General features: G+C 69.4%; 58 protein-coding genes (2 of these 58 only partly in view). 32 read left to right on the forward strand and 26 right to left on the reverse strand.

Annotated elements, in window-relative coordinates; genetic code table 11:
• On the forward strand, nt 1–813 hold the 3' portion of the coding sequence (locus ACPCXD_RS11035) for a zinc-binding dehydrogenase (RefSeq protein WP_160876632.1). The gene continues 165 nt to the left of window position 1, outside the view; only the last 813 of its 978 coding nucleotides appear in the window; the start codon falls outside the window, past its left edge; the stop codon is at nt 811–813.
• Nucleotides 814–823: 10 nt separating this feature from the next.
• Complete coding sequence (locus ACPCXD_RS11040) at nt 824–1603, forward strand: enoyl-CoA hydratase (protein ID WP_423659552.1); 780 nt, start codon at nt 824–826, stop codon at nt 1601–1603.
• 61 nt (nt 1604–1664) lie between these two features.
• Here ACPCXD_RS11040 and ACPCXD_RS11045 read toward each other — a convergent pair whose 3' ends face one another.
• Entirely contained in the window at nt 1665–2240 is a 576-nt protein-coding gene (locus ACPCXD_RS11045; protein WP_423659554.1) for a TetR/AcrR family transcriptional regulator, read from the reverse strand.
• A gap of 70 nt (nt 2241–2310) precedes the next feature.
• Here ACPCXD_RS11045 and ACPCXD_RS11050 point away from each other — a divergent pair, with 70 nt between their 5' ends.
• A complete protein-coding gene (locus tag ACPCXD_RS11050) occupies nt 2311–2886 on the forward strand; it encodes a dihydrofolate reductase family protein (RefSeq protein WP_016691827.1) in 576 nt (191 codons plus the stop codon).
• A 26-nt stretch (nt 2887–2912) separates the two neighbouring features.
• Here ACPCXD_RS11050 and ACPCXD_RS11055 read toward each other — a convergent pair whose 3' ends face one another.
• From ACPCXD_RS11055 to ACPCXD_RS11070, 4 genes are all read right to left on the reverse strand, one after another.
• Nucleotides 2913–3548, reverse strand: a complete 636-nt coding sequence (locus ACPCXD_RS11055) for a TetR/AcrR family transcriptional regulator (RefSeq protein WP_006553412.1) — start codon at nt 3546–3548, stop codon at nt 2913–2915.
• 92 nt (nt 3549–3640) lie between these two features.
• On the reverse strand, nt 3641–4303 hold the full coding sequence (locus tag ACPCXD_RS11060) for a histidine phosphatase family protein (protein ID WP_229566762.1): 663 nt from the start codon (nt 4301–4303) through the stop codon (nt 3641–3643).
• A 2-nt stretch (nt 4304–4305) separates the two neighbouring features.
• Nucleotides 4306–5232 (reverse strand): prephenate dehydratase, encoded by a 927-nt coding sequence (gene pheA, locus ACPCXD_RS11065; protein WP_016691825.1) that lies wholly within the window; start codon nt 5230–5232, stop codon nt 4306–4308.
• Between the two features lie 74 nt (nt 5233–5306).
• Complete coding sequence (locus tag ACPCXD_RS11070) at nt 5307–5969, reverse strand: hypothetical protein (protein ID WP_160876664.1); 663 nt, start codon at nt 5967–5969, stop codon at nt 5307–5309.
• Between the two features lie 108 nt (nt 5970–6077).
• Between ACPCXD_RS11070 and ACPCXD_RS11075 the strand changes: the two genes are divergently transcribed.
• Complete coding sequence (locus ACPCXD_RS11075) at nt 6078–6845, forward strand: DUF2470 domain-containing protein (RefSeq protein ID WP_016691823.1); 768 nt, start codon at nt 6078–6080, stop codon at nt 6843–6845.
• Between the two features lie 32 nt (nt 6846–6877).
• On the opposite strand, the gene ACPCXD_RS11080 is transcribed toward ACPCXD_RS11075, so the two are convergent.
• A complete protein-coding gene (locus tag ACPCXD_RS11080; protein WP_026061061.1) occupies nt 6878–8179 on the reverse strand; it encodes an MFS transporter in 1302 nt (433 codons plus the stop codon).
• Between the two features lie 195 nt (nt 8180–8374).
• On the opposite strand from ACPCXD_RS11080, the gene ACPCXD_RS11085 reads away from it, so the two are divergent.
• The 3 genes from ACPCXD_RS11085 to ACPCXD_RS11095 all read left to right on the forward strand — a co-directional run bounded on the left by ACPCXD_RS11085 (nt 8375) and on the right by ACPCXD_RS11095 (nt 11281).
• A complete protein-coding gene (locus ACPCXD_RS11085) occupies nt 8375–9181 on the forward strand; it encodes a CPBP family intramembrane glutamic endopeptidase (RefSeq protein ID WP_088896836.1) in 807 nt (268 codons plus the stop codon).
• 202 nt (nt 9182–9383) lie between these two features.
• Nucleotides 9384–10595: an LCP family glycopolymer transferase gene (locus tag ACPCXD_RS11090; RefSeq protein WP_253249953.1), complete on the forward strand. Its 1212-nt coding sequence runs from the start codon at nt 9384–9386 to the stop codon at nt 10593–10595.
• 140 nt (nt 10596–10735) lie between these two features.
• Nucleotides 10736–11281, forward strand: coding sequence for a ferritin (locus tag ACPCXD_RS11095; RefSeq protein WP_229568520.1), 546 nt, complete (start codon nt 10736–10738; stop codon nt 11279–11281).
• An 84-nt stretch (nt 11282–11365) separates the two neighbouring features.
• Here the strand turns inward: ACPCXD_RS11095 and ACPCXD_RS11100 are convergent, their stop codons facing one another.
• From ACPCXD_RS11100 to ACPCXD_RS11115, 4 genes are all read right to left on the reverse strand, one after another.
• Nucleotides 11366–12283, reverse strand: coding sequence for a DUF5926 family protein (locus tag ACPCXD_RS11100; protein ID WP_088896838.1), 918 nt, complete (start codon nt 12281–12283; stop codon nt 11366–11368).
• A 62-nt stretch (nt 12284–12345) separates the two neighbouring features.
• Nucleotides 12346–13119, reverse strand: a complete 774-nt coding sequence (locus ACPCXD_RS11105) for a glycerophosphodiester phosphodiesterase (protein ID WP_088896839.1) — start codon at nt 13117–13119, stop codon at nt 12346–12348.
• Nucleotides 13116–14174 carry a DUF4328 domain-containing protein gene (locus ACPCXD_RS11110; RefSeq protein WP_088896840.1) on the reverse strand — a complete coding sequence of 353 codons (1059 nt, stop codon included), beginning with the start codon at nt 14172–14174 and terminating at the stop codon, nt 13116–13118. Before ACPCXD_RS11110 ends, ACPCXD_RS11105 begins: the two co-directional genes overlap by 4 nt.
• Nucleotides 14174–14500: a rhodanese-like domain-containing protein gene (locus tag ACPCXD_RS11115; protein WP_060652314.1), complete on the reverse strand. Its 327-nt coding sequence runs from the start codon at nt 14498–14500 to the stop codon at nt 14174–14176. Before ACPCXD_RS11115 ends, ACPCXD_RS11110 begins: the two co-directional genes overlap by 1 nt.
• Nucleotides 14501–14758: 258 nt before the next feature.
• On the opposite strand from ACPCXD_RS11115, the gene ACPCXD_RS11120 reads away from it, so the two are divergent.
• Entirely contained in the window at nt 14759–15694 is a 936-nt protein-coding gene (locus tag ACPCXD_RS11120; RefSeq protein WP_229566755.1) for an LLM class F420-dependent oxidoreductase, read from the forward strand.
• A 15-nt stretch (nt 15695–15709) separates the two neighbouring features.
• Here ACPCXD_RS11120 and ACPCXD_RS11125 read toward each other — a convergent pair whose 3' ends face one another.
• The 3 genes from ACPCXD_RS11125 to ACPCXD_RS11135 form a co-directional block, all read right to left on the reverse strand.
• Entirely contained in the window at nt 15710–16300 is a 591-nt protein-coding gene (locus ACPCXD_RS11125; RefSeq protein ID WP_229566753.1) for an Rv1733c family protein, read from the reverse strand.
• 157 nt (nt 16301–16457) lie between these two features.
• The gene (gene msrA / locus ACPCXD_RS11130; RefSeq protein ID WP_006553397.1) at nt 16458–17126 is read right to left on the reverse strand and encodes a peptide-methionine (S)-S-oxide reductase MsrA; all 669 of its coding nucleotides are present in this window, start codon (nt 17124–17126) and stop codon (nt 16458–16460) included.
• 9 nt (nt 17127–17135) lie between these two features.
• Nucleotides 17136–18230 (reverse strand): acyltransferase family protein, encoded by a 1095-nt coding sequence (locus tag ACPCXD_RS11135; RefSeq protein WP_423659767.1) that lies wholly within the window; start codon nt 18228–18230, stop codon nt 17136–17138.
• A 297-nt stretch (nt 18231–18527) separates the two neighbouring features.
• Here ACPCXD_RS11135 and ACPCXD_RS11140 point away from each other — a divergent pair, with 297 nt between their 5' ends.
• From ACPCXD_RS11140 to ACPCXD_RS11170, 7 genes are all read left to right on the forward strand, one after another.
• Nucleotides 18528–19151, forward strand: a complete 624-nt coding sequence (locus ACPCXD_RS11140) for a superoxide dismutase (protein WP_060652463.1) — start codon at nt 18528–18530, stop codon at nt 19149–19151.
• Between the two features lie 231 nt (nt 19152–19382).
• A complete protein-coding gene (locus ACPCXD_RS11145) occupies nt 19383–19916 on the forward strand; it encodes a hypothetical protein (RefSeq protein ID WP_016694588.1) in 534 nt (177 codons plus the stop codon).
• Nucleotides 19917–20180: 264 nt separating this feature from the next.
• Complete coding sequence (locus tag ACPCXD_RS11150) at nt 20181–20879, forward strand: TMEM165/GDT1 family protein (protein ID WP_423659562.1); 699 nt, start codon at nt 20181–20183, stop codon at nt 20877–20879.
• A 78-nt stretch (nt 20880–20957) separates the two neighbouring features.
• Nucleotides 20958–21461, forward strand: coding sequence for a MarR family winged helix-turn-helix transcriptional regulator (locus ACPCXD_RS11155; RefSeq protein ID WP_016694590.1), 504 nt, complete (start codon nt 20958–20960; stop codon nt 21459–21461).
• Nucleotides 21458–22705, forward strand: coding sequence for an MFS transporter (locus ACPCXD_RS11160; protein WP_229566751.1), 1248 nt, complete (start codon nt 21458–21460; stop codon nt 22703–22705). The genes ACPCXD_RS11155 and ACPCXD_RS11160 overlap by 4 nt, the downstream gene beginning before the upstream one ends.
• A 130-nt stretch (nt 22706–22835) precedes the next feature.
• Nucleotides 22836–23603, forward strand: coding sequence for an SDR family NAD(P)-dependent oxidoreductase (locus ACPCXD_RS11165; RefSeq protein ID WP_006553390.1), 768 nt, complete (start codon nt 22836–22838; stop codon nt 23601–23603).
• An 86-nt stretch (nt 23604–23689) separates the two neighbouring features.
• Nucleotides 23690–24499: an alpha/beta hydrolase gene (locus ACPCXD_RS11170; protein WP_423659565.1), complete on the forward strand. Its 810-nt coding sequence runs from the start codon at nt 23690–23692 to the stop codon at nt 24497–24499.
• On the opposite strand, the gene ACPCXD_RS11175 is transcribed toward ACPCXD_RS11170, so the two are convergent.
• A complete protein-coding gene (locus tag ACPCXD_RS11175; protein WP_160876618.1) occupies nt 24483–25241 on the reverse strand; it encodes an IclR family transcriptional regulator in 759 nt (252 codons plus the stop codon). The genes ACPCXD_RS11170 and ACPCXD_RS11175 overlap by 17 nt on opposite strands.
• Nucleotides 25238–26752 (reverse strand): APC family permease, encoded by a 1515-nt coding sequence (locus ACPCXD_RS11180; protein ID WP_423659567.1) that lies wholly within the window; start codon nt 26750–26752, stop codon nt 25238–25240. The genes ACPCXD_RS11175 and ACPCXD_RS11180 overlap by 4 nt, the downstream gene beginning before the upstream one ends.
• Before the next feature lie 354 nt (nt 26753–27106).
• Between ACPCXD_RS11180 and ACPCXD_RS11185 the strand changes: the two genes are divergently transcribed.
• The 8 genes from ACPCXD_RS11185 (at nt 27107) to ACPCXD_RS11220 (ending at nt 33572) form a co-directional block, all read left to right on the forward strand.
• Nucleotides 27107–27688 carry a MauE/DoxX family redox-associated membrane protein gene (locus tag ACPCXD_RS11185; protein WP_026061659.1) on the forward strand — a complete coding sequence of 194 codons (582 nt, stop codon included), beginning with the start codon at nt 27107–27109 and terminating at the stop codon, nt 27686–27688.
• A gap of 21 nt (nt 27689–27709) precedes the next feature.
• Nucleotides 27710–28324, forward strand: a complete 615-nt coding sequence (locus tag ACPCXD_RS11190; RefSeq protein ID WP_016694597.1) for a redoxin domain-containing protein — start codon at nt 27710–27712, stop codon at nt 28322–28324.
• A gap of 102 nt (nt 28325–28426) precedes the next feature.
• Entirely contained in the window at nt 28427–29095 is a 669-nt protein-coding gene (locus tag ACPCXD_RS11195) for a methylamine dehydrogenase light chain (RefSeq protein ID WP_160876614.1), read from the forward strand.
• Nucleotides 29092–30399, forward strand: a complete 1308-nt coding sequence (locus ACPCXD_RS11200; protein ID WP_145690281.1) for a hypothetical protein — start codon at nt 29092–29094, stop codon at nt 30397–30399. The genes ACPCXD_RS11195 and ACPCXD_RS11200 overlap by 4 nt, the downstream gene beginning before the upstream one ends.
• Entirely contained in the window at nt 30396–31988 is a 1593-nt protein-coding gene (locus ACPCXD_RS11205) for a multicopper oxidase family protein (protein ID WP_423659570.1), read from the forward strand. Before ACPCXD_RS11200 ends, ACPCXD_RS11205 begins: the two co-directional genes overlap by 4 nt.
• A gap of 10 nt (nt 31989–31998) precedes the next feature.
• Nucleotides 31999–32340 carry a cupredoxin domain-containing protein gene (locus ACPCXD_RS11210; protein WP_145690282.1) on the forward strand — a complete coding sequence of 114 codons (342 nt, stop codon included), beginning with the start codon at nt 31999–32001 and terminating at the stop codon, nt 32338–32340.
• Nucleotides 32337–32660: a cupredoxin domain-containing protein gene (locus tag ACPCXD_RS11215; RefSeq protein WP_160876608.1), complete on the forward strand. Its 324-nt coding sequence runs from the start codon at nt 32337–32339 to the stop codon at nt 32658–32660. Before ACPCXD_RS11210 ends, ACPCXD_RS11215 begins: the two co-directional genes overlap by 4 nt.
• A 60-nt stretch (nt 32661–32720) precedes the next feature.
• Nucleotides 32721–33572: a methylamine utilization protein gene (locus tag ACPCXD_RS11220; RefSeq protein WP_160876606.1), complete on the forward strand. Its 852-nt coding sequence runs from the start codon at nt 32721–32723 to the stop codon at nt 33570–33572.
• A gap of 61 nt (nt 33573–33633) precedes the next feature.
• Here the strand turns inward: ACPCXD_RS11220 and ACPCXD_RS11225 are convergent, their stop codons facing one another.
• A complete protein-coding gene (locus tag ACPCXD_RS11225; RefSeq protein ID WP_160876660.1) occupies nt 33634–35211 on the reverse strand; it encodes a TM0106 family RecB-like putative nuclease in 1578 nt (525 codons plus the stop codon).
• Between the two features lie 149 nt (nt 35212–35360).
• On the opposite strand from ACPCXD_RS11225, the gene ACPCXD_RS11230 reads away from it, so the two are divergent.
• From ACPCXD_RS11230 to ACPCXD_RS11250, 5 genes are read left to right on the forward strand one after another with little or no spacing between them, the layout of a single operon-like run.
• Complete coding sequence (locus ACPCXD_RS11230; protein ID WP_423659573.1) at nt 35361–36044, forward strand: DUF6474 family protein; 684 nt, start codon at nt 35361–35363, stop codon at nt 36042–36044.
• A gap of 35 nt (nt 36045–36079) precedes the next feature.
• A complete protein-coding gene (locus tag ACPCXD_RS11235; RefSeq protein WP_088896853.1) occupies nt 36080–36571 on the forward strand; it encodes a hypothetical protein in 492 nt (163 codons plus the stop codon).
• Between the two features lie 34 nt (nt 36572–36605).
• The gene (locus tag ACPCXD_RS11240; RefSeq protein WP_160876604.1) at nt 36606–37280 is read left to right on the forward strand and encodes a DUF1775 domain-containing protein; all 675 of its coding nucleotides are present in this window, start codon (nt 36606–36608) and stop codon (nt 37278–37280) included.
• Entirely contained in the window at nt 37277–37810 is a 534-nt protein-coding gene (locus tag ACPCXD_RS11245; protein ID WP_016695401.1) for a copper resistance CopC family protein, read from the forward strand. The genes ACPCXD_RS11240 and ACPCXD_RS11245 overlap by 4 nt, the downstream gene beginning before the upstream one ends.
• 5 nt (nt 37811–37815) lie before the next feature.
• Entirely contained in the window at nt 37816–38754 is a 939-nt protein-coding gene (locus ACPCXD_RS11250; protein ID WP_363888690.1) for a CopD family protein, read from the forward strand.
• Between the two features lie 79 nt (nt 38755–38833).
• On the opposite strand, the gene ACPCXD_RS11255 is transcribed toward ACPCXD_RS11250, so the two are convergent.
• The 7 genes from ACPCXD_RS11255 to ACPCXD_RS11285 all read right to left on the reverse strand — a co-directional run bounded on the left by ACPCXD_RS11255 (nt 38834) and on the right by ACPCXD_RS11285 (nt 46910).
• A complete protein-coding gene (locus ACPCXD_RS11255) occupies nt 38834–39472 on the reverse strand; it encodes a UdgX family uracil-DNA binding protein (RefSeq protein ID WP_016695399.1) in 639 nt (212 codons plus the stop codon).
• A gap of 19 nt (nt 39473–39491) precedes the next feature.
• On the reverse strand, nt 39492–42674 hold the full coding sequence (locus ACPCXD_RS11260; protein ID WP_423659577.1) for an acetyl-CoA carboxylase family protein: 3183 nt from the start codon (nt 42672–42674) through the stop codon (nt 39492–39494).
• Nucleotides 42675–42745: 71 nt separating this feature from the next.
• A complete protein-coding gene (locus ACPCXD_RS11265; protein WP_423659579.1) occupies nt 42746–43498 on the reverse strand; it encodes an ABC transporter permease in 753 nt (250 codons plus the stop codon).
• Between the two features lie 66 nt (nt 43499–43564).
• Nucleotides 43565–44149, reverse strand: a complete 585-nt coding sequence (gene idi, locus ACPCXD_RS11270; RefSeq protein ID WP_016695396.1) for an isopentenyl-diphosphate Delta-isomerase — start codon at nt 44147–44149, stop codon at nt 43565–43567.
• A gap of 52 nt (nt 44150–44201) precedes the next feature.
• Nucleotides 44202–45170: a phytoene/squalene synthase family protein gene (locus ACPCXD_RS11275; protein ID WP_145690292.1), complete on the reverse strand. Its 969-nt coding sequence runs from the start codon at nt 45168–45170 to the stop codon at nt 44202–44204.
• Nucleotides 45163–46782, reverse strand: coding sequence for a phytoene desaturase family protein (gene crtI, locus ACPCXD_RS11280; RefSeq protein ID WP_145690294.1), 1620 nt, complete (start codon nt 46780–46782; stop codon nt 45163–45165). Before crtI ends, ACPCXD_RS11275 begins: the two co-directional genes overlap by 8 nt.
• A complete protein-coding gene (locus ACPCXD_RS11285; RefSeq protein WP_257785283.1) occupies nt 46779–46910 on the reverse strand; it encodes a hypothetical protein in 132 nt (43 codons plus the stop codon). The genes crtI and ACPCXD_RS11285 overlap by 4 nt, the downstream gene beginning before the upstream one ends.
• A 177-nt stretch (nt 46911–47087) precedes the next feature.
• Here ACPCXD_RS11285 and ACPCXD_RS11290 point away from each other — a divergent pair, with 177 nt between their 5' ends.
• Entirely contained in the window at nt 47088–47861 is a 774-nt protein-coding gene (locus ACPCXD_RS11290) for a DUF427 domain-containing protein (RefSeq protein WP_016695392.1), read from the forward strand.
• Nucleotides 47858–49279: a DHA2 family efflux MFS transporter permease subunit gene (locus ACPCXD_RS11295; RefSeq protein WP_016695391.1), complete on the forward strand. Its 1422-nt coding sequence runs from the start codon at nt 47858–47860 to the stop codon at nt 49277–49279. The genes ACPCXD_RS11290 and ACPCXD_RS11295 overlap by 4 nt, the downstream gene beginning before the upstream one ends.
• A gap of 7 nt (nt 49280–49286) precedes the next feature.
• On the opposite strand, the gene ACPCXD_RS11300 is transcribed toward ACPCXD_RS11295, so the two are convergent.
• Together ACPCXD_RS11300 and ACPCXD_RS11305 are read right to left on the reverse strand one after the other, a co-directional pair.
• Nucleotides 49287–51767: an MprF family protein gene (locus ACPCXD_RS11300; protein ID WP_390889732.1), complete on the reverse strand. Its 2481-nt coding sequence runs from the start codon at nt 51765–51767 to the stop codon at nt 49287–49289.
• A gap of 26 nt (nt 51768–51793) precedes the next feature.
• Nucleotides 51794–53113, reverse strand: a complete 1320-nt coding sequence (locus ACPCXD_RS11305) for an alpha/beta hydrolase (RefSeq protein WP_016695389.1) — start codon at nt 53111–53113, stop codon at nt 51794–51796.
• A gap of 107 nt (nt 53114–53220) precedes the next feature.
• Between ACPCXD_RS11305 and ACPCXD_RS11310 the strand changes: the two genes are divergently transcribed.
• On the forward strand, nt 53221–53886 hold the full coding sequence (locus ACPCXD_RS11310; RefSeq protein WP_016695388.1) for a TetR/AcrR family transcriptional regulator: 666 nt from the start codon (nt 53221–53223) through the stop codon (nt 53884–53886).
• Complete coding sequence (locus ACPCXD_RS11315) at nt 53883–55448, forward strand: MDR family MFS transporter (RefSeq protein ID WP_016695387.1); 1566 nt, start codon at nt 53883–53885, stop codon at nt 55446–55448. The genes ACPCXD_RS11310 and ACPCXD_RS11315 overlap by 4 nt, the downstream gene beginning before the upstream one ends.
• Here ACPCXD_RS11315 and ACPCXD_RS11320 read toward each other — a convergent pair.
• Nucleotides 55417–56251 carry the 3' portion of a succinic semialdehyde dehydrogenase gene (locus tag ACPCXD_RS11320; RefSeq protein ID WP_145690295.1) on the reverse strand. It continues 719 nt past the right edge of the window, so the window shows 835 of its 1554 coding nt (coding positions 720–1554); its start codon lies off the right edge, out of view; its stop codon occupies nt 55417–55419. The genes ACPCXD_RS11315 and ACPCXD_RS11320 overlap by 32 nt on opposite strands.

Here is a 56251-nt window from a genome sequence, read left to right on the forward strand (position 1 = left end):
CCGCTGCCGTGCGTACTCGGCGCCGAAGGAGCAGGCATCGTCCGCAGCGCACCCGAGGGCAGCGTCCTCACCGCCGGACAGCGCGTCGCCGTGCTGTCCATCGACGGATCGTGGCAGCAGACCGTCGCACTGCCGCGCGAACTGGTCTTCCCGCTGCCCGACAGCGTGTCCCTGACCGCGGGCGCCGGGATGCTCATGAACTACTTCACCGCACACTTCGCGCTCGACGAGCGCGCCCGGTACCGAGCCGGCGAGACCGTCCTCGTCCACGGTGCGGCGGGCGGTCTCGGAGTGGCGTCACTGCAGGTCGCGGCAGCGCTCGGACTCGAGACGATCGCGGTGGTGAGCACCGAGGAGAAGGCCGCGGTGGCCAAGGCCAACCGCGCGACCCACACCGTCCTCGCCGAGGGGTTCAAGGACCGTGTCCTCGAACTGACCGGGGGGCGCGGGGTGGACATCGTGCTCGATCCCGTGGGCGGCGACCGCTTCACCGACAGCCTGCGCAGCCTCGCTCCGGGCGGGCGTGCAGTCGTCCTCGGGTTCACCGGCGGCAGCATCCCCACCGTGAAGGTCAATCGCCTTCTGCTCAAGAACATCTCGGTCGTCGGCGCCGGGTGGGGCGAGTACCTCCGCACCGACCCCGGCTACCCGGCGCGGCAGTGGGCCGCGCTCGAACCGCTGCTGCGCGACGGGACGCTCGCCGTCCCCGAGCCCACCCTCCATCCCCTCGACGAGGCTCCGGCGGCACTGCGTTCGCTCGAGAACCGTTCTGCGACCGGCAAGGTCGCACTCGACCTGACGTCCCGACCCTAGGAGAACAGCCATGACCGACGACCTGCCCGGTGTCGACGCGACCGTCGACGACGGCGTCCTGCGCGTCACCCTGAACCGTCCCACGCGGATGAACGCCGTGAAGACCGAGACGCTCGACGCGATCGCCGACGCCTTCGAGAAGTACGCCGACGACGCCTCCGTGCGGGTCGCGGTGCTCACCGGCGTCGGTCGCGCGTTCTGTTCGGGCGCCGACCTCTCCGGACGTGACCTGAGCGCACCGCCCTCCGCCGACACGATCGACGCCGCCAACCGCGCGGTGGCCGCGATCCGGGCGTTCCCCCGGCCGGTCGTCGGAGCGGTCAACGGCGCGGCCGCGGGCGTCGGCGTATCGCTCGCTCTCGCATGCGATCTCACCGTCGCGAAGGAGTCGGGATACTTCCTGCTGGCCTTCACCCGGGTCGGTCTGATGCCGGACGGCGGTGCGTCCGCGCTCGTCGCCGCGTCGATCGGTCGTGCACGGGCGCTGAAGATGGCCCTGCTGGCCGAGCGACTTCCGGTCGGTGAGGCCCTGGCTTCCGGTCTCATCGCGGACGTCTACGCGGACGACGACTTCGACGGTGCCGTGGAGACTCTCGTGCAGCGACTCGCCGACGGCCCGTCGACCGCCTTCGCCTCGACGAAGAACGCGATCAACGACGCGACGCTCACCGAACTCGACCACGCCTTCGCCCGCGAGCGCGAAGGGCAGCTCGTCCTGCTCGGCAGCGCCGACTTCACCGAGGGTGTGACGGCCTTCCAGGAGAAGCGCACCGCGAACTTCCGTCGCTGAGCCGTCGACGATGTCGGTGGATCCGGCCCCGCTGAGCGGGGTCGGATCCACCGAAGTCGTTTCAGGCGTCGGGGATCACGCGTTCGACGGCCGCCCGCACCAGTTCGGCGACACGGTCCTCGTCGACGATCCCGGGGAGGGTGAGCCGGTCGAGCACCAGCCAGTTCAACGCGAGATAGAGCAGCACGACGGCATCCTCGCCCCCCGGCAGGCCGGAGTGCCGGTAGTTGGCGATGTTGAAATCCAGGTCGGCGCGCACCCGCTCGGTGAGCAGGGCCTGCAGTTCGGGTCGCCGGGTGGCTTCGAGGCGTAGTTCGAGGAGCGCGAGATAGCCGGCGCGGAACCGGATGAGCCGGTCGACGACCTCCGTCATCAGTTCGATCATGGATTCGCGGGTCTGCGGCGCCTGCGACTGTGCCATGACCTCGTCGGCGGGCAGGATCCGCTCGTAGTAGCGGTGCCCCACCTGGACGAGCAGGTCGTCGCGGTTGGCGAAATAGTTCGACGCCGTCCCCGTCGGGACCCCGGCCTCCTTGTCCACCGCGCGGAAGGTCAGCCCTCGCGCACCGTCGCGCGCCAGCACCTCGATCGAGGCATCCAACAAGGCCTGTCGCCGTTCCGGATTCGTGCGAACCACTTGACACCACTCCATGTGTAGTACTACGTTCAAACCACTTCAATCATAGTACTACGAATGGTGGTCGAAGATGCGAAAGCTCGTCTACTACGTGGCAGTGACCCTCGACGGCTACATCGCCGGCCCGAACGGGGAGTACGACTTCTATCCGATCTGCGACGACATGACCGCGGCGATGAGCGCGAGATATCCCGAAGCCGTTCCCACGGCGCTCCGCGAACAGATCGGTATGCCGGTCGACACGCCGAACAAGGAATGGGACACGGTGATCATGGGGCGCGGTGCCTACGAACCCGGTCTCTCGCTGGGACTCACGAGCCCGTACAGCCACATGCAGCAGTACGTCGTGTCCCGCACTCTCGCGCCGGTCGACGATCCGCAGGTCCGGATCGTCGACACCGACCCGGTCGAGCTGGTCCGAAAGCTGAAGGCGGAAGAGGGGCTCGACATCTGGCTCTGCGGTGGCGGCAACATCGCAGGGCAGCTGGTCGACGAGATCGACCGGCTGATCTTCAAGAGCTATCCGGTGATCGCGGGCGACGGCATCCCGGCACTGTCGGGCAACTTCGTCCCCACGCGATTCGACGTCACCGCGCGCGAGGAGTTCAGCAACGGCACGCAGGTCACCTGGTTCGACCGCCGCTGAACTTCGATCGACACCGAATCCGGCCGTCAGACCCCGACGGTCTTGAGGGCGATGCCGACGTACTTCTGCGCGACGGCCTCGGGGCTGAGCGTGCCCTCCGCGTGGTACCAGCGCGGGATCGACTGGCACATGCCGAGCAGGGCACGCGTGGTCTCGGCGGGATCGTCCACGTCGAACACGCCCGCGGCGACGCCCTCCTCGACGATCTGGCGCACCAGCTGCTCGACGCCCTTGCGCACCGCGCGGTAGCGCTGGCGGTTCTCGGGGCTCAGGTAGCGGGCCTCACCCTCGAGCGCGGCGAGGCGGGCCCGCAGGGTCATGCGCAGCACGATCGCCTCGATGACGTTCGACAGCCTGCGCACCGGGTCGCCGTCGGCGTCCTCGGCGGCGGCGTGGGCTCGGGAGAGCACGTCGCTGGTCGAGAGCTCGAGAAGGGCGATGAGCAGCCCTTCCTTGTTCTCGTGGTGGTAGTAGAGCGCCGGGACGGTGACGCCGACGCGGCGCGCGATCTCCCGCACCGAGGTGCCGTGGAAGCCGGTCTCGTAGAACGCGTCGAGGGCGGCGGTGAGGATGGGACTGAGCTGCATCGGCTCGAGGATGCGCCAGTCCGGGATCGCCTCACCGTTGGTGAGGGTGTCGGCCCCGTCGCTCGAAGCACCCATGAAACCGCACCTACCTACCGATCGCTACTTCATACGGACGCCCCGAGGATACCCGTATGTTTTGCGCTCGAAGGATCGGAAGGTGGGCGGTATCACCCCATCGGGTCGTCGGCACCACCGCGCGCCGTGTCATGGAAGGGCGCGAGGAAGGTTCCCCAGCGCACACACTCCCAGCCACCGCCGGCCACCGGCACCAGTTCGACCGTCTCGGTGTTGGCCAGGTGGTTGGTGATGGCGAAGCCGGACGGCACCTTCCCGAGATAGGCGGCGACGAGGCGGATGGCGGCACCGTGACTGACGACCACAACGTCGCCCGAACCGGTATCGAGATAGTCGCTGCGCAGCGAGTCGAGGACGGGCAGATACCGGTCGAGCACGTCGAGCGCCGACTCACCGCCCGGGACCCGGGCCCGCAGGTCGCCGTTGTGCCATTCCTCGTAGACCTTCATGAACAACTTGTGCGACTCCTCGTCGCTGCGGTCCTCGAGTTCGCCGACCTGCACTTCGTGCACGCCCTCGCGGACGACCGCCTCGAGCGACACTGCCGGTGCCGCGTGCTCGGCCGTCTGCTGAGCGCGGAGTGCCTGCGATGCGACGAGCAGCGACGGCGTCCGCTCGACGAGGTTCTTCCCGAGCGTGCGGGCCTGTTCGACACCGAGCTCGGTGAGCTCCGCCCCGGGGAGTTTCGTGTCGAGCCTCCGGGCGACGTTCGCCACCGTCTGGCCGTGCCGGGCCAGGATCAATCTGCCGCTCACCGTCAGTCCTCTCCGCGCCGCAGCCGGTCGAGCCACCGCGCATCCTCGTCGTCCGACACGGGTGGGACACCGTGTTCGGACACAGCGGGCCACGATCCGAGGAAGCGCACCTGCGCGAAGCGGTGCAGTCCCTGCAGCGCCTCGGCGACCAGCGCGTCGTCGATGTGACCCACACAGTCCAAGTGGAAGAAGTAGGTGCCGTATTCCCTGCGTGTCGGCCGGGACTCGATGCGCGACAAATCGATTCCGCGCGTGGAGAACTCGGTGATGGCACGCACCAGCGAGCCGGGCTCGTTGGGGAGCTGAAGCACCACCGAGGTGCGGTCGACACCGGTGCGCTTCGGTACCGGCCGCGGCTGCGTGATGAGCACGAAGCGGGTGCGGGCGCCCTCGAAGTCGGCGACCTTGTCGGCGAGGACGGACAGGCCGAGCCGCTCCCCGGCGAGCGCCGTGGACACCGCCGCGTCGACCTTGCCGGACGCGACGTCCTCGGCGGCTCCCGCATTGGAGGCCGCGGTCACGACCTCGGCGTCGGGCAGGTGGTCCTCGATCCAGCGCCGCACCTGCGCCGCCGCCACCGGATAGGCGCCGATTGTGCGGACCCGATCGCGGGTGATCCCTTCGCGGGTGACCACCGTGAACGCGATGTCGAGTTCGACCTCCGACACGATCTGCAGGCGCGGCCCGAGAGCCAGTGCGTCCATGGTGGGCGGCACCGAACCCTCGACGGAGCTCTCGATGGGGACGACGGCACCGTCGACCTTCCCGTCGCGCAGGAGTTGCAGGGCAGCGGGCGGGCTGGCGGCCGAGACGCGCTCGACGTCGGCTGACCCGTCGCCGAGCACGTCGAGCGCACCGAGGCTCTCGAAGCGGTCGAGGGCCATCTCGGTGAACGTTCCCGACGGTCCGAAATAGGCGATACGTGGCACGTGTACGAGGTTACGCATCGGTCGTGACCGGAAGGCGGACTCTGCGTGAACCGCATCCGAGCGGCGGACGCGTGTCAGTCGGTGGTGAGGTCGAGCGCCCCGAGTTCCCGGACGACGGTGTCGGTGTCGTCGACCTCGACGACCAGCAGGATCTCCCGCACCGCCGCAGCGGCCTCAGGCACGAGCCGCCGGAGGCGGGTCACGTCGGGAGTCGCGAGGGCGTCCCGGACGTCGAAACCGCTCAGCGCCGCGACGGTGGCGGCGAGCAGCGCGACGACGTCGTCGGTGCCGGTCGCGCGGGCGGCGTATCCGGTGTCGGCGTGCGCGAGGACGGAGAGGAAGTCGGCGACGGCGTCGGCACCGCGACCTGCGGTCAGGCCGGGGATGTGACCGGCCTCGGTGAGCGCGCGAGCGGCGTCGGCGAGCGCGGCGTCGGGCACGTGCGGATAGACCACCAGGGGTGCCGGCGCGGTGATCGCGAGGACGTCCTCGAGCTCCTCGGCCGCGCAGTCGACCTGGTACCGGACCGGACGCCACCCGGCGGGCGAGGGCAGTTCGGCCGAGGCGTCGAGTTCGACGACGAGCTCGCGGGTCGGCGATCCGGTGACGGCAGCGGCCGGGACGACGGGCGGGGCGAGCATGCGGCCGGTCGCGGCGAGGGCGTCGGTGAGGCTGTCGTGCCGGTGCGTGAGCAGCGCGTCGAGCAGTCCGCGGGGCTCGTCGCGGGACGGCGGCATTCCGAGGGGAAGTGGGATCGGCACCGATCCAGGCTACCGACGGACCACTTGCGACCGCGATCACAATCACTTAGGTTTGCCTCACCTACATCGAGAAGGAGGGTTGGCATGCAGACCACCACATCCGTCATCCCCGCGCCGACCACGGCCGAACGCGTACGCACCGCCCTCATCCGTGCCGACACGACGCAGCTCGCGATCGACGGCTGCGACCCGCTCCCCACCTCGGTCCACCATCTGCTCGACGACGGGCAGGTCGCGGTGGTCGTCGCCGAGGACAGCCTCCCCGTCGCACTCGCCTGGCAGGCCGGCAGCGCAGGCATCCCCGCGATGCTCGAGCTCACCGACCACTCCCCGATCGCCCTGCGCAATCCGGTGCGGTCGCTCATCTGGCTCAGCGGCACCCTGCGTCCCGTGGAGCATCCGCGCCGGCTCGCCGCCGAGATCGCGGAGATCCTCCCGCACCCCGAACTCCTCGACGTCGGACACCGCTCCGAACTGCTGTGCCTGACGCTCGACTCCGTCGTCGCCGCCGACACCACCGGGGCCGAGGCGGTCGACGTCACCGACGTCCTCGACGCCGCACCCGACCCGTTCGCCGCACTCGAGACCGAGTGGCTCCAGCACCTCGAACAGGACCACGCCGACATCGTGCGGCAGATCGCGCGACGCATCCCGCCCGCGCATCGCGGCGGACGGATCCGTCCCCTCGGCCTCGACCGCTACGGGCTGCGCCTGCGCGTCGAGTCCGAAGGCGACGACCACGACGTGCGGATCCCCTTCCACGAACCGGTCGACGATCCCGCCGCCCTGGGTCGCGCACTGCGCCTGCTCGTCGGCTGCCCCTTCCGCAACGGACTGCCGCCGCGCACCTGAGCGGTACGCGGCGGCAGGGATCATCCGAACGATCAGACCTTCTGCAGGTCGATACCCTTCGTCTCCTTCATGATCAACGCGGCGACGCCCGTCGCGACGCACAGCGCCATGATGTAGACCCCGAAGATCCAGCCGATGTCCCAACTGGTCAGCAGCTGGTTCAGGTAGGGCGCGGTGCCGCCGAAGACCGCCACCGAGAAGGAGTACGCGAACCCGATGGCCTGGGTACGCAGGCGGGTCGGGAAGCTCTCCGAGAGGGTGCACGACAGGATCGCACCCGGGATCGACACGATGAGCAGGGCGAGGGTGGTCGACACGAGCAGCGTCCACCCGGCCGACGTGATCATCGACGTCAACGGGATCTGCAGCGCGAACATGAGGACCGCGAACCCACCGAGCATCGGGCGCCGGCCGATCCGGTCGGAGAGCCGACCCCAGAAGGGCAGCGAGACCAGAGCGATGACCTGGGCGATGACGAGCATCCAGTAGGCGGTGTCGGCGTCCATGCCCTTCTGCGTGATCGCGTACGTCGAAACGTACGAGGTCCACGTGTAGTGCGCTGCCGTGACACCCGAGGTCATGCCGATCATCAGCAGGATCGCGCGCACGACCACCTTGCGGGGAATGCGCGGTTCGTCGACCCGGGTCTCCTGCTGGTCGAAGACCTCGCTCTCCTCCATGCTGCGTCGCAGGTAGAGAGCGAACAGTGCCAGGAAGAAGCCGAGGAGGAACGGCACGCGCCATCCCCACTCGCCCACGGCGCTCTCGGAGAGCGTCGAGGTGACCGCTCCGCCGATCGTGTACGCCAGCACGGAACCACCGAAGATCGCGACGAAGGCGACGCTGCCCCACATGCCGCGACGATGCGGCGGCGCGATCTCGCTGACGTACGAGTAGGCGGTCGCCGACTCGCCACCGTGCGCGAAGCCCTGCACCACGCGGGCGAACAGCAGGAGCACCGACGCCCACACGCCGATCGACGAGTAGGTGGGCATGAGCCCGATGACGAGGCTGCCGCCGGCCATCATGAGCATGGTCGTGACGAGCACGAACTTACGGCCGCGCTTGTCGGCGATACGGCCGAACACGATGCCGCCGAGCGGTCGCATCAGGAATCCGACGGCGAAGACCGCGAGCGTGGACAGCAGCGCCGAGACCGGATTGTCGCTGTTGAACATCGCCGCGGCGATGAACGGAGCGAACACCGCGTAGGCGCTCCACTCGTACCACTCGAGGATGTTGCCCACGGAGCTGGCGAGAAGAGACTTCTTCTTCGATGCGAGAGTCACCGAAGTTGTTGCAGCTGGATTCTTCTCAGGTGTTTCGATGTTCATGTCCCTACTTCCGGGTCGCAGACTTCCCCTCGGCTCACAGGCCCCTATCCGCACCCGAGCGATCGATCGGTCGGGCGTGTTGAAGTGTGATGGGTCACAAGGACCGCTGTCAAATTGGACACATCACCGAGAACCGGTGGATCGCCTCCCCGCGGCGGAGGACCCGACCGCCCACGGTCCGGCACAATCGCTCCGGTGACGACCCTCCGCGACTGGCTGCGGCCCGCATCCCGCAATCCCGAGCCGCCCCTCGACCCCACCGAGCGTCGCGCGCTGTGGATCGAGATCACCATCGTCCTGCTCGTCACCTTCGGCCTGAGCGGGATCTCGTCGATCCTGTCGCTGGCCGAGGCGGCACTGGCACCGGAACCGCTGTCGGATCAGACCGTCGCCCTGAACACGCCACGCTCGTCGCAGGGGTTCATCGATCTCGCTCGCCAACTCCTCGGCATCGTGCGCCTGCTCGCCTGGGGTGCCCTCGGCCTGTACCTGCTCTGGCGCAGCGGTGTCGGACCGCGACTCGCGGGCCTCGCCCGACCCGGCCTGCGCCGGGACGTGCTGCCCGGGGTGGGACTGGCCGCCCTGATCGGACTCCCCGGACTGGCGCTGTACCTGGTGGCGCGGGCCGCCGGCCTGAACCTGACGGTCGCGCCGAGCCTGCTCGAGGACTACTGGTGGCGACTGCCCACCGAGGTGCTGTGGGCGATCGCCAACTCCGGGGCGGAGGAGATCCTGGTCGTCGCCTATCTCCTCACCCGTCTGCGGCAGCTCGGCTGGTCGGAGAATTCGTCGTTGCTCGCCTCCGCCCTGCTGCGCGGCAGCTACCACCTCTACCAGGGCATCGGCGGCGGGTTCGGCAACGTCGTCATGGGCCTCGTCTTCGGGCGCTACTGGCAACGAAGCGGCCGGTTGTGGCCGCTCGTGATCGCCCACGCGCTCATCGACACCATCGCCTTCGTGGGCTACCAAGCACTGAGGGGCCACGTCTCCTGGCTGCCCTGAACGTAGAGTTGTCCGGGTGAACGGCGACCCTCGCGACCCTCGGAACCGGCCGCGGCCTCCGCAGGGACCTCTCCCGCAGGGCCCTCCTCCCCGGCGGGCTGTACCGCCGAACCCGCAGCGCGGGGTACCGCCACAACGACCCGCCGGACCGCCTCCGTCACAGCGCCGGGGCGCTCCCCCGCCGTCCCCCGAGGGCACCCAGGTGCTGCGGCGCGACGGACGGCCGCAGTCACCGCAGGCGTGGTCGCAGGCGCCCGCGCCGAACTACCGGCCTGCTCCGAGGCAGGACCGGCAGCAACCGCTTCCGCAGCAACGACGCGACTGGGCACCGACGCAGCGACCCGAACGGTTCGCCGAACCCGCCCCGAACCGTCGCCCGCCGCGCGGGAACACACCGCCGCCCGGACCCCCGCGACGTCCCGCAGCACCGCCTTCACGGCCGGCACCGCGACGTCCGCTCGGTGCCCGGCGCATCCTGCGGCGACTCGCGATCGTCCTGGTCGTGCTCGTCGTCGCGATGGGTGCGAGCATGATCTACCTCGACGGCAAGCTCGCGCGCGTCGATGCGCTCGCCGACTACGACGGGCGCGTCGGCGACACCCCCGGCACGAACTGGTTGCTCGTCGGCTCCGACAGCCGGGTGGGACTCACCCCCGAGCAGGAGCAGGAACTCGCGACCGGCGGGGAGGTCGGCGCCGACCGCACCGACACCGTCCTGCTCGTCCACATCCCGCCCGGTGGCGGTGCCACGACGATGGTCTCCCTGCCCCGCGACTCCTACGTGAGCGTCCCGGGCTTCGGCCAGGACAAACTCAACGCGTCGTTCGCACTGGGCGGGCCGCAACTGCTCGTGCAGACGGTCGAGGGCGCCACAGGCGTGCATATCGACCACTACGCCGAGATCGGTTTCGGCGGGTTCGCGTCGATCGTCGACGCGGTCGGCGGGGTCGACATCTGCGTGCCCTATCCGATCGACGACCCGCTCGCCGGACTCAGGCTCGAACCCGGATGTCAGGAGCTCAACGGAGCGCAGGCCCTGGGCTTCGTGCGCACGCGCGCCACTCCGCTCGCCGACCTGGACCGGATGAACAATCAGCGCCTGTTCCTGTCGGCGTTGCTGAGCAAGGCCACGAGCCCCGGCACCTTCCTGAACCCCTTCCGGGCGTGGTCGCTGATGTCGGGTGCGGCCGGGTCGCTGCGGGTCGACGACGGCGACCATCTGTGGAACCTCGCGCGACTCGCGTGGGCGATGCGCGGCGAGACGGTCACCACGACCGTTCCGGTGGGCGGATTCGAGGACGTCTACGGCATCGGTAACGTCCTGCTGTGGGATCGTGAGCGCGCCGTACCGTTCTTCGGGGCCATCTCGGAGGGCGACCCGATCCCGCCGGAACTGCTCGCTCCGGCCCCCTGACGGACGCCGCGAATCGCTGTCGATCTTGGGGAAGGCTGTCCGAATTTTCCGTAGGGTAGCCGATGCTGCCTTGCGGAAGGGTAGCCAACACTTGGATGAAAAACGCGTTGACCTGCACTAACGTCGTGATCATGACGACGATGGGCGATATGACCAAGACCAAGTTCCACACGCTGCTGCACGACCAGATCCGCCACGAGTTCACGGCGTCGCATCAGTACATCGCCATCGCGGTCTTCTACGACAACACCGATCTCCCGCAGCTGGCGAAGCACTTCTACGCGCAGGCCGTCGAGGAGCGCAACCACGCCATGATGATCGTCCAGTACTTCCTGGACCGCGATATGGCCGTCGACCTCACCGGCGTCGACGCGGTGCAGTCGATGTTCGAGGATGCCCGCGAGCCGATCGCGCTGGCCCTCGCCCAGGAGAAGAAGGTCACCGACCAGATCGTCGAGCTCGCCCGCACCGCGCGCGACGAGGGCGACTACCTCGGCGAGCAGTTCATGCAGTGGTTCCTGCAGGAGCAGGTCGAGGAGGTCGCGACGATGACGACCCTGCTGACCGTGGCCGACCGCGCCGGTTCCAACCTCTTCAACCTCGAGGACTTCGTGGCCCGCGAGCTCAACTCGAAGGTGCGCGAGCCGCGCGGCAACGCCCCGCTCGCCGCCGGCGGCGCCATCTGATCGTTCCTCCATCCGGGGACAGCCCACCCGGAACGACGAAGGCCACCTCCTGCAGGAGGTGGCCTTCGTGCTGTCGTGAGCGCGTCAGCGCAGGGTGACCTGGCGGCTGCGCAGGCCGTCGCGCGACCGGCGCTCGGCGGCGGTGAGCGGTTCGTCCACGGCGAGGGCCTCGTCGAGACGCTGCCCGAACTCGATGGTCGGGGCGACCCACTCGTCGGGGTGCTTCTCGCGGTCGAGGTCGAAGACCGGCACCAGCAGACCGTGGGTGCGGAACGAACCGGCGAACCGCGATCCCTCACCGAGGTGCAGGCCGCCCGCCGCGTGCACGCGCGACAACGCCGCCATCAGCGCGTCCTCGTCCTCGGGTCGCACCCAGCGCAGGTGCGCCTTCTCGCCCGGATCGACCCACCACGCGCCGCGCAGACCGTCGCCCTCGAGACGCGCCGACGGCAGCACGGCTTCGTTCGCGTGCTTGACGGTGTGCGCGATCTCGGCGCTCGGTTCGACACCGGCCGGGATCCACCAGTCGAAATCGTTGTGGACGGTGATCGCCGGCACGGCTGCCGGGTCGATCAGCTCCGCCAGCGGCGGGGTGTCGTCGTCGCCGCTCGCGACCTGCAGCGACGAGCCCGGCTCGGCCGTGTGCGCCCAGTGCAGGGCCGCGGCCAGTTCACCCGCCGGGTCCGGTCCGAAGCCGGCGGCGAGCTGCAGGCCGACGTACGCGACCGGCGCACCGTTCTCCTCGCGGACCAGGGCCGCGACCCCGCCGGGGAGGATGGTCGCACCCACGACGCGACGGCCGTCCGCAGCGGCGGGCAGCTCTGCGAGGGCCGACGGCACGAACTCGCGAAGTGCCACGAGATCGCATTCGAAGGCGAGGCCTTCGAAGGGCCGGGACGTCGCGGCGGCCGCCGCTTCCCGCTCGAGTCGGCGCTGCTCGAGCTTCGCGGCGCGATTGCTGCCGGGCTTGGGTCCGCTGTTTCTCTTGCTCTTCTTGGCCACGGCGTCAAACTACACGGCGACCGGTGTCGCGATGTCGCGGTCGCGGGACCGGGTGGGGGTGCTCACCGATCGAAGGCGGAGTCGAGCTGCAGCTTGGTGCGCCCGGGATGGTTGGTGGCGACCCACTCGACGCCCAGCTCGCGGCACAGCTCGACGTCGGCGGGGTCGTCGACGGTCCAGCAGTAGGTGGCCCGCCCCGACAGCGCGGCCCGGTCGACGAGATCGCGGTGCTCGCGCAGCGTCGCGATCGACGGGCCGACGGCCGTCGCGCCGACGGTGGTGGCGGCGCTGCCGCGCAGGTAACGCGAGGTCTCCCCCAGCAGCACGGTGGGCAGCAGCGGTGCGGCCCGGCGGATGCGCCAGACGGCCCCGGCCGCGAACGACATCACCACCACCCGGGAGAAATCGGCGGAGGCCGGGGTCGCGAGACCGAAGCGGGCCAGTTCGGCGAGCAGTTTGCTCTCCACGAGACCGCCGTAGCGGACGGGATGCTTGGTCTCGACGAAGACCTTCACCGGCACGCTCGTGAAGTCCATGACGAGTTCGAGCAGCTGCCGCAGCGTGAGCAGGTCGGCAGGCTCGCCGGGCCGCCCGTAGTCGTACTGCGCGAGCTCGTCGAGGGTCATCTCGCTGACGACCCCGGTGCCGTTCGAGGTGCGGTCGATCGTGCGGTCGTGCACGCACACCAGATGACCGTCGCGGGTGAGCCGCACGTCGCACTCGACGCCGTCGGCGCCTTCCTTCAATGCGAGTTCGTAGGCGCCGATCGTGTGTTCGGGGAGCGCGGCGGACGCACCGCGATGCGCGACGACCCGAGGATGCGCGCTGCGCGTCACGGCGCCACCGCCTCGGCGCGCTCCTCGTCGTCCGCTCGTTCTCCGGCCTGCTCGTCCGGAACGTCGTCCCGGTCCTGGCGAGCCTGTTCCTGTTCGCGCACGGCGGCGGGGACGATGGGCGCGATCGGTGACGAGGCCGGGCCGGTCGCGTGGGTGAACCGGTGACGGCGCAGCGGCCGTCCCCACAGGTCGGTGTCGTCGAACAGGCGCAGGACGTGCAGGGTCGACAGCGCGACGACCGCGCCGAGCGCCGCGAGGACGGCGGTGAGCAGGACACCGTCGGCGCGGGCCTGCAGGGTGTCGCGCTGACGCCACGCGAGCAGCACCACGACGAGCACGCCGTTGACCACCCACAACACCCACCAGGTGCGGATCGCGCGGAGCAGGCGCGGGTCGCGGTCGGCGATCTCGGCGAGGAAGACACCGGGCATCGCGAGGTTGAGGCCCGGAACGACGAGTCCCGCGAGGATGGACAGCGGCGACCGTGACTCGGCGAGACCACGCTCGGCGTAGATGCGCCGGCGCAGGTCGATCAGCCGCAGCCCGGATGCGACCGCCGCGGCCAGCGCCACGACCGGCCCGACCACCTGGGTCGCCCATACCGCGGCATCCGACACCGCGAGCACGAGCGGGTCGACGAGACGGGTGCGGTTGTACAGCAACACTCCGTACCGGACGGCCTCGGCGAGGGCCGCGAGACCGAAGACGACGGCGGTGCCGACGAGCAGCGTCGGCGCGAGGTCGGCGGCGGTCTCGGCGCGATCGGGTTCGACGTCCTCGTCCGGGAGCGGATCGAGCAGTCCCCAGCGGGGCATCTCGCGATAGGACGGGGTCTCGGCCGACGGACGCCCACGCGAAGGCGACGCCGGTTCGGTCGTCGGAGGGCCACCCGCAGGTCGCGCGACCCAGCGGAAGTTGCGGCGCGACGGAGGAACCGACCCGTCGGGGGCGACGGGTGAGAGCAGCACACCGCGGCAGGCCGGGCACCACTGCCGCGGCTGATAGGTCACGGGCCAGCGATTCTCACAGCGCACACAGATCTGATAGGCCGACATCAATAGATCTTTGCCGGTTCGTCGCGCTCGGAGACGAGCGGGAGTCCGTGCTTCTGCCACGCCACCATGCCGCCGGCGACCTGGAAGGTCTCGTACCCGATGCGAGCCAGGTACTCGACCGCTCCGAGGGAGCGGCCGCCCTGCCTGCAGATCACGTAGATCTCGGCGTCGGGGTCGAGTTCCTCGATGCGGGCGGGCACGTCGGCGAGCGGAATGTGCAGCGCGCCGGGGGCGTGTCCGAGTTCCCATTCGTCGTCCTCGCGGACGTCGAGGAGGACGACCTCGTCGCCGAGTTCGGGTACCAGGTCGACCGACACGGTGGGCACGTCGGAAAAGCTCACGTCTCAATAGTGGCACGCGGCGTGAACGGATGTGGGTGTGGTCGTACCGATCCTGTTCCACAGGTGGGGCCGGTGGGTCCTCCACAACACTCCCCATCAACCCCATCCGCTGGAGTTATCCACAGTTTCCACAGGTTCATCAACAGGTCTATCCACGCATGGGGAATCACACTCGAGACATCTCACAGTGGACAGGCGCCCGCCGATGCCCCGTGCCGGTTCCGGCGCTGAAATGATCGGGTCATGGAATTACGCATCTTCACCGAACCCCAGCAGGGCGCCACCTACGACGACCTCCTCGCCGTCGCGCAGACCGCGGAACGACTCGGCTACGGCGCGTTCTTCCGCTCCGACCACTACCTGGCCATGAACGCCGAGGGTCTGCCCGGTCCGACGGACGCATGGATCACCCTGGCCGGTCTCGCCCGCGACACCTCGACGATCCGCCTCGGCACGCTCGTCACCTCGGCGACCTTCCGCTACCCCGGCCCGCTCGCGATCTCCGTCGCGCAGGTCGACGCCATGAGCGGCGGACGCGTCGACTTCGGCTTCGGAGCCGGCTGGTTCGAGGAGGAGCACCTCGCCTACGGCATCCCCTTCCCCACACTGAAGGAGCGGTTCGACCGCTTCGAGGAGTCCCTCGCGGTCATCACCGGCCTGTGGGACACCCCCGAGGGCGAGACCTTCTCGTACGAGGGCGAGCACGTGCGGATCGAGAACTCCCCCGCCTTGCCGAAGCCCCACCAGCGTCCCCACCCGCCGATCGTCATGGGCGGCGCCGGCAAGAAGCGCACACCGGCACTGGCGGCGCGCTACGCCGACGAGTTCAACGTGCCGTTCAAGTCGCTGGGCGAGACGAAGGTCCTGTTCGAGCGTGTGCGCTCGGCCTGCCGGGATGCCGGACGTGACCCCGAGGAACTGACCTACTCGAACGCACTCGTGCTGTGCTGCGGTCGGGACGAGGACGAGATCGCGCGTCGCGCGGCACGGATCGGCCGTGAGGTCGACGAGCTGCGGGAGAACGGACTCGCGGGCACGCCGCAGGAGTTGATCGAGAAGATCCGCACCTTCGCCGAGGCCGGGACGGAGCGTATCTACCTGCAGGTCCTCGATCTCGCCGATCTCGAGCACCTCGAACTGGTGGCGAACGAGGTCATGCCCGCCGTCGCGGATCTCTGACGCGCGCCCAGCGGGTCAGTGGCTGCTGGTGGAGCCGAGGAACGCTTCGATGTCCCGGCTCCACTCGCGGCTGCGCCGCACCTCGAGACGCCAGTGCGCGAGGGCGAACAGGCCGCCCGCGGCGGCGGACGAGAACGTCCACAGCGACACCCCGGACAGCACGGCGGTGAACTTCGCGGCGGAGGTGGTCAGCGGGGCCTGCGTGTATTCGCCGGTGGTCGCGTCGACCCAGACCGGCACCTCGCTGCCGGCGGTCGCGAGACTGTCGACCTGGACGAGGGCGTGACGCGTCTCGTCGCCCCAACCCCAGGTCGCGGGCGCCGAGGCGATCTTCACGGTCTCGCCCCATCCGGAGGAGTCGCTCAGGGCGTCGGCGTCGAGGACGGCCGTGACGCTGACGCGTTCGGCGTTCTGCTTCTCGGAGAGTTCGAGCTGGGAGCTCCACATGATGGCGGACACCCACACCGCGACGGGGATCAGGAGCGCCATCACGGCGATCATGAGGGTGAAGCAGCGCGCTTCGAGCCTGTCGGTGCGACGCACGAGCGGATCCCGCCTGCGCAGACTTCGCCGTGTGCGCCGCAGATACCCCGCCCTGGTCGTCATGTCGGCAAGCCGTCCCTTTCCCCCTCTGGAATGATCCCTTTTTCCAGCATGCGTCCGCTTTCGGGGAAGTTCAAGGAACGCCAACGCATCTCACACTCGCACTGCGAGCGGAGATGTGGTGTGCGACACCGTCGGACCCTTCGGGCCGGACGTATTCTCAGGCGCCGAGGCCCACCGGGCAGCTCACGCCGGTGGCGTGGACGGGGCAGTAACCGTTGGGGTTCTTCGCGAGGTACTGCTGGTGGTAGTCCTCGGCGTAGTAGAACTGTGTCAGCGGCGCGATCTCCGTGGTGATCTGCCCGTATCCGGCGTCGGCCAGGCGCTTGCCGAACGCTTCGGCCGTGGCCTCGGCGACCTCGATCTGCGTCTCGTCGTGGGTGTAGATCGCCGAGCGGTACTGGGTCCCGTGGTCGTTGCCCTGCCGCATGCCCTGGGTGGGGTCGTGGTTCTCCCAGAACTGCTGCAGGATGTGCTCGTAGCCGATCACCTTCGGGTCGAAGACGACGAGCACCACCTCGGTGTGCCCGGTCCGGCCGGAGCACACCTCCTCGTAGGTGGGGTTGGGTGTGTAGCCGCCGGAATAGCCGACCGCGGTCGAGTAGACGCCGTCGAGCTGCCAGAACTCCTTCTCGGCGCCCCAGAAGCAGCCCATGCCGACGACTGCGGCCTGCAGACCCTCGGGGAAGGGGGGAACGATGCGGTTGCCGTTGACGTAGTGGGTCTCGGGAACGGGCAGCGGTTCGGCACGTCCGGGGAGCGCGTCCTCGCGCGTCACCATCTGCGACTTCGAACCTGCACGGGCGAGGATCTCGTCGAACCAGGACATGACCCGATGCTACGCGCGGGTCGGAGCGGCGGTCCGTTCGTCGGAAGCGACCTGCTTCGGCGCCAGCCAGCGGCTCTTGATCCAGTGCGCGGCCGGAACCTCGACGCTGCGGTACAGCACCTCGGCGACGAGACCACAGCCGATCAGCAGCAGCACGATCGCCGCGGTCGCGCCGACGAGACCGACGGTGTTCTCGTAGATCCGGTACATCACGAGAGTGTGGGTCAGGTAGATGCAGTAGCTGCGGGTCGCAACCCAGGAGACGACGGTCGAGCGCGCGAGGCGCCCGTCGTACCGCGCGACCAGCACGACCGCCGCGAAGACCACCGTCACCGTCCACAGATAGCGGCTGCCCGACCAGTAGACGTTGATGTCCGTGGCCATCACGATCACCGCGATCTGCGCGAACATCGCCGCCAGCAGGGCGCGCAGCGAGATCAGGCCGGCCCAGCCGAAGTACACGATCTGCCCGAGGAACAGGGTCGGCAGCGTCGACGCGATCTTCGACAGGAACGGCACCGTGTACGGCTCGGGCACGTACAGGTTGTAGAGGAGCACCAGCATGCACAGCACGGCGCCGAGCATCGGCACCGCGACCGGCGCCGTCCGCAGCAGCGACCGTCCCGCCACGCACCACAGGTAGAACGAGATCTGTGCGGCGAGTGTCCACACCACGCCGAGCACGATCACCTGCGGTTTCAGGAAGAACGCACCCAGGAAGAAGGACAGGAACGCCTCGGAGACCGACACCGTGGTGTGGCCGCTGAAGGTGCCGTTGATGCCGAGCCACACGAGCACGACCGCGGCGAGGATCGCCACCCAGAAGGCCGGCAGGAGCCGCGCGGCCCGGGCGATGAGGAACTTCCGACGGTCCTGCCGGATCGCGGACCGGGTGACGAGCATGCCCGTGAGCATCATGAACGCCGTCACCCCGACGGACGACAGATGCTGGTTGAGACCGGCACCCTTGACGAGCACCTCGTAGGTGAGGTCGATGCCCCACCAGCCCGTTCCGAGGTCGTCGATCAGGTAGAAGGCGATGTGGGAGTAGAGCACGGCCGCGACCGCGACGAACCGGACGACATCGACGCCCGGCAGATCCACACGCGGTGCATCGGCCCCGCGTGTCGGTTCGTTCAGGAAGGGCCGAAACACGCGCCAATGTTAAGGTCCCGTTCACGCAGCTGTTGCCGATGGTCCCGTTCTCCAGCTGTTCCCGCTGGTGAGAGCCGTTTTCCGGATGCAGGGACGGTGTCGGGTGCTCTCCGACACAGTCGGCGTCCGATCGTGTCCGCATTACGGCCAATGTTGCGGACGGTGTAGTTATGGACTTGGGTGGAAACCCGAAAAGGTACGGAATAACTGCACGGGCCGGACGGCCCGGTGAAGAAGGGACCCTTCGTGGCTGAATACACACTTCCGGACTTGCCCTACGACTACGCAGCGCTCGAGCCGCACATCTCGGCGAAGATCATGGAGCTGCACCACTCGAAGCACCACGCCACCTACGTCGCCGGTGCGAACACCGCTCTCGAGAAGATGGCCGAGGCCCGCGAGAACGGCACCATGGCGGCCCAGGCGACCAAGCTCGAGAAGGACCTCGCCTTCCACCTGGGTGGTCACACCAACCACTCCGTCTTCTGGAACAACCTCTCCCCCGAGGGTGGCGACAAGCCCGAGGGTGAGCTCGCTGCTGCGATCGACGACGCCTTCGGCTCGTTCGACAAGTTCCGCGATCACTTCTCCGCGAACGCGAACTCCATCCAGGGCTCCGGCTGGTCGATCCTCGCCTGGGATTCGATCGGACAGCGTCTGATCATCGTCCAGCTGTACGACCAGCAGGGCAACATCCCGATCGGCCTGACCCCGCTGCTCATGCTCGACATGTGGGAGCACGCCTTCTACCTGCAGTACCAGAACGTCAAGGCCGACTACGTCAAGGCCTTCTGGAACATCGTCAACTGGGCGGACGTGCAGGCTCGCTTCGAGCGCGCTCGCACCGCCACCTCGGGCCTGATCGTCTAGTACGGATCGGTCACAGGTCGCGAGACCGACAGCGAGGGCGCCGGGAGACCGGCGCCCTTCGTCGTCTCCGGGGCCTGGTCTTCCCCCTCCGCTACAGAAATCGCCATTCGCCGCAGCAATTGCTGAGGCGGATAGCAAAAGGTGGAGCGGAAGTGCTGGCACTCGACACCTCTTGTGTGCCAACGGAGAAAACGGGCATTCTCCCCTTACCGACCGAGAGGGAGGAGTGGGATGAACGCCGAGGAACACAGCCGCATCGAGCTGTCCGCATTCCAGTCCGACGGGTCGCTTCGAGGTTTCGTCGTCTCGGGCAGATGGCCCGCGACCACCCGTGAATGGGCCCAGGTGCTGGCGATGACGGTGCGGATCGCGTCGCTGCCGGGACTGCTGCCCACCTCGACGGTGTTCGGGGTCAAGGAAGAACTGCCCGACGACCCCGCACCCGGAACCGTGGGTCTCGTGGTCGCCGAAGGTCCGGTGCTCGGCGAGCGTGCCGTGCAGCCCGGACGGTTCGCCGAGCATCAACCGCCGGCGCTGATCATGCTGCATCCCCCGTCGGAGACGACGCCGTCACTCCCGGAGAATGCCGGCGCCGCCTCGGGCTGCGTACTGCTCCCCGGGATCCCGCATCTCGGACTCGAGCATCGCGCCGCGTGGGTCGAGGCCGAACCGGACGGCACGGTGACGGCGCTGGTCAGCAAGGTGGGAGTGGATCCGGGCAACGATCCCGACACCGCGATTCTGGCCATGCTGCTCGCGTCGTGAGGGCGCCCTGACAATGAGAGTTCGGTTCTCCGAAAGTTAGCATTGCCTTTACAGAAATCGGTTCGCCGGGCTAACGTTGTCGTCGACGAAGGGGAGTAGCCCCCAATCGCAGGGTCGACATACTGGCGGCGCCCGAGAACGGCAACGCCCGGCCCCGCGGACCGGATCATCCTCCGGTGGGCGAGACCTTCGGCCGCTGGTCGCACCGTGCGTCCGGCGACCGGAGGAAGCCCCGTTTCCTCCATACGGAAGGAGGAAACGCATATGTGGTCCGCTCTCGTCCTGTCCTTCGCAGTCGTCTTCGTCGCCGAACTCGGCGACAAGTCCCAGCTCATGGCGATGACCTTCGCCCTGCGCTATCGCTGGTGGGTCGTCCTGTCGGGGATCCTGTTCGCGACCACCGCGGTCCACCTCGTGTCGGTGGCCGTCGGGCACTATCTGGGTGTCGCGATCCCCGCGACCGCCATCTCCATCGTCGGCGGCATCGCCTTCCTGATCTTCGGCGCGTGGACGCTGCGCGGCGACTCCCTCGACGACGACGAGCAGTCCAAGGCCGGACGCGTCGCGCGCTCCGCCTTTCTCGCCGTGACCTCGGCGTTCTTCCTCGCCGAACTCGGCGACAAGACGATGCTCGCGACCATCACGCTCGCGACCGACAACAACTGGGCCGGGGTGTGGATCGGGTCCACCGTCGGCATGGTCGCCGCCGACGCACTGGCCATCGTCATCGGTGCCGTGCTCGGCCGGCACCTTCCCGACAACGCCATCCGCTACGGCGCCGCCGCCCTGTTCTTCGGCTTCGGGGCGTGGATGCTCGGCGACGGCCTGTTCCCGGAGACCGGTGCCGTGGGACCGATCGCCGGCGCGGTGGCCCTGCTGCTGTCCGTCGCCGCGATGGTGGTCGTCCGCCGGCGTGCCCGCCGGGTCACCGAGGACGAGACCCCGGCGCTCATGCGTCCCTGATCACCGTTCCGAACAGTGTCTTTCCGCTCCGGACAGGAGTATGCTTGCCGATAGGCAAATAAATTCGGAGGTGGTTCCATGTCTGAACTCACGGACAGCACCCCTCGATCCGAAACTCCTCCGTTCGACGCGGAAGACGTCCATCGTCTGCGTATCGCGATCGGACGGATCTCCCGCCGCATGGGCATGTTCGCCTCGGAGGAAGGGCTGACGCGTTCGCAGTCGACCCTCCTCACGACCGTCGCCCGCCACGAGACGATCGGAGTCCGCGACCTCGCGGAGATCGAAGGGCTCAACCCCACCATGTGTTCGCGCATGGTGGGCAAACTCGAAGACGCCGGGTTGCTCACCCGGTCCCCCGACGCCGACGACAAGCGCGTCGTCCGCGTCCACATCACTGCTGCCGGTGCCGCACTGTCGGCGGAACTGCGCGATCGCCGCACCGCCCTGTTCGCCCGTCACCTCACCGAGCTGAGCGACCGGCACCTCGAAGCTCTGCACGACGCACTGCCCGCCCTCGAGGCCCTCTCGCAGCGCGTCGCCGATTCACCGCGTCCCTCCACCGAGGGGGGTCGCCCGTGACAGTGCTCGCCGACATCAGAGGACAGACCTTCGCCGCTCTGCGCGGCCCCAACTTCCGCCTCTACATCAGCGGCCAGGCCGTCTCGCTCATCGGCACGTGGATGCAGACGGTCGCGCAGTCGTGGCTGGTCCTGCAGCTCACCGGCTCCCCGACCGCCATCGGCGTCGTGCTCGCGCTGCAGACCGTGCCGATGCTGCTGCTCGGCCCCTACGGCGGCGTGGTCGCCGACCGCTCCGACAAGCGCCGGCTCATGATCGGATTGCAGACCCTCATGGGTGTGCAGGCCCTGATCCTCGGTTTGCTCGTCGTCACCGACACCGTCGCCCTGTGGCACGTCTACGTCCTGGCGGTCGCGCTCGGCCTCAACCAGTGTTTCGAGAACCCCGCCCGACAGTCGTTCATGCTCGAACTCGTCGGTCCGGAGGATCTGCGCAACGCCGTGAGCCTGCAGTCGGTCCTCGCGTCGTGCTCGCGCATGATCGGCCCGGCGGTCGCCGGTCTGGTCATCGCCGCGGGCGGACTCGGCGTGTGCTTCCTGCTCAACGCCGCGAGCTTCGTCGCCGTCGTCACCTCGCTGCTGCGACTCGACGTCTCCCGGCTCCAGCGCTCCCCCGCCGCCGCCCGCGCCAAGGGACAGCTGCGCGAGGGCTTCGCCTACGTCCGCAGCACGTCCGATCTGGCCGTCCCGCTGCTGATGATGGCGCTCGTCGGGTGTCTGGCCTTCGAGTTCCAGGTGGTCCTGCCAGTCCTGGCCGACCACACCTTCGCAGCCGGTGCCGGGGCCTACGGCTTCCTCACCGCCGCGATGGGCGCCGGATCGGTCGTGGGTGGACTCGCCGTCGCCACCTGGGGTCGCACCGGAACCCGGCCGCTGATCCTCACCTCCCTCGCGTTCGGCATCGCCATGGCGGTCGCCGCCGCGGCCCCGAACCTGACCACGCTCATCGTGCTCATGGTGATCGTGGGCGCACTGAGCGTGACGTTCACGTCCACGACCAACAGTTCGCTGCAGCTCGCCTCCGCACCGACGATGCGCGGACGGGTGATGGCCCTGTGGTCGGTCGCCTTCCTCGGCTCCACGGCCATCGGCGGTCCCATCGCCGGATGGGTCTGCGAGCAGTGGGGTGGCCGGGCCGGACTGCTGCTCGGTGCCGTCGCGTGTCTCGTCGCCGCGGCGATGGGAGTCGTCGCACTGCGCCGCCGGACCGCGACCCCCGCGGAACCCGCGGCCGTGACCGGTTAGGGTTCGTGACGAACGACACTCACACGCCGTAGGGCTCTGTGAGAGAACCCGACGGAGTCGGACTCGGTGCCAACGAGCCCGAACCCGTCGGGTTCACGCAGCCCTCGGCTCGGGACAGGAGATACGAACAGTGGAGATTCAGGGATCCGCCGCACTGGTGACCGGTGCCGCATCCGGTCTCGGCGCCGCAACCGCACGCCGCCTCGCCGACGCCGGAGCCACCGTCTTCGGCCTCGACCTGCAGCAGTCCATCGACCGCGTCGGCGATGCCGCACCCGCGGGTGTCACGCTCCTCGCCACCGATGTGACCAGCGGCGACGAGGTGCAGGCCGCCGTCGACCGCATCGTCGAGTCCGGTGTTCCGCTGCGCATCGTCGTCAACTGCGCCGGTGTCGGCTGGGCCGGCCGCATCCTGTCGAAGAACGGCCCGCACGACCTCGAGCTGTTCCGCACGGTCATCACCGTCAACCTGCTCGGCACCTTCAACGTCATGCGCCTCGCGGCCGACGCGATCTCCAAGACCGAGACGGTCGACGAGTCGGGTCAGCGCGGCGTCGTCATCAACACCGCCTCGGTGGCGGCGTTCGAAGGCCAGATCGGCCAGATCGCGTACTCCGCGTCGAAGGGTGGCGTGCACGGCATGACCGTCCCCGCCGCACGCGACCTCGCGCAGTTCGGCATCCGCGTCAACACCATCGCCCCCGGCATCGTCGACACCCCGATGCTCGCCGGTGTCACCGAGGAGTACCGCAAGGGCCTCGAGGCCGGTGTGCCGTTCCCGTCGCGGCTCGCCCAGCCCGCCGAGTACGCGCAGCTCGCGCAGATGATCGTCGAGCACGACTACCTCAACGGCGAGACCATCCGCATGGACGGCGCGCTGCGCATGGCGCCGCGGTAACCCTTCCTCCGGTAATCCCGCCTCTTCCGTGCGCGTTTCCGGCAGTTCCGGCTGCCGGGAACGCGCACGTGCGTTAGACCGGACCCATGCGGATCGTTCTCGCCGTGGTGCTCGTCGTCGCGCTCGTCGGCGTCGCCGGCTGGGCGTTGCAACGACGCCTGATCTATTTGCCCGACAGCTCCACTCCCCCGTCCGCTGCGACCGTCCTGCCCGGCGCCGAGGACGTCGTGCTCACCACCGACGACGGTCTCGAGCTCGACGCCTGGTTCGTGCCCGGTCGCGCCCCCGACGGTCCCGGAGCCGGCTTCACGGTTCTCCTCGCTCCCGGTAACGGCGGCAACCGCCTCGGCCGCGTCGACACCGCCGCCGACCTCGCCGCGGCGGGTTTCTCGACGCTCCTGTTCGACTACCGCGGGTACGGCGGTAATCCCGGCACCCCCACCGAGGAGGGTCTCGCCGCCGACGCCCGCGCGGCCCTCGGGCATCTCCGTGCACGCGACGACGTCGACCCCGCCCGGTTGCTGTACTTCGGGGAGAGCCTCGGCTGCGCCGTGGTCACCGCGCTCGCCGTCGACGAACCACCCGCCGGGATGCTGCTGCGCTCGCCGTTCACCGACCTCGCCGCCGTGGCCCGGCACCACTATCCGTTCGTCCCCGCCGCAGTGCTGAAGGACGAGTTCCCCGTCGCCGAACTCGTCGGCCGCATCGGCGTGCCGATCACGGTCGTCTACGGCACCGCCGACAGCATCGTCCCGCCCGCCCAGAGCACGGCGGTCGCCGATGCCGCCCGGCAGTTGCACGAGCGGGTCGAGCTCGACGGTCTCGAACACAACGATCCGCCGATGTTCGGCGCGCCCGTGGTGGACGCCCTGATCCGGCTCAGAGCAGGCCTGTGAGCCTCGCGGAGCCGTCGACGAGGAATCTCACCAGATCGGGATCCGGCTGCACCTTCGCGGCCGATCCGTGCAGGTACAGGCCGCCGACGACGAAGGACGACGAGTCGCGGATCGGGACGGCCAGCGCCGCCCGGCCCAGCCGCGTCTCCTGGCATTCCCGCGCGTAACCGAACGAGACGATCTCGCGCAGCTCCCGCGCCAGCGACTCGCGGTCGCACATCGTGAACTCGGTGAGCCGGCGCAACTCGGCGTCCGGGGCCGCCCCCGGCACGTGTGCCAGCATCAGCTTGCCGATGGCATTGGCGTGCAACGACTTCGACAGCGTGGTGATGGCGACGATCTCGTGGTCCGGATCCTGGTCGACGAACCGGAGCCGGCTCCCGGCGAAGGACGCGACGTGCAGCCCGAAACGCGTGCACCCCCGCAGATCCTCCATCACATCGTGGAGCGATTCGGACGGAGTGGATTCCGCTGCGGCCTGGGCGAGTTCGGCCGTACGACGGCCGAGCGCGAAACCCGACAGGTCGGGGACGCGCACGAGATAGCCGTCCGCGACGAGCAGGTTCAGCATCCGGTAGGCCGTGGCGGGAGGCACTCCGGCGAACGCCGCGATCTCCTTGGCCGTGGTGCCGGGACCGAGCTGCGCGACGGCCTCGAGCATCCCCAGCGCCTTCTGCACGGCATGGGGTTGTCGTCCTCCGAAAGGTGTCTCGGAGGACCGGATCGGCACGTGGGCGGTCACATCCGCTCCTCCTGTGTGCCCCCCGTGACGATCTGCGGCCGACCGTGCTCGTCGAGGACCAGTGTCCCCGTTCCCGGCAGCAGATCGGTGGTCTCGACGGTGTCGAAGGCTCCGATCGTCGCGAGACTCTGCGGGCGGAGCCGGCGCAGCACCGCGCGCCAGACCGGTCCCGACACCAGGAGCGCGACGAGCGCCACCGGCACGACGAGCAGCGAGTGCGTGACCCCGTCGACGGCCGTTCCCACCAGCAGACCGCCGCCGAGCAACGCGACGAACACCGCCGCGACCCGCGTCCAGGTGGTGTCCTCACCGATGCGGTGCAGGAACCGCAGCGACGCCACCGCGACCAGCGTGTACGCCGCGACCAGCGCGACCTCGACGACCCCGTCGAAGACGGACGAATCCGCGTCCGCCGCCAGGGTGTACAGGACGGCACCCACGACACTCACCGCGACGAACGCCGCCACCGCGAGATAAGGGGTGCGCAGGGTGCCGTGCACGCGGGCGAGGGCGGACGGCAGTACCCGTTCGACACCCATCGAGTACAGGAGCCTCGAGCCTGCCTGGGCGCAGCCGAGCGTCGACGCGAACCACGAGCACGCCATGCCCGTCTTCACGGCGAGCACGACCGCCCACGACGCGCCGGAGTCGACACCGTCGAAATACGCTCCGATGATGAGCGATCCGCGTCCGGTAAGCGAGGCGACGGCCGCGAAGACGAACAGCGCCCCGACGACGAGAGGGGTGATCAGCACCGTCCGGCTCACGGTGACGAGCGGCCGACGGGCCTCGGGTCCGAAGAACGCCGCGCTCTCGAAACCGGCCATGGACAGGACGGTCATCAGCGCCAGGAAGGGCAGCAGACTCAGCGGTGAGACCGGCAGTTCGCTCGTCGTCGAGCCACCCGTCGGCGCGACCAGCATCGTCGCGACGATCAGTACCAGCGAACACGTTTCGACGAGCAGGATCGCGCGGGTCGCGAACCGCACCCCGCGAATCGCGATCAGGGCGACGACCCCGCCGAGCACCGCCGTCGTCACCAGCCACGGTCCCGTCCCCGGAAGATGCAGTCCGGCAAGCTCGCCGATGTCCAGTACGGTGCGTGCTCCCTGGGCGAGCACGGAGATCGAGATTCCGAGATATCCGACGATGAGTGCCGTACCCGTCACGAGCGCCGCGCGCGTACCGAGTCCCTGGAAGACGAAACTGTAGAGCGAACCCGCCGCGGCCAGGCGTCGCGTGAACTGCGTGATGCACCATGCGACCAGCACGACGACGCCGGTCGTCGCGGCGATGGTGAGCACACCGCCGAGTCCCGGATCGCTCACGGTCATCCACAGGGCGATGAACACCATGCCGGTGGCGGGGGCGATCGTCGACAGCGACTGTCCGATCAGATCGAGCTGGGACAGCTGCCTACGCCCGAGCGCGTGCAGGGGTGAGCGCACGTGAGCCCCGGTGGGTTCCGCGTCCTGCGCGCGGTCGATCGCCGCCCGGAGTGCTGACGTCACGACCGTGGTCCTTTCACTGATTTCGTCCGGACGCTAACCCCGTTCTGTTACAGCTGTATTACCTGCGCGAACACGACGTGCCGTCCAAGTGGGAATCCGCTCGCGGCGGCGCTGCGAGGTACATCACGCCGCCGCCTTCCGCATGGAGTCGTGCGAACGCAAAAGCCCACGTCGCCGAGGCTCGGCCCCACGGATTTCCGCGGCTCGCGTTCTCGTTCGAGGTGTCCCCGTTCGTTTCTCCGGCGTCGCATGCCCGACTCGAGACCACAGCACGATGTGTCCATCCCCACCTGCGAGGGATCCGCCGGGACCTCGAGAAGGTCTCGCAGCGAAACGGAAGGAGTGGTCGCACACATGCTGTGGGTGCTGATCGCATCGATCGTCGGAGGCACGCTGTTGCTCGCCGGCATCCCCAAGACCCGGGACCGCCAGGGTCTGCTGCGCACGGTCCGCGGGTACAAGCTGCTGCCCGCCCCGCTCGAGGACGCGGTGTCGTTCGCGCTGCCGTGGGCCGAGATCGTCGTCGGTGCCGCGCTCGTCACGGGCATCGCCGGACGGTGGGCGGCCGCAGGCGCCGCGCTGCTGTTCCTGTGCTTCTTCGGTGGCCTGACGATCAACCTCCTCCGAGGCCGTCGTGACCTCGACTGCGGCTGTTTCGCATTCGGTTCCCACGACGTCCCGCGGATCGGGTGGTTCCATGCGGTTCGGGCCGGCGCGTTCGTGCTCGTCTCCGCAGCCCTGGCCCTCGTTCCCGCCGGCGCACCGTCGCTCGCCGAGCACCTCCTCGCCGTCGCGCTCGCCGCGCTGGTGCTGGTCGTGGTCGTCACCGCGGTGCAGTTGCGGTCGATCGTGCATCCGGGCCGGCGCCCGGTCGACGACCACCTGACGAAGGCCTCGATCGAACTCCGTGCCGCCTCGACCCTCTCGCGGTACTGACAAATCCGAACGGAGAAATCTGTGAACACCTTCCTGCTGATCGCGGTCATCGTGCTGGCCGTCGCCGTCGCGGCGCTGTTCCTCATGCTGCTCGCCCTCGCCCGCGAGATCGGGCGCGTGCAGGTGCGTCTCGGCCCCCTCGGCGCCCGGATGATGGACACCGGCCCGAAGATCGCCCAGGTCGGTCCGAGCTTCCGCGGCCTGAAGGACCACCTCGGCCGCGAGATCGGCGTCGGCGGCCACCGCGACAGAGCGCAGCTGCTGCTGTTCACCGCTCCGTCGTGCTCGACCTGCAAGAGTCTGCTGCCCGGCGTCAAGGCGATGGCGAAGGCGGAGAAGGACCTCGACGTCGTCATCATCTCGGACGGCACGCCCGAGGAGCACCAGAACTTCCTCGCCGGTTCGGGTATCGGAGCCGAGCTCAGCTACGTCGACGCCCGCGATGTGGGCATCGCCTACCAGGTGGGCACCACTCCGTACGGCGTGATCCTCGACGAGCACGGCAAGATCCAGGCCAAGGGCCTGTGCAACCACATGGCGCAGGTCGAATCCCTCCTCAACGCACTCGAATCCGGTACGCCGTCGCTGCAGCACCTGCACGAGGCAGCCAAGACTCGCGCCGCAGCCGGTCTGTGATCTGCGAGCGCCGACCGCGCCGTCGGTACGGGCGGAATCTCATCCCCTTCTCGAGATCGGAGTACGTCGTTGGACCTCAGACCCTCATCCGGTGAACCGGAGATGCACGAGAACCGATATCCGGTGGACGAAGCCACCGTCAAGGAACAGGCCGAATGGATGGCCGGCCGTGGTGGATCCTTCATCGGCCGCACCGGACGCAGGATGTCCGAGCGGGTCTCCCGCCGTTCGGTGATCAGCAAGATCGGCCGGTGGACCATGGGTGTCTCCGGTGTGGCACTGATCAGTTCGCTGCCCGTCACCCGCACGGCCCTGGCGCAGGAGCCGCCGGCCCCCGCCCCCGCCGAACCCGAACCGTTCGTTCCGGTCTACGACGGCAAGGATCCCGCCGAGTGCGAGTACTGGCGCTGGTGCAACATGGACGGCACCTCGTGCGCGGCCTGCAACGGCGGCGGCGTCACCACCTGTGCACCGGGAAGCCGTCCCGGAGCGGAGTTCTGGGTGGGGTGCTGCACGCATCCCGACACCGGTAAGACCTACCTGATCGCCTACTACGACTGCTGTGGTGCACCGTCGTGCTCGAACGCCTTCTGCGGTGAGCCCGACATGCAGGCCATCATGTACAACCCGGTCTCGGGCAGCTACGACCAGGAGATCATCTGGTGCGTGTCCGACGAATCCCAGTCGTACACCTGCACGATGGCACCGATCATCGGTGAGGACTGCCAGACCCGTCCCGCCGCACGACCGAAGGTGGGCGCCGGATCATGAAGCGCACCCAACGGGCGGTCGCCGCGACCGTCCCGCTCGCTCTCGCACTGTCCCTCGCGGCGTGCTCGAGCGACGACGACAGCGCCTCGTCCGCTGCGGCGGGCGAGGTCAGCTACCCGACCGTCCCCTACACCACTCCCGGTGAGGGCATCTCCCTCGGCCACGACGACCAGGAGATCGGCGACACCATCCCGGAACCCGTGCACGTCTCGGAGATCCAGCCCGCGAGCGAGAACGACCTGCTCGCGGTCCTCCGGACTCCGGGCGGGCTCGAGATCGGTGTGAACGTCCTCGACCCGGTCACCGGCGTCGCGGGCAGCCGCATCGTCGTGGGCCCCGGCATCTGGGATCCCGTCATCCACGGCTTCGTGGGCGAGAGTTCCTCGGACCCGGCGGTTCTCGCCGCCGAGGTGTGGCGGCCCCGCGGTTCGCGCGGCCAGGCCGACTTCACCGTCACCACCTACTCGGGCGACCTGCTCGAGCCGGACGAGATCGAACTGCCCGACTACGCCCGCGCGCACTCGCGCCCCGGCTCCAGTGCCGTCACCTCGGACGGGAAGTACTTCGTGACGTGGGACGACGGCCTGTACGGCGTCCGCGTCGTCGATCTCGAGGCCGGCGAGGAGAGCGGCGCGCTGCAGATCATCGGGTGCGGGCCGTTCACCTGGCTCGTCGACCACGAGCTCTACAGCGTGTGCGAGGACACCCGCGAGCTGATCCAGATCTCCATCGACGATGCCGGTGTCCCCACGGAGACGGCGCGCACGAAGGTGCTGCCCGACGACTTCGTCAGCAACCGCAAGGTGACCTGGGCCGCGGACGCGAAGAAGGCGCTGCTCGTCGGCGCGACCGGCGACGTCTTCGTCTTCGACTTCTCGAACGGTCTGCCGGAGGATCCCGTCGCTCCCATCGGGAACGCGGGTCAGGACGGTGGCCGCTTCGCGGAGAACGCCATCAACAACACCGGCGACCGGATCGCGATCGAGTACACCGACAGCGAGATCCATCCGCACTCGGCGCGCGGCGGCGACATCGTCAAGGTCGAGTTGTTCGACGCCGCCGGCCTCACACCGATCCGCACCCTCGATCTCGAGGCGCTGGGGCTGACGGACATCGCGTCCATGGCCTTCTCCGTCGACGGATCGATCCTGTACGTGGTCGGTTCGGGCCCCGAGGTCGACGGCGAGTCGGCCCAGCGCATCGTCGGTGTCTCGGCGAGCGACGGCGCCGAGGTCAGTGCTGCCGAGGTCACCGGCACCGTCGACGACATCCGTTCCCTCCTGACCCCGCAGGTGATCCGATGACACGACCCGGTACCGGGCTCGTGCTCGACCGCCGACGCTTCCTCCGCCTGGGCACCCTCGGTGCCGGGGCGGTGGGGCTCGGCGCCCTCGGGTTCGGTGCCGCCGCCTGCAGCTCCGGTACGTCCGGGCAGCAGGCGGCGGCCGCCGAGCTCGACTACATCCGTCCCACCGACCCCGAGGTGGCCGCGGCCGAGGCGGCCCGCACCACCTCGGGGGCGACGGCCGCCTTCGCGCTCGCTGCGGGTGTGGGCGCCGTGGACCTCGGTGGGCGGATCGTGAACACGTGGACCTACGGCGGGGCCGCCGTCGCACCCGAGCTGCGGTTGTCGAAGGGCGACCGTGTGCGGGTGTCGGTGGACAACGGGCTTCCGCAGGAGACCACGCTGCACTGGCACGGCATCCGGATCCGCAACGACATGGACGGTGCGGCTCCGGTCACGCAGGAACCGATCGGCGCCGACGGTGGCCGGTTCGAGTACGACTTCGTCGCACCCGATCCGGGCACCTACTGGTACCACTCGCACAGCGGACTGCAGGCCGACCGCGGCCTGTTCGGGGCCATGATCATCGAGGACCCGAACGACGCGACCGGCGCGGACGCCGACGCGGTGCTCGTGCTCGACGATTGGGTCGACGGTCTGGGCACCACCCCCGACGCGGTCCTGGCCGCGCTCAACCCGCAGGTCGCCGGGCACGGTCACGCCGGGCACGGCTCGGGGCCGGCCGAGTACTCGGACGCCGATGCCTCGGTGGCGCAGCAGATCACGTCGGCGGGCCACGGGGACTCCGTCCCGCTCGGCGGCATGACCCAGCACATCGCGTACCCGCTGCACCTGATCAACGGGCGCCCGCCGAACGATCCCGCCATGGTGAAAGCCGCTGCGGGACAACGGTTGCGACTGCGGATCATCAACGCCGCCGCGGAGACGCCCTACCGCTTCGCCGTGGCCGGCCACGAACTGACCGTCGTCGCCGTGGACGGTTTCGACGTGCAGCCGACGACCGCCGACACCGTGATCCTCGGCATGGCGCAGCGGGTGGACGTGCTCGTCACGGTCCGCTCCGGTGCGTGGCCGATCGTGGCGAAGGTCGAGGGTCGCGACGGCTACGCGTCGACCGTGCTGCGGTCCCACGACGCGGTTCCGATGTCGAACCCCGATGTGGGAGGAAACATCCCGGAGCTGAACGGGCGACTGGTACCCGAGAGCGAACTGCGGCCCGCCGAATCGGTGCTGCTCGAGAAGCGGGACGTCGACCGTGACTACCGTGTCGAGCTGATCCAGGCGGGCGACCGCTACGTGTGGGGCATGGCCGGCCCCGACGCCGGCCGACTGGTGATGAAGGAGGGTGAACGGATCCGGATCACGATGGTCAACTCGTCGCCGATGTGGCATCCCATGCACACCCACGGCCACACCTTCGCCGTACCGAGTTACGGCGGTCTGCGACGCGACACCGTCAACGTGCTTCCGGGGACCGAACTCGCCATCGAGTTCGACGCGGACAATCCGGGCGAGTGGATGTTCCACTGCCACAACGCCTATCACTTCGAGGCAGGAATGACCGCGAATCTGCGGTACATCCGGTGAGGACGAGATCATGAAGAAGTTTCTTTCCGCGATCGCGGGCACGACACTCGCGATGGGACTGCTGACCGGATGCGGCAGTGCGGACGCCGACGAACCCGCCGTCGTCATCGAGGTCTCCAACATGTCGTACAGCCCGGCATCGGTCACCATCGAGAAGGGCCAGACCGTGCAGTGGCATTTCGACGACTCGGGACTGCCGCACGATGTGGCGGGCGACGGACCGCTCGAAGGTGACCTGAAGAGCGAACTGCTCACCGAGGGCACCTACGAGTACACCTTCGACGAGGCCGGCACGTTCACCTACCACTGCACGCCGCACCCCGCGATGGTCGGCACGATCATCGTCGAATGAGGCGGATCCGGTGGGGCGTGGCCGCGTTCGCGATGCTGGCCGCGACCTCGTGTGCCGGCTCCCCCACCGGGCCGGACGCGGAGATCGTCGTGCGCGACGTGCACTTCGCACCGGTGGACGTGACCGTACCGGTGGGCGGCACCGTCCGGTGGACGTTCGACGACGGCGGGGTCCTGCACCACGTCGGATCGGAGGGCGAGTTCGACAGCGGCATCACCCCCGAGGGGAGCTTCGAACACACCTTCACGACGCCGGGCGTCTACGAGTACCACTGCTCGGTCCACCGGTACATGACCGGAACCGTCACCGTGACCGGGTGACGGACAACGCCGTCCGCCGTCCGGTCGTATCCGTAAGCACCACAGCAAAGGAGCATCCCAATGACGGAAACACTCGTGCGTGAGCCCCTGGCTCACCCACCCCTCGGAGTCGACGTACCGGAGATACGCCCGACGCTCGAGAACGCCGTCGCGAAGAAGACCCGCGGGGGCCTGATCGCCGGTGCCGCGGTGGTCGGCGCCGCCGCCGGTCTCGTCGCGGCTCCCTCGACCCCGACGGCCATGACCGCTGCGGTGATCGCGACCGGTGCGGTGACGGCACTGGCCGCCAACTGGTCGACCTGCGGCATGTCCGTGGCCGGCGTGGTCGCCGCACCGAAGCAGCCGGGACGCCGCGGGTCGTCGACCCCGGTCCGCCGGCTCGGCTGGCACGCCCTGGGATCGCTCGCGACGGGCATCCCCACCGGCGCGCTCTTCGGTGCACTCGGCGCGCTCGTGACCGGCTCGGTGCCGTGGGCCTGGATGCTCGCGGCCTGGGGCGTGATCGCACTCGGTTACGGCCTGCACGAGCTGGGCATGATCACCCTGCCGGCGCCCATGCGGCGTCAGCAGCTCCCCCGCCATCTGCGGCGCACGATGGCGCCGTGGAAGGTGTCGCTGCTGTTCGGCGCGCTCATCGGCCCCGGCTTCATGATCTTCATCCGGTCCAGCGCGTACTACCTGCTGGTCCTCGGCGTGATCGCCTCGGGTTCGCCGGTGCTCGGCGCCGCGATGTTCGCGACCGTCAGTCTCGGCCGCTGCATGCCGAGCGTGCTGGCCATCCTGCACACCCGCCGCGGTGGTTCGATGCCCGGCTTCCTGTCGGCGATGTGCGTCATCGACCGTCGCGTCCAGACCCTCACCGGCGGTGTCCTCATCGCCCTGGCGGCCTTCGCTCTTGCCGCACTGGTCTGATCTCCCGTGCGTGGTTCCGGTGGCCGATGCCGCCGGAACCACGCACGTGGCATGCTCTGCGCTACAGGTCCTCGATGAACGGGATGTCGAGCACCGCGCGATCGCTCATCCACTCGCGCAGGATCTTCGTGGCGATCACGTCGTCCTCGTTGTACTCGAGCAACCGCACACGCTGCGCCGGATCGGGCTCGCCCGCCATGCCCACGGCCTCGCGGTACCAGCTCATCGACGCCTCTCCCCCGGCCTCGGCGTCGCGCCAGTGATGCCCCGCGATCGGTGCGATCTTCTTGAGCCCCTTGCCGTTCGGGCACACGAACTGGTCGGTGACGGCCTGGAAGATGTCGACCCACTCGTTCGAACCGATGAACGCCTTGACCTCCGCGAGCTCCGGCACACCCGGGAAGCCGTGGAACCGCCGCGCCGACGACAGCAACCACTTGTCCTCCGCCGACCGCGAATAGCAGTAGGCCGCAAAGGTCTTCCCGCGACGTTCGGCCGCGCGCCGCTGATCCGACAGCCAGCGCCAGAACTCGGCGAACGAGCGCGCCTCGTCGTCGGTCGGCACGGGCTCCCACGTCGCGAACGGGATGTACTCGGAGGTCGACCCCGAATTGAGCAGCGTGCCCCACAGATAGGCGCCGTGCTCGTGGTAGCTCTCCATGTCGATGTCGACCTCGACGTCGGCGCGGTGGACGTGCACGTGCCGGTAGCGACGCACGAGCGGCGCACCGGCGATCCACGCCCGCGCCGTGACGATCGCGTCCTCGAACGAACCCTGCGGCCACGCTTCCGGTTCCTCGCCCTCCCACCGGGCGAGGCCGTCGATGGTGTGCACCTCGAGTTCGCGCAGCACTGCGGCGCGTTGCCCCGGCGCGACGAGCGACACGTCCCGGGTGACGGTGAGTTCGGCGCGGCAGCGGTCCCACCACGGGCAGGTCTTGCACTCGCCGATCTGCGACGGCGCCGTCGGAGTGAGACCCCGCGCGATCTCGAGTCGGTCCGCCAGGCGGGCGTCGTAGTCGTCGAGGATCTGGTCGAGATCGTGCACGAGGATGCAGTCGCCGCCGTATCCGATCGCGCCGGCGACCTTCGCGGGGCTCGCGAGTCCGTGACGTTCGAGCATCCGGTACAGGTGCGCGAGGCGCATCTGGTCGCGCACCTGACTGCGCACCTTGCGGGTCTCGTCGACGGCGGGTGCCCACGCGAACAGGTCGGTGGTCAGCGCGCCGCGCCCGGGATCGGTGACCTTGTGGTTGACGACGATCACCGGGATGTAGCCGCCGCGTTCGGCATCGCGCAGCAGGATCTCCGAGCGGCCGCGGCGTCCGGTGTCGGGTTCGCTCGGCAGCACCGCACCCCAGATGCGGTCGGCACCCGCGCGGCACGCGTCGAGGGTGCGCTCGGCGCGCTGCGACATCGGCCCTTCCGGGGCGACGAGCACCCACCCGTCCGGGTCGGCGTCGAACAGCGTCTGGCGGATCGCCTCGCGATGCGCAGCCGCCGCCTCCTGGCGTTGCCGCGCACCCGGATTCTCGGGTGCACCTGCGAGTTCGTCGGGGAAGGTGGCGTCGAGATAGACCCGGTGGCGGCACCTCGTCAGCGCAGCGGCCTCGAGGGAGACGGCTGTGCGCTGTGACACTCCGCGTTCGGGCCGCGGTAGTTCTCCGGTTGCGTCCACGACATTCCAGGGTATTCCCTGCACAGGCGACGGCTCGCAGCAGCACCGTCACGTTAGGCTGACGCGGGGCGCCGGAGCGTCGTGTCGTACCGAATGGAGGGTGCTGTTCGATGGGGTTGTTCACACGGAAGCGTCGCGCGACTCGCAGGGCGGAAGCGAAGGCGCTGAGGACCAAGGCGAAGCTCGAGGCCAGGCTGGTCGCGAAGAATCGGCTCGAGAACGACCGGCGGGCAGCGAAGGCCCAGGCGAAGATCGACAAGAAGCTCGCGAAGTCGCAGGTCAAGCTCGACCAGGAACTCGTGAGGTCGCAGGCCAAGGTCGAGAAGGAACAGATCGCGACCCTCAAGGCACAAAAGAAGGCCGCCGAGAACCAGGGACTCACCGCGGCGAAGGTGCGCCGCTATCTCGGCGTCGCGCGTCTGCTCGCGCCGGTGCTCGTCCCGATCGTCTACCAGGCCGTGACGGCGCTGCGCGGTCAGCTCGACTCGCGTCGCGCGCAGCAGCTCGGCGTGCCGATCGAGGATCTGGGTTCGTTCACCGGTCACGGTGCCCGGCTCAGTGCCCGCATCGCGGGTGCGGAACAGTCGCTCGCGAAGGTCGAACAGCGCAACCCCAAGGACGCGGAGACGCAGAAGTTCGCCACGGCGACCCGCGAACGCCTCACCGATCTGACCGCCGCCGTGCAGACGGCCGAGCAGATGCCGGCCGCGCGCCGGAAGTCGGCGCATGCGGCGATCTCGTCGGAACTCGACGGCATCGAAGCGGATCTTCTCGCACGCCTCGGCGTGCGCTGACACGGCCTGCACATCAGGAACGAGCACGACCGACAGTGACCAGGTACCCGACCGTTCTCGGCACCACCGCGGGCATCGCCACCGCGGTGCTGGCGGTGGCCGCCCACGGCTCCGCCGGCGGTGGTGTGCCGACGGGACCGGTCGCGGTATTGCTGGTCGCGGTCGCGGCGATCGTCGGGATCCTCGGCGCGCACCAGCCGTCGCTGTCACCGCTCGTGCTCCTCGCCGGTGGGCAGGCGGCCACGCACGTCGCGCTCACCGTGCTGGTGCCCGGCCACGAACACCTGTCGGTGTCCATGCTGGGCGCCCACATGCTCGCCGTCGCCGTATGTGCGGTGCTGCTCACCGCTGCGGCCCACGTATACGCGGCGTGCGGCACCGCGCTGCGGGTCGTGCTGCTGCGCGGCCCCCGGGTCGCCGCACCCGCCGTGCTCGCTCCCACCTCGTCGACCGACCGGCTCGTGTGGGGACGTGCACCCCCGGCCATCTCGCGGAGAGGACCACCGCTCGCCACGGCTGCGCTGTGACGATCGATCCTCCAACCACGAGAAAGACCCATACATGTTCGAGTTCTCCCGTCGCGCCCTCGTGGGCGCGACAGCAACCGCTGCGCTGATGGTCGCGGGCGCCGGCATCGCCTCCGCCCACGTCACCGTCGTCGCACCCGGGGCCGAGCAGGGCGGCTACACCGTCCTGACCTTCCGGGTCCCCACCGAGTCCGAGACCGCCGGCACGACGGCCGTCACCGTCGAGCTTCCGGGCCTGCGCTCGGCGCGCACCGAGCCGTTGCCCGGCTGGACGGCGACCGTCGAGAAGGATCCCGAGTCGCAGCTCGCGACCTCCGTGACGTGGACCGCCGAGCCGGACGTGCAGGTCGGGCCGGGACAGTTCCAGCAGTTCGTCCTGTCCGTCGGGCCGCTGCCCGACGAGGACGAGGTCACCTTCCCCGCGATCCAGACCTACAGCGACGGCGAGGTCGTGGCGTGGGACGAGATCGCGACCGGCGACGAGGAGCCCGAGCGTCCCGCCCCCAGCCTGACCCTCGCCGCGAGCAGCGGAGACGGGCACGGCGGCAGCGGCGACGCGCACGTCACCGACACCGGTGAGACCGCCGCGGCGTCGGAGGGCACCACCACCGACAGCACCGCGCGCTGGCTCGGCGGTATCGGCCTGGTGCTCGGCGCGCTCGGTGCCGCACTCGGCCTCGGCGCCGTGATCCGGGGGCGGCGGGCATGAAGCGCATCCTCGTTCTCCTCACCGCGGTGATCGCGGCTCTGACCCTGTCCGTCGGCTCCGCGTCCGCCCACTCGGTGGTGCTGTCGAGCTCGCCCGAGGACGGCGAGCAGATCGCCGAGGCACCCGATCGGGTGACCGTGACGTTCAACGAGAACCTGCAGGAGCAGTTCGCGGCCCTGACCGTCGTCGGGCCGGACGGCAACCTGTGGTCGAAGAGCGACCCGATCATCGAGGGTGCGACCGCAGCCGTCGAACTCGACGGCCTCGGCCCCGTGGGCGAGTACACGATCGCCTACCGGGTGACCTCCGCCGACGGACATCCCGTCAGCGGAACCCGCACCTTCACGCTCACCCAGGAGGGAACCGGCACGCCCGGCGAGGCGGCATCCGGTGACACCGCGACCGGCGAGACCGGCGCGGAGTCGGGCGAGAGCGACAGCAGCGGACCGGCCGTGTGGTGGTTCGTCGTCGCAGGTGTCGTCGTGGTCGCCGCAGGTCTCGCCTTCGCGCTGCGCAAGCCGAAGGCCTGACCCGCATGATCCCGGAACGCCGGCAGTGGCTCGTCGTGGCCGCTGCCGGCGTTGCCTTCGGAACCGTCGCGGGCATCGCCGTGGCCGGTTCCCTCGCCCTGCCCGCCCCGTCGAGTTCGGTGCGGGCGATCGGGCTGTGTGTCGGCTCGACCGTGCTCGGACTCGCGGTCCTGGCGGTCATGGTGCAGCGGCAACGCCGTCCCGCGGTCTCCTCCGACACGCTGTGGCGCACGATCGCCGCGCTCGGCGGTGTCTGGCTCGCGCTCGCGAGCATCGACCTCGCCTGGGCCGCGTCCACCGCCGTCGACGTTCCCGCCACAGATGTGGACGTGGGGCGGTTCGGGCAGTTCCTGGCCACCACCACGGGCCGCGTGGATGCGTCGGCGTGGGTGTGCATCGCCGCGATCGTCGTCGTCGCCGCGGTGGCGTACCGCCGGTCGGCGTCGTGGTCCACCCTGCCGGTGCTCGTCGCCGCGGCGCTCGCGTTGATTGCCCGCCCGGTCACCGGCCACATGGCGCAACAACCGCTCGGGTCGCTGTTCAACGCCGTGCACGTGCTCGCGGCCGCGGTGTGGTTCGGGGTGCTCGTGGCGCTGGCCGTCACCGTGCGGGGCCGCGGAGCGTGGGCGGAACTGCTACCGCGCTACTCGCAGCTGGCCGTGCGGTGCGTGGTGGCGTTGGTGATCACGGGCGTGGTCGACGCGGCGGTACGGCTCGGCTCGGTCTCTGCGCTACTGGGCACCGGCTACGGACGCGTCGTGCTCGCGAAGGCGATCGTGCTGTGCGCCCTGCTCGGGCTCGCGTGGAACTGGCGGCGCAACTGGCTCCCGGCAGCCTCGACGCACCGCCTGCCGGAGGAGGAGTCGCTGCGCAACGCCGTCCTCGAGGTGTGCGCGATGTCGGTGGCGCTCGGGCTCGCGGCGGGGCTCGCGACCACCGGCTGAGCCGTCACAAGCCGACGACGGCCGAGCCGTCACAAACCGACGACGGCCGAGCCGTCACAAGCCGACGACGGCCGAGTCGTCACAGGCTTGCCGCGCGTTCCAGGTCCTGCACGAACGAGCGGAACATGTCGTCGCGCTGCGATTTCGCCCGCAGCACCGCCGACGGGTGCACGGTGACGACCACCGCCGGATCGCACGACCCGCACAGCTCCTCGGGCAGATGCAGGACCTCACCGCGGTGTTGTGTGAGCTTGAAGTCCTTGCCGAGCAGCGACTGCGCGGCGGTGGCTCCGAGGCACACCACCACGTCGGGGCGGACGGCATCGAGCTCGGCCTCGAGCCACGGGCGGCACGCCGCGACCTGCCCACCCGACGGTTTCTTGTGGATCCGTCTGCGGCCGTTGGCGGACCGGTCGAAGCGGAAATGCTTGACGGCGTTGGTCACGTACACCGTGCCGCGATCGATGCCCGCGCGTTCGAGGGCCTTGTCGAACAGGTGCCCCGCGGGCCCGACGAACGGTTCTCCCGCGAGGTCCTCCTCGTTGCCCGGTTGTTCGCCGACGAACAGCATGCGCGCGTCGCGCACCCCTGCGCCGAAGACCGTCCGCTCGGCGGCCTTGTAGAGATCGCATCCCCGGCATCCCGCGGACGCGGCGGCGAGTTCGGCGAGGTCGCGGCTGTCGGGTACGTACTCCTGCGCGCCGGGATAGGTCACCATGGCTGTCGCATACCCGGCTTCACCGCGGTTGCACCAGTCGCGCGATCCAGGCGCGGCTGTCGGCGGGGTCGATGACGTCGTCGAGTTCGAAGCTCGTCGCCGCCTGCAGGGCCTTGCCCTGCTGGTAGGCGAGGGCGACGAGCCGGTCGAACAGCTCCTCGCGCTCCCGGGGTGTCTCCGCGGCGTCGAGTTCCTTGCGGAATCCGAGACGCACGGCTCCCTCGAGTCCCATTCCGCCGATCTCCCCCGTCGGCCACGCGACGGTGAATTCGGGTGCGTGGAAGGACCCGCCCGCCATCGCCATCGCGCCGAGGCCGTAACCCTTGCGGAGGATGATCATGCCGAACGGGACGGTCAGGCGTGCGCCGGCGACGAAGAAGCGTCCGAAGCGGCGCACGGTGGCGTCCTTCTCCGATTCCGGTCCGACCATGAATCCCGGTGTGTCGCACAGACTCACCACGGGCAGCCGGTGCGATTCGCACAGTTCCAGGAAATCCGCGGCCTTGTCGGCGGCCTCGGCATCGATCGCCCCGCCGAGGTGGGCACTGCTGTTGGCGAGCACACAGTAGGCGGCGCCCTCGACGCGCATCAGGGCGGTGACGATGCCGACGCCGTAGTCCGGGCGCAGTTCGAGCACCGATCCGACGTCGGCGATCGCGTCGATCGCCGATCGCACGTCGTAGGCGCGGAGACGGTTCTCCGGCACCACATGTCGCGCGAGACGCGGGTCGGGTGCCTGCCGGTCCTCGTGCGGCGCGGTGAAGTAGGCGAGATATCGCCGGGCGACGTCCACGGCGTGCGCCTCGTCGCGCGCCGCGACGTGCACGACCCCGTTGCGGCGTTGCACGTCGATCGGTCCGATGTCCTCGGGGCGGTGCACCCCGAGCCCTCCGCCCTCGATCATCGCGGGACCGCCCATGCCGATAGTGGCGTCGGGGGTCGCGATGAGCACGTCGCACACCCCGGCGAGCGCGGCGTTGCCCGCGAAGCAGCGGCCGGAGACGACCGCGACGGTGGGCACGCGTCCGCGCAGTGACGCCATCGAGCGGAAGGTGGGCAGGTCGAGTCCCGCACCGGAACCGGCGTCGACGTCCCCGGGTCGCCCGCCGCCACCCTCGGCGAACAGCACGAGCGGCACCCGCCGCCGGGCGGCGAGTTCGAGCAGCCGATCGGTCTTGCGGTGGTTGTTGCGGCCCTGGGTGCCCGCGAGGACGGTGTAGTCGTAGGACATCACGACCACCTCGGCCCCACCGATCCGGGCGGTGCCGCCGACGAGCCCGTCCGCGGGGGTGTTCGCGATCAGGTCCTCCTCGCTGCGGCGGCCGCGCTGCGCGGCGAGGACGAGCGGTCCGTATTCGACGAAGCTGCCGTCGTCGACGAGGTCGGCGATGTTCTCGCGTGCCGTGCGTCGGCCCCGCCCGTGCCGCTTCGCCACGACCTCGGGTCGCGCCGCGTCGGTGGTGATCTCGTGTCTGCGACGGATCTCGTCGAGGTCGGCGCGGTCGGCGTCGAGGTCGACGGCGGCGATGTCGTCCGTCGCGGTCTCCGCGTCGAACAGGCGGACCACCGCGAGCACCGTGCCCGGGTCGACGGTGCGGCCCGGCTCGACGAGCACACGTTCGACCACGGCACTGCCGGGTGCCCGGATCTCGTGCTGCATCTTCATCGCGTCGAGAACGGCGAGCGGCGCACCCGCCGGAACGGTGTCGCCTGCGCGGGCGATCTCCACGACCGTGCCGACCATCTCGGCGTGCACCGCGTGTTCGTCGGCGCGCAGATCCGTGTACTCCACCGGCGCGGTCGTGGCGGTGTCGACGAAATCCGCGAGCCGCTCCCCCAGCCACGTGGTATGGACGTTTCCGGACCGGAACTCCTTGTCGTCCAGGATCTTCTGCAGGAGATCGCGGTTGGTGCCGATACCGTCGACGACGAACTCGCCGAGTGCAGTCGACGCCTTGCGCAGGACCGCCGCGCGGTCGCCGGAGCGCACGTACGCGACGACCTTGGCGAGCAGCGAGTCGTAACGTCCGGTCACCTCGAGGCCGGGCCGGCCGTGGGTGTCGACGCGGATGCCCGGTCCGGTGGGTGGTGTGAACGCGGTGAGCGTCCCGGCGGCGGGCAGGGCGATGCCGTCGGCGCGCGGCATCTCGGCGTTGACGCGCACCTGCACCGCGATGCCCTGCGCCGCCGCAGGACGTCCGCCTATCCCGCTGCCGTCGAAGGTGATTCCTTCCGGGAGACCGAGTTCGTCGAATCCCGCCCCGCGAGCGATCGCGATCTGGGTCGCCACGAGGTCGACGCCCGTCACCTCCTCGGTGACGGTGTGTTCCACCTGGATCCGGGGGTTGACCTCGAGAAACACGAAACCGTCGTCGTGGACGAGGAATTCGACGGTGGACAGTCCGTGGCACCCGACGTGCCCGATCAGCCGGACCGCCGCGCCGTGCAGCGCCTCCCGCAGGGCGTGGGGCAGATCGGGCGCGGGTGCGATCTCCACGAGCTTCTGGTGCCGACGTTGCACGCTGCAGTCGCGATCGCCCGACGCCACCGCGCGGGTACCCGACCCCGATTCGGCAGCCACGACCTGCACCTCGACGTGCCGGGCACGCTCGACGAGCGCCTCGGCGTACAGCCGGTCGTCGTCGAAGGCGGCGTGCGCTTCGGCAGCGGCGAGCCGGAGCGCCTCGTCGAGATCGGCGGCATCGCGGACCACGCGCATGCCGCGACCGCCACCACCTGCCAGTGCCTTGACGACGATCCCGCCCGGACGGTCGCGCAGGAAGGCCCGCACGGACTCCGGATCCGTCGCCTCGACGGCGGCGGTCACCGGGATGCCGAGTTCCTCCGCCACCGAGCGGGCGGCCCGCTTGTCGCCGAGGATGCGCAATGCTTCCGGGGACGGCCCGACGAAGGTGAGCCCGGCGTCCGCGCAGGCCTGTGCGAAGGCGGCGTTCTCGCTGAGGAATCCGTAACCGGGATGCACGAGCGTGCATCCCGTCGCCCGGGCGACACCGACGATCGCGTCGGGGTCGAGATAGGCCGAGGGACCGGACCCCGGCAGGGCCTCGGCTCGCGTGGCGGCGCGGACGTGCGGAGCGTCGGCGTCGTCCGTGGCGTGGACGGCGACGGTATCGAGTCCGAGTTCCCCGGCCGTGCGGACGACACGCAACGCGATCTCACCCCGGTTGGCTACGAGCAGCATCGACGATCCTTCCCTCGGCAGCGGTTGTATCCACTCCTACTCCGATGGCGCCCGCACCGCAGACCGCCGTCTCACACGACGACGACGGGGCGGTGACGTAGGGCGCGACCGAGGCCGAGCGCCATCAGCACGGACGTGATCGAGGCCGTCGCCATGATCGCGGCGAGCACGACCACCTGGAAACGTCCGGCCTCCACCGGCGACAATCCGCCGAAGATCGCGCCGACGAACGCGCCGGGCAGGGTCACCAGGCCCGTCGTCCTCGTCTGGTCGGTCGACGGGATCATCGCCGCGTGGACGGCGAAGCGCGCGGGTGAGAGGGTCGCCTGCCGCATGGTCGCGCCGAGCGCGAGCCATCCCTCCACCTCGGGCCAGTGGTCGTCGACGGTTTCGTGGAAGCGGCGACCGGCGAGGGTCGCGACCGTCATGGTGTTGCCGATGATGATGCCGCCGAGCGCGAGCGCGTAGCGCGGGGTGGCCTCCACCGCGCCGGTCGCGAAGACGATGCCCGCCGCGACGAGTACACCGGTCGACATCGCGGCGGCCGTCGCCCCGCGCACGACGGCCGCGTTCCCGATCCGCCGGCAGGCCGTCCACCACGCGACGGTGAACATCACGACGAGCACCACCGCGACCCATCGGGCGTCGGTGATGACGCCGGAGAGCACGACGCTGATGAGCGCGAGCTGGACCGCACCGCGGGCGATGGCACCGACCGGCGCGAATCGGTGCGGGACCCGGAACGCCCACAGCACCGCCGTCGAGATCACGGCGAGGGCGAGGACGCCGACGATCGTGCGGATCAGGACGGTCGGGTCGATCACAGGGTCGACGTTAACGGCCCTGGGCCGGCGTGAGGCCCTGATCGGACCCGAGAGAAGGGTGCGGACCTATCGGCGTTCGGGCGCGGCGTGCGGCAGATCCGCGGCAGACGCCACCGGCCAGCGCAGCGGGTCGGGACCGAGCGTGCGGAGCTGCTCGACCTGCTCACGGCACCACACCGAGACTTCACGGCGTCCCTCGACGACGTCCTCGGCGAATTCCGTCCAGTCGACCCATTCGGTGTCGTGCACCTCCGACGGCTCGGGGACCGGCGCGGGCCCGTCGTAGAGCACGCGGAAGACGGGGCAGATCTCGTTCTCGACTATCCCGTTGTCCATCACCGCGCGGTAGCGGAAGGACGGCAGGACCACCTCGATGTCGTGCACGTCGAGCCCGAGTTCCTGACGCAGCCGGCGGCGCACGGCCTCGGTGAGCGGCTCGTCCGGCGCCGGATGACCGCAGCAGCTGTTCGTCAGGACACCGGGGAAGGTCGACTTGTCCAGGGCGCGCCGGGTGAGCAGAACGTTGCCGTGGGGGTCGAAGACGTACGACGAGAAGGCGAGGTGCAGCGGGGTGTCGGTGGTGTGCACCGTGGCCTTCGGTTCGATCCCGACCGCGCGACCTGCGTCGTCGAGCAGCACGACCTGTTCCATGTGTTGTCCTGTTCTGTATTCGTGTCCGAATGCCGGCTCGGCCGGGCGGGCCTCACCGGCCGAGCGGCGCGGTGGGCTTCCCCAGTCTCGACCGTGAACGCAGCGTGGTCCAACCGGCCGAGGCCAGCCGTGGTGCCGCCACCGACAGGCGCCGGCGCCGCGACACGCGTGCGCGCTGGTGGAGTACCCGGTATCCGCTCTCCTCCACCGCCCGCAGGATGTCGCCGTAGAGGACGAAGGCGGTCCGCATCGCGGGACGCACCTTGGGGTCGAGCAGGTCGATGCCCGGTTCGGCCACACGGTAGATCGAACGGGTGTGCGCGATCAGGTGCGCGAGGGCGCGCTCGAGCCGCACGTCGCGCTGCCCGGTCCGGCGGCAGTGCCACAGCAGGTCCTCGTCCACGTCGAAGGCGGCGAGGATGTCGGTGGGCAGGTAGATGCGGTCGCGGTCGAGGTCCTCACCCATGTCGCGGATGAAGTTGGTGAGCTGGAAGGCCTCACCGAGTGCGGCGGCGGGGGCCTCGGCCCGTTCGCGTGCGCCCTCGATCCCGAGGATGGGCAGCATCTGCAGCCCGATGACGGCGGCCGAGCCGTACATGTACTCCGACAGTTCGTCCATCGTGCGGTACCGCGAGCGGAACAGTTCGGTGCCGGGGATGTCCATCCGCATCGATCGCAGGAAGGCGTAGTAGTACTCGTGCGGGATGTCGTACCGCTGCGTGGTGTCGACGAGGGCCCGCAGCACGAGACCGAATTCGTCGTAGGTCGGCGGCCTGCCCCCGAGCGCGTCGGACAGACGGCGTTCGAGCGCGTCGAGAACCGGCGCCGCGTCGACCGGTTTCACGTCGACGATGTCGTCGACCATCCGCGCGAATCCGTAGAGGGCGTGCACCCCGGCCCGTTTGGACGCCGGGAAGATGCGGGTCGCGAGGAAGTAGGTCTTGCCGTGACGCCGATTGAGCTCACGGCACAGCTGATACGCCTCGTGCAGATCGGGATCGATCCCGTCGAGTTCACCCATGAGCAACCGCACCTGCTTCCATCGGAATCGACATCGTCGTGGGCCCGGCAGTCGCACCACCGGAGATACGTTCTGCGGCAAGACGTCCGGAGATGAGCACGGTCGGGACGCCGACACCCGGCGTGGTACCCGACCCGGCGAGGACGACATTGTCGACGCCGTGCACGAGGTTCGGGCGGCGGAAGGGCCCGGTCTGCCGGAACAGGTGCGCCGCCGAGAAGGGGCTGCCGTCGAGCATGCCCTTGTCGGCCCAGGTCTGCGGGGTGTCGATGTGGTCGACCCGCATGGAACTCGCGAGTCCCCGGTAGCCGCGCTGCTCGAGGACCTGCTGGATCTCCCGCATGTACGGCTTGCCGAGGCGCCCCCAATCGAGGGGTGCGGCAGCAAGATTCGGGCACGGCGCCAGCACCGAGACCGGTTCGCACTCCACACCGTCCCGCACGACCCGCAGGGACGGATCGGTCACGGCGGGTCGCGTGATGAGCAGGGACGGATCGGCCATCAACCGGCCGCGGCCGCGCGGCGCGGTGATCCGCGCGAAGGTCTCCTCCCACTCGGCACCGAAATCGATGGTGTGGTGGGACTCCGGCCAGGCCTGCGTCACGTCGGTGGGCACCGTGCCGTGGAAGACGACGGCCGAAGGCGACGCGACGGTGGCGCTGCGGGCGCGCCGGCGTGGCGGAACCCCGGCACGCAGCAGCAGATCGTCGACCACCGGCAGGTCCACGGTGAGGACGACGGCGTCGGCGGCGAACTCACGGCCGTCCCCGGATCGCACGCTCGTCGCGCGGCCACCGTCGACGCGGAGTTCCGACACCTCGACGCCGGTGTGCACGGTGCCGCCGCCCCGGACGAGCGCATCGACCATCGCGGCGGCGATGGTGGACATGCCACCCTTCGGGAAGTAGACGCCGAGCGAGGTGTCCATGTGAGCGATGGCGCCGTAGACCGCCAGCGCCGTCGACGGGGCGGTGCCCGCGTACAGGGCCTGGAAGGTGAAGATGCGCCGCAACCGGTCGTCCCGGATGAACGATCCGACCCGTGATCCGAGCCGGCCGAAGCCGCCGAGCCGGACGAGGTTGGCGGTGTCCCGCAGCGCCGCGGGTGTCGACACGAGGTCGAGCGGCGAATCGAAGTTGGAGTCGATGTAGCGGTCGAACTCGGCGTCGAAGATCGACGCGAGCCAGCGGCGCAGCCGCCGGTACCCGCCGGCCTCCTCGGGACCGCACACGCGCGCGATCTCGGCGGTCATCTCGTCCGGATCGGAGTACACGTTCAGGGCGGTGCCGTCGGCGAAGCGCGCGTGGTAGCCGGGGGCGAGCGGGGTGAGGTCGAGTGCCGGGGTGGTCGAGCCGAAGGATTCCCCGACGGCCGCGAGCGCGTCGGCGATGAGGTTCGGCATCGTCAGCACGCTGGCACCGTTGTCGATGTCGTAGAGGTGCCGCCCGTCCTCGAACACCGGGTACGTACCGACGCGACCACCGACCGTGTCCTCGCGTTCGAGGACGGTGACGCGCTTGCCGGCGCCGGTGAGGTGGAGCGCCGCGGACAGTCCCGCGAGGCCCGCACCCACCACGACGACGGACTCGACGGGGCCGCCGACGGACCTCACGCCTTGCCTCCCTGCGCGCGGGGCGTCGTCTGTTCGGTGCGCGTGCGCGCCTCCATGAACAGCTGGAGGAAACCCACGGACGGGTGCGGGTGCCGATTCTCGTTCTGCCGGGCTTCGTAGTTGGGCATGATCGGTGTTCCTCTGGTCGTCGTCTGAGCCGCGTGGGCGTGCGTAGTGGTTCGTGTCGGTCGGTTCGGGTGACGGCCCTCACGCCGTCTCTCCCCGTATTCGGAGCCGGTCGTCGCGCGGATGGGTCGGGTCCGAGGATTCGTCCCGTCCCTGGACGGGCGCGATACGGTCGAGGTATGGCTGCCCGCAAGACCGCTGTGCTCCGACGGCCGTCGGAGACCGACGACTACCTCTACGAACCCGTCGATCGCAGGATCAGAGGTGAGTGGTTCGGCCGGACGGTCGTCGACAGCACCCGAGCGGTGCTGGTGTGGGCGCCCGGCAAGCCCGTCCCGTTCTATGCCTTCCCCCGCGAGGACGTCCGGCTCGACCTGATCTCGGCGTCCCTGTCGCCGAGCCGCTCCCGGCAGGACGTGTGGCAGTGGTACGACATCGTCGTCGGCGACCATCGGGCCTATTCACCGGTCTGCCAGCTCGACGTCGACGGGCTCGACGACCGTCTCGTCTTCCAGTGGTTCCGGTGGGGCGAGACCGGTCCGGGCGACGACGTCGACGAGGGCGAACGGTGGTTCGAGGAGGAGACCGAAGTGTTCACCCATCCGCGCGACCCCTATCACCGCGTCGACGCCCTGCGCAGCTCCCGGCACGTGCGGGTGGCCATCGGCGACGTCGTGGTCGCCGAGACCCGCAACCCCGTGCTCGTGTTCGAGACCGGCCTCCCGACCCGCTACTACCTGCCGCCCGAGGACGTCGACTTCTCGGTGCTCGAGGAATCCGAGTGGCGGACGAGCTGCCCCTACAAGGGCGTCGCCCGGTACTGGTCGTTCTCCGGCACGCCGCCGGCCGAGAACGTCGCATGGTCGTATCCCGAGCCGTTCCCCGGCATGGAGTACATCGAGGGATACGTGTGCTTCTACGACGACGCCGCGGAGATCACGGTCGAGGAGTGAGTGCGTCGGCTGCGGGACGCAGCGCTGCCCCGATCCCCGAGCCGCGGGCCTGGCGTGCGCTGGCGGCCCTGTGCGTGGGTCTGTTCATCACCCTGCTCGACCAGTCGCTCGTCGCGGTGTCGCTGCCGCGCATCCGCGAGGATCTGGACGCGAGCATCAATCAGGTGGTGTGGGTGTCGGCGGCCTATCTGCTGACCTTCGCGGTGCCGCTGCTGGTCACCGGTCGTCTCGGTGACCGCTTCGGTCAGCGCAACGTCTACCTGGTGGGCATGGCGATCTTCACGGCCGCGGCCTTCGCGTGCTCGATGGCTCCGACGATCGAGTGGCTGATCGCGCTGCGTGCGGTGCAGGGGCTCGGCGGGTCGCTGATCAACCCGCAACCGTTGAGCATCATCCACCGGATCTTCGCGCACGACCGGCGCGGTGCCGCCACCGGCGTGTGGAGCGCGGTGGCCAGTTCGGCGGGTCTGTTCGGTCCCGTCCTCGGTGGGGTGCTCGTCGGTACCGGCGGGTGGCGGTGGGTCTTCTTCGTCTACATCCCGCTGGGCCTGATCTCTCTGGTGATGGTCGCGCGGTACGTGCCGAGATTGCCGACCGGGGCGCGTCGCATCGACGTGCTGAGCGCCGTCGTCTCGCTGGTCGCGGTCACAGGCGTGATCTTCTCCCTGCAGCAGGGTCCCGATCTCGGCTGGACCGTGTGGGTGTGGGTCGTCCTCGGTATCGGGATCGTGGCGTTCGGGATGTTCGTGCGCCTGCAGCGGACCGCGACGGCCCGCGGCACCGAGGCGCTGGCCCCGCTCGGGTTGTTCACCCGCCGCAACTTCACCCTCGGAGTGACCGCCGTGGCGACGCTGGGTTTCACGGTCTACGCCGTGAACCTGCCGATCATGCTCTACCTGCAGGTGGGTCAGGGACTGTCCGCGCAGGTCGCAGGTCTGATGCTGGTACCGATGGGCGTGATCTCGGTGATCATGGCGCCCTTGATCGGACGGGTCACCGACCGGGTCGCGCCGGGCCGGATCTCCCGGATCGGTTTCTCCGCGATGATCGCGGCGATGTTGTCGTTCGGTGTGGCGATGCATCTCGAGGCCACCCTCGGCTGGCTCCTGATCCCGATCGTGCTGCTCGGTTTCGCGAACTCGTTGTGCTGGGCCCCGAACTCGACGATCGCGTTGCGCGACCTGCCCGGTGACCTCGTGGGCGCAGGTTCGGGTGTGTACAACACCGCCCGGCAGGTCGGTGCGGTACTCGGTGCGGCCGCCCTCGGCGCGGTGATGCAGATGGGTGAGGGGACGCTCGGCTTCGGTGCCGCGATGGGCAATGCGGTGCTGCTCCCGGTGGTCTTCCTCCTGGTGGGACTGGTGGCGGTCTCCCGTTTCCGGGAGAGTTCCACCGTCACCAGCGCAACGGGTGCGTGAGCAATCGTCATCGGCGCAACAGGTGCGTGACCAGGCGTCCGCCTTCCTCGAGCGACATGTGGGGAAGATAGGCACGACCGACCGCGATCCCGATGGTCGGCAGCGCCGCCGGGTCCGGGAACACCATGTACAGCGGGCGGTAACGGGGTTGGAACTTCGCCTTGAACGCCAGCAGCGAGCGGAATCCGTATACCGGTTCGAGCGTGCGGCCGAGCAGATCGAGCAGGGCGTCGAGGGCTCCTCGGTCGAGTCCGGACCCACTGTCCACACTCGCGAGGGGTGCCCCCGACAAGCTCAGGAATTCGAGGCCCTCGTCGGCGGCGGACCGTGCCGCGGACGCGATGAGGAATTCCATGGCCGGCCGGAAGCCGTCCGAACGTCGCCGCATGAAGTCCAGCGTCAGCCCGACCACCTTCCCGTCCCGGTGGACCGGCATCCACGACGTGATCGCATGGACGTGGTCGTTCGCGTCGACCGCGAGCAGCAACCGGACTTCGGGATCGCGCAGTTCGGCGAGTCCTCCGAGCGTGAACCCCATCTCGGGCAGTCCCTTGTCGGCCACCCATTCCTCGGAGATGTCGACGATCTGCTCGGTCACCGACAGCGGCGCGGCGGGGAAGGTCGTCCATCTCGCTTCGATCCCGTCCTTGGCAGCACGGTTGAGCGCGGTGCGGACGTCCTGGAACTTCTTGCCCTTGAAGGCGAGGTCCGCGAGATCGACGACGGTCTCCTCACCCACCTGCAGACAGGTCCAACCGTGGTCCCGGGCGATCGCCGCCGTCTCCTCGCCCACCGAGTACAGGCAGGGTGTCCATCCGTTGCCGAGGCAGTACGCCGCGAACTCGTCGATCGCCTCGGTCATCGAGGCGCGCTCACCGATCGGATCCGTCGCCGTCAGGGCGACACCCGAGTGGACCCGATACGCCACGGCGTGCCTGCCGTCGGCGCCGAACCAGTACCGATTCCCCGCCCAGGTGGTCATCCACGACATCGATCCGCCGCCCGGGTCGTGCAGGAGTTCTCGCACCCTCTGCTCGTCGCCGAGGTCGACCCCGGCAGGGGGCACGAGGAAGCTGCGCCACAGGAGCACGCAGAAGGCGATCCAGACGATCACGCCGATCCACTCGAACAACAGGGTGGCGGGGGTGTCGAGGGGCATCACGGGAGGCTCGAAGAGCTGGAGGTAGACCGGCGGAAGGAGCCGGCGCGGTGCGTCGCGGAGCAAGGTGCCGATGCCGGGATCACGATCGAACCCGTCTGCCACAAGCATGCCCACCACCACGTACGTCACGAGCGCGATGCCTGCGGCGGCTGCGGTTCCGGCCCATACCCGGCGATAGGTTCCCCGCGGTGCACGGACATCGAAGAGGGTGCGGGTCAGCAGCAACAGGGCGAGCACGGAGACCAGCGCGAGGAGTGGCGCGAGTTCCATGGATACGGAGCTGTGCCGGTGGATTCCGTACAGCAGGGAGCGGGTCTCGTCCTGTTCGGTCACGCGGACGATCGTGCTCGCGGCGGCCACGACGATCAGCACGATGTGTCCTCCGACCGAGAGGAACCATGCTGCCCGCCGCCCTCGACGCAGCCCTTCGGCACCGATCAGCAGCAGTATCGACGGCATGAGATTCGCGACGAGCGGACCTGCACCGGAGAGCCGAAGGGCCTGTTGCCCTTTCCTGCACTCGTCGTGCAGCGCGGGATCGGCACACACTTCGACGAGTTCTCGCGGGGTGTAGGGAACCTGCTCGAACAGCTCGCGTAGCGCGGACAGCGGACCGATCGAGTGCGGGGAGAGCGCCGCGAAGATCGGGCCGAGCACGCTCGCCGCGACGACGAGCGCGACGAGCGTGCGGCGTTCCCGGATGGTGCCGCCGAGCACCGGACGGCGCACACCGCGTCCGAACAGGAGCGGGCCGGCGAGCAACCCGGCCAGCGCGACGGTCACCCTGTTCACGTCCTGCAGGTGTCCGGCGAACAAGGCTGCGGTCACCAGGAACACCAGCAGGAGTGTCCGGATGCGGCGACGCCACAGGGTGCCCATCGCGGTGGTGGAGGCGAGCAGGACGCCGAGCACCCACGCCAGCGGGTCCTCGGTGAGGTGGGTGTGCAGCTCCCTGCCCCACAGGTTCGGCACCAGGGAGGCGACCTGAGCCACGAGCAATGCGAGTGCCGCGCCCAGGCCCTGTGAGACGAGCGCGGCGAGCATGAACCTGCGACTGCCGATGCGACGTTCGACCGGCACCGCGACGGCGAGGATCGCAATGCTTCCGAGCACATACTCACCGGGACCGGAGGCGAACAACCCTGAAGTCCACAGTGTCCACAGGTGGCCGTCGGTGATATTCGGGATCCCGAGCGACATCTCGGATGCCGTTGCGTGCGACGGCCCGCTCCTCACAGAACCGGTGACGACCGCCAGGAGCCAGATCAGCACGAGCAGTCCGCACGAGACGGGCGCCCGGAGCACCACCGTCCCTGTGCGGGACATCAGCACCCCTGCCCCTGTGCGGGACATCAGCTGCCGAGCCCGAGCCGTTGTGCGAGCCATGGCAACTCCTTCTCGAGCCCTGCGGACCACAGGGCGAAGCTGTGTGTGCCCGGCAGTTCGGTGAGGTGGACGTCCATCCCCGCGCTCCGAGCCGCCGAAGCGAGTTGTTCCACCCCGGCACGGTATTCGGAATCGTCGAGTCCCACCACGAAAGCACCGGCGGAATCGGGATACCGATTGCGTGCGAGCAGGTCGGCAGGATTGTTGCGCGCGAATGCTTCCGCATCACCACCGAACACGTCCCGGATCGTCGACGCCCGGTCACCGATGGTCGGCTCGGCCTGTCCCGACATGTCCAGGAAGGTCGGGTAGACGTCCGGCCGGGTGGTCGCGAGTTGCAGTGCGCACGTTCCGCCGTACGAGAGTCCGCCCACGGCCCGTGCCCGTGGGTCGTCGTCGACCTGCAGGTCGTCCCGTACCCATGCCGGAACGTCGACGGCCAGATAGGTCGCCACGTTGCCGAGATGCGAGTCGACGCACAAGGGGTTGTCGAACTGGCCTCCGGTGCCGTCCGCGAGCACGACGACCGGCGCCAGGCCGTGATGCTGCGCGGCATAGGCGTCCATGGTGGACGGGAGATGTCCGCCCACGAGCCAGTCCTCCGGACTGCCGGGCTGTCCGGCGAGCAGTACCAGCACCGGCAGTTCCGGTCGTGGATCCGAGAAGTAGGCCGGCGGGAGATAGACGCGGGCTTCCCGCGCCCGGAATCCGGAGACCGTTCCGGGAATCGTCACAGAGGTGACCGCCCCGGTCGCAGGCAGGTCGTCCGGCGCCGACCAGTCCTCCACCGGCACGGTCCGCGATGCTCGGAGAGAGGGGTCGTCGAAGGGGACGGTCCGGTAGTCGCTGATTCCGAGAACAGCCCGAACGGTGGGATAGGCGTCGTAGACCGCGTCGATCCGGCCCGCGGCGGAGATCACGACGAGTACCGCCGACACCACGAGTGCCGTCGCGACGAGTGGGCGGGCCCGGTCGCGGCGTCGCACGAACCATCGTCCGATCAGCAGCGAGACGGCGAGCAGGGCCACTGCCACCCATCCGTACACCGCCCACGGCAGACGATCCGGGAACGGCTTCCAGACCTTCTCGACCAGGAGCGCGGCCACTGCCGTCAGGCCGAGGGCGACCGTCACGGCGACGGGCACTCCCCGTACGAACCACGCCCGGTAGCGGCGGACGAGCAACACGATCAGCCCGATGACGGCGAGGATCGCGAACACCACGGTCGCCGTCGGGGTGGTCAGCGGTATCCCCAGCACCCCGTTCACCATCCCGGTCGCGGACATGGCGATCAGTATGCGCGACCCTGCAGGAAGAACCGATCAGAGAATGTAACTCTCATACTAAAGAACATAATTTACGATTACGAGAATTTGCGCTACTGTAAAACTTCATGACTGCAGCTGCGGCGGACGACGTCCGCACTATGACGCTCTCCCACCGCGAACGCAAACGCGTGCGCACGTGGACGGCGATCCACCTGGCCGCCGCCGAAGCCGCAGCACGCCACACCCGCCTGTCCGACATCACCGTCGAGACCATCGCAGAACAAGCGGAGGTTTCTCCACGCACCTTCTTCAACTACTTCCGGTCGAAGGAGGACGCCGTGCTCGGCCTGTCCTCCCCTGTCATCGACGACGCCGTCGCCGACGGTTTCGACTTCACGCCGGGCGACGATCTCGTGGAGAAGGTCGCCTTCCTGCTCCTTGCGGTCTTCCGCGCCGCGGCGAGCCGTCGCGCGATCGGTTACGACGAGTACATCGCCCTCATGGACCGCCATCCCGAGCTCGCGCGCAGACGCTTCCAGCACATCGACGACGTCGAGGCCGTCGTCGCCGAACTCGTCACCGAACGACTCGCGGCCACACCGCCCGCGGACGGAGCGCCGGTGCCCGCAAGCAACGTCGAAGGTGCGGCCGACATGATCGTCACGGTCGCCGGCGCCCTCATGCGCTCCGCGTTGCGCCCGTTGCTCACCGCCCCCGGGAAGACGGAGGCCGATGCCGATTCGGTCCTGCACCGCACCTGCCTGTTGTTCCGGGAGGTCACGCGACCGTGACCGACCCATTCCGGAACGAGACCGAAAGAGCCACGCCCGCACCGGAACAGAGCACCCCGCGGGTCACCTTCGTCTTCGCGGGTCTCATGCTCGCGATGCTGGCGGCGTCGCTCAACCAGACCGTCCTGAATCCCGCCCTGCCGACCATCGTCGGCGAACTGCACGGCGTGGACCGGATGCTGTGGGTCATCACCGCCTACATCCTGGCGTCGACGATCACCATGCCCGCCTACGGCAAACTCGGGGATCTGTTCGGTCGAAAGCCGCTGCTGCTCACCGCGTTGACGATCTTCGTCGTCGGATCGACGATCGGCGCTCTCGCCGGGGACATCACGTGGCTCATCGTCGGCCGGGCCGTCCAGGGCGCCGGTGGTGGCGGCCTGATGGTGCTGTCGCAGGCCACCATCGCCGACGTGATCCCCGCTCGTCAGCGCGGGAAGTATCTCGGCATCATGAGCAGCGTCTTCGCCCTGTCGTCGGTGGCCGGGCCGCTGCTCGGCGGATGGTTCACCGAGGGTCCCGGTTGGCGGTGGGTGTTCTGGATGAACGTGCCGCTCGGTGCCGTCGCCGTCGTCGCGGCGCTGGTCTTCCTGCGTCTGCCCCGCGTCTCCGGTTCGGGCCGGCGGATCGACGTGCTCGGCATGGCCGTGCTGTCCGTCGTCACGACGCTCCTCGTGCTCGTCGCGACCTGGGGCGGTTCACGCTATCCGTGGTCGTCGCCGGTCGTGATCGCGCTGATCGCCGCCACCACGGTCGGTGCGGTGCTGTTCGTCGCGGTGGAACGACGTGCCGCCGAACCCGTGATCGGCCTGCACCTGTTCCGCGACCGCAACTTCGATCTCGTCACCGCAGCCGGATTCGTCATGAGCGTCGCATTGTTCGGCGTTGCCGCCTACATGCCCACCTACCTCCAGATGGTCGCGGGTGTGAACGCCACTGCCGCCGGCCTTCTGATGCTCCCCATGATGGGAACATTGTTCCTGACGTCGACACTGGCGGGACGGTACGTGACGAGAACCGGCCGCTACAAACGGATCCCGATCATCGGGTCGGTCTTCGTCACGGCCGGTCTGGTGCTCCTGTCGACCCTCGGGGCGGACACCCCGATCTGGGTGCTGGGCTGCTGGTTCGCCGTGATCGGCGTCGGATTCGGCACGTCCATGCAGCTTCTCGTGCTGGTCGTGCAGAATTCCTTCTCCGTCGAGGAGGTCGGCACCGCGACGGCGGGCAACAACTACTTCCGCCAGATCGGCGCGACGCTCGGTTCCGCAGTCGTGGGCAGTGTCTTCGCCACGCGCCTGGCGGGTGGACTGTCGGGAACCGGCATCGACGATCCCGATTCGCTGACCCCCGGCGCGGTCCGGGCACTGCCCGACGCGTTCCGGCAACCGGTCCTCGAGGCGTACAACGACGCGCTCGTGCCGATCTACCTGTACATCGCGCCGCTCGTGGTGGTCGCGGGGGTCCTGCTGTGCCTCGTCGTCGAGAAGCCCCTCGCGACCACCATCGTGCGGAAGAACGATCCGGCCCCTAGCGACCCGGCAGCCACTGCATCGACTTGACGAAGGGGGCGAGCATCTTCGCCCACACCCGCCGCGGAAGTCCGCGCGGGCCGTCGAGATTGAGCAGGCGCGTCGTCGCGATCGTCTGTGCCTCGGTGTACTTGTACAGGCCCTCCGCGCCGTGGCGGCGTCCCATGCCGGAGATGCCCATACCGCCCATCGGCGCGTCGGTGCTGCCCCACGCCGGAGCGTATCCCTCGTCGACGTTGACCGTGCCGGCACGCACCCGCGCGGCAATGGCCTCACCCTGCGCCTTCGTCGCACCCCACACCGACGCGTTGAGCCCGTACTCGGTGTCGTTGGCCTCCCGGATCGCTTCTTCGACGTTCTCCACCGGATAGATCGACACCACCGGGCCGAACGTCTCGTTCCGGTAGCACTCGGCGTCCTCGGGCACGTCGGTGAGCACGGTGGGTTCGAAGAACAGCGGTCCGAGGTCGGGCCGCGCCTTCCCGCCGGCGACGACGGTTGCGCCCTTGGCGACGGCATCCTCGACGTGCCGGGTCACCGTCTCGACCTGGCTCTCGCTGATGAGGCAGCCCATCTCGGTGCCGAAGTCGTAGTCGGGACCGAGCGACATCTCGCGCACCCGCGCCCCGAACATCCGGATGAACTCGGGGGCGATCGACTTCTCGACGTAGATCCGCTCGATCGAGATGCACAGCTGTCCGGAGTTCGAGAAGCATGCCCGCACCGCGGCGTTCGTGACCTCGCGCAGGTTCACCCCGGAGGTGACGATCATGGGGTTCTTGCCGCCGAGTTCGGCGGAGAACCCGATGAGGCGCCGGCCGGCCTGCTCGGCG

Origin of the sequence: Rhodococcus sp. AB351 (genome assembly GCF_049538275.1) — a bacterium.
Taxonomy (GTDB): domain Bacteria; phylum Actinomycetota; class Actinomycetes; order Mycobacteriales; family Mycobacteriaceae; genus Rhodococcus.

What these genes read in the sequence shown, in the direction of transcription:
- ACPCXD_RS11040 (WP_423659552.1), top strand. Translation starts at nt 824, where the DNA reads ATGACCGACGACCTGCCCGGTGTCGACGCGACCGTCGACGACGGCGTC.
- ACPCXD_RS11050 (WP_016691827.1), top strand. Translation starts at nt 2,311, where the DNA reads ATGCGAAAGCTCGTCTACTACGTGGCAGTGACCCTCGACGGCTACATC.
- ACPCXD_RS11055 (WP_006553412.1), bottom strand. Translation starts at nt 3,548, where the DNA reads ATGGGTGCTTCGAGCGACGGGGCCGACACCCTCACCAACGGTGAGGCG.
- ACPCXD_RS11070 (WP_160876664.1), bottom strand. Translation starts at nt 5,969, where the DNA reads ATGCCGCCGTCCCGCGACGAGCCCCGCGGACTGCTCGACGCGCTGCTC.
- ACPCXD_RS11075 (WP_016691823.1), top strand. Translation starts at nt 6,078, where the DNA reads ATGCAGACCACCACATCCGTCATCCCCGCGCCGACCACGGCCGAACGC.
- ACPCXD_RS11080 (WP_026061061.1), bottom strand. Translation starts at nt 8,179, where the DNA reads ATGAACATCGAAACACCTGAGAAGAATCCAGCTGCAACAACTTCGGTG.
- ACPCXD_RS11095 (WP_229568520.1), top strand. Translation starts at nt 10,736, where the DNA reads ATGGGCGATATGACCAAGACCAAGTTCCACACGCTGCTGCACGACCAG.
- ACPCXD_RS11110 (WP_088896840.1), bottom strand. Translation starts at nt 14,174, where the DNA reads ATGTCGGCCTATCAGATCTGTGTGCGCTGTGAGAATCGCTGGCCCGTG.
- ACPCXD_RS11120 (WP_229566755.1), top strand. Translation starts at nt 14,759, where the DNA reads ATGGAATTACGCATCTTCACCGAACCCCAGCAGGGCGCCACCTACGAC.
- ACPCXD_RS11125 (WP_229566753.1), bottom strand. Translation starts at nt 16,300, where the DNA reads ATGACGACCAGGGCGGGGTATCTGCGGCGCACACGGCGAAGTCTGCGC.
- msrA (WP_006553397.1), bottom strand. Translation starts at nt 17,126, where the DNA reads ATGTCCTGGTTCGACGAGATCCTCGCCCGTGCAGGTTCGAAGTCGCAG.
- ACPCXD_RS11145 (WP_016694588.1), top strand. Translation starts at nt 19,383, where the DNA reads ATGAACGCCGAGGAACACAGCCGCATCGAGCTGTCCGCATTCCAGTCC.
- ACPCXD_RS11150 (WP_423659562.1), top strand. Translation starts at nt 20,181, where the DNA reads ATGTGGTCCGCTCTCGTCCTGTCCTTCGCAGTCGTCTTCGTCGCCGAA.
- ACPCXD_RS11155 (WP_016694590.1), top strand. Translation starts at nt 20,958, where the DNA reads ATGTCTGAACTCACGGACAGCACCCCTCGATCCGAAACTCCTCCGTTC.
- ACPCXD_RS11170 (WP_423659565.1), top strand. Translation starts at nt 23,690, where the DNA reads ATGCGGATCGTTCTCGCCGTGGTGCTCGTCGTCGCGCTCGTCGGCGTC.
- ACPCXD_RS11185 (WP_026061659.1), top strand. Translation starts at nt 27,107, where the DNA reads ATGCTGTGGGTGCTGATCGCATCGATCGTCGGAGGCACGCTGTTGCTC.
- ACPCXD_RS11195 (WP_160876614.1), top strand. Translation starts at nt 28,427, where the DNA reads ATGCACGAGAACCGATATCCGGTGGACGAAGCCACCGTCAAGGAACAG.
- ACPCXD_RS11200 (WP_145690281.1), top strand. Translation starts at nt 29,092, where the DNA reads ATGAAGCGCACCCAACGGGCGGTCGCCGCGACCGTCCCGCTCGCTCTC.
- ACPCXD_RS11205 (WP_423659570.1), top strand. Translation starts at nt 30,396, where the DNA reads ATGACACGACCCGGTACCGGGCTCGTGCTCGACCGCCGACGCTTCCTC.
- ACPCXD_RS11210 (WP_145690282.1), top strand. Translation starts at nt 31,999, where the DNA reads ATGAAGAAGTTTCTTTCCGCGATCGCGGGCACGACACTCGCGATGGGA.
- ACPCXD_RS11215 (WP_160876608.1), top strand. Translation starts at nt 32,337, where the DNA reads ATGAGGCGGATCCGGTGGGGCGTGGCCGCGTTCGCGATGCTGGCCGCG.
- ACPCXD_RS11220 (WP_160876606.1), top strand. Translation starts at nt 32,721, where the DNA reads ATGACGGAAACACTCGTGCGTGAGCCCCTGGCTCACCCACCCCTCGGA.
- ACPCXD_RS11230 (WP_423659573.1), top strand. Translation starts at nt 35,361, where the DNA reads ATGGGGTTGTTCACACGGAAGCGTCGCGCGACTCGCAGGGCGGAAGCG.
- ACPCXD_RS11240 (WP_160876604.1), top strand. Translation starts at nt 36,606, where the DNA reads ATGTTCGAGTTCTCCCGTCGCGCCCTCGTGGGCGCGACAGCAACCGCT.
- ACPCXD_RS11245 (WP_016695401.1), top strand. Translation starts at nt 37,277, where the DNA reads ATGAAGCGCATCCTCGTTCTCCTCACCGCGGTGATCGCGGCTCTGACC.
- ACPCXD_RS11250 (WP_363888690.1), top strand. Translation starts at nt 37,816, where the DNA reads ATGATCCCGGAACGCCGGCAGTGGCTCGTCGTGGCCGCTGCCGGCGTT.
- ACPCXD_RS11255 (WP_016695399.1), bottom strand. Translation starts at nt 39,472, where the DNA reads ATGGTGACCTATCCCGGCGCGCAGGAGTACGTACCCGACAGCCGCGAC.
- ACPCXD_RS11260 (WP_423659577.1), bottom strand. Translation starts at nt 42,674, where the DNA reads ATGCTGCTCGTAGCCAACCGGGGTGAGATCGCGTTGCGTGTCGTCCGC.
- idi (WP_016695396.1), bottom strand. Translation starts at nt 44,149, where the DNA reads ATGGAACAGGTCGTGCTGCTCGACGACGCAGGTCGCGCGGTCGGGATC.
- ACPCXD_RS11275 (WP_145690292.1), bottom strand. Translation starts at nt 45,170, where the DNA reads ATGGGTGAACTCGACGGGATCGATCCCGATCTGCACGAGGCGTATCAG.
- ACPCXD_RS11285 (WP_257785283.1), bottom strand. Translation starts at nt 46,910, where the DNA reads ATGCCCAACTACGAAGCCCGGCAGAACGAGAATCGGCACCCGCACCCG.
- ACPCXD_RS11290 (WP_016695392.1), top strand. Translation starts at nt 47,088, where the DNA reads ATGGCTGCCCGCAAGACCGCTGTGCTCCGACGGCCGTCGGAGACCGAC.
- ACPCXD_RS11300 (WP_390889732.1), bottom strand. Translation starts at nt 51,767, where the DNA reads ATGTCCCGCACAGGGACGGTGGTGCTCCGGGCGCCCGTCTCGTGCGGA.
- ACPCXD_RS11305 (WP_016695389.1), bottom strand. Translation starts at nt 53,113, where the DNA reads ATGTCCGCGACCGGGATGGTGAACGGGGTGCTGGGGATACCGCTGACC.
- ACPCXD_RS11310 (WP_016695388.1), top strand. Translation starts at nt 53,221, where the DNA reads ATGACTGCAGCTGCGGCGGACGACGTCCGCACTATGACGCTCTCCCAC.